The 48,292-nt window shown below is 42.5% G+C and carries 45 protein-coding genes and 1 pseudogene; 45 read left to right on the forward strand and 1 reads right to left on the reverse strand.

The features are described from left to right. The first annotated feature begins 52 nt into the window (after positions 1 to 52). From amaP to F9B85_RS11755, 22 genes are all read left to right on the forward strand, one after another. Complete coding sequence (amaP, locus tag F9B85_RS11650; protein ID WP_170270475.1) at positions 53 to 643, forward strand: alkaline shock response membrane anchor protein AmaP; 591 nt, start codon at positions 53 to 55, stop codon at positions 641 to 643. A gap of 195 nt (positions 644 to 838) precedes the next feature. Beyond that, entirely contained in the window at positions 839 to 1,357 is a 519-nt protein-coding gene (nusB, locus tag F9B85_RS11655; RefSeq protein WP_151621127.1) for a transcription antitermination factor NusB, read from the forward strand. Then, positions 1,344 to 2,393, forward strand: a complete 1,050-nt coding sequence (locus tag F9B85_RS11660) for a Kae1-like domain-containing protein (protein ID WP_151621129.1) — start codon at positions 1,344 to 1,346, stop codon at positions 2,391 to 2,393. The genes nusB and F9B85_RS11660 overlap by 14 nt, the downstream gene beginning before the upstream one ends. A 115-nt stretch (positions 2,394 to 2,508) precedes the next feature. After that, positions 2,509 to 3,357 (forward strand): sulfide/dihydroorotate dehydrogenase-like FAD/NAD-binding protein, encoded by an 849-nt coding sequence (locus F9B85_RS11665; protein ID WP_151621131.1) that lies wholly within the window; start codon positions 2,509 to 2,511, stop codon positions 3,355 to 3,357. A gap of 23 nt (positions 3,358 to 3,380) precedes the next feature. Further along, a complete protein-coding gene (gene gltA, locus F9B85_RS11670; RefSeq protein WP_151621206.1) occupies positions 3,381 to 4,799 on the forward strand; it encodes an NADPH-dependent glutamate synthase in 1,419 nt (472 codons plus the stop codon). Positions 4,800 to 4,829: 30 nt separating this feature from the next. Beyond that, positions 4,830 to 6,200 (forward strand): exodeoxyribonuclease VII large subunit, encoded by a 1,371-nt coding sequence (xseA, locus tag F9B85_RS11675; RefSeq protein ID WP_151621133.1) that lies wholly within the window; start codon positions 4,830 to 4,832, stop codon positions 6,198 to 6,200. Continuing rightward, positions 6,173 to 6,412, forward strand: coding sequence for an exodeoxyribonuclease VII small subunit (xseB, locus tag F9B85_RS11680; RefSeq protein ID WP_151621135.1), 240 nt, complete (start codon positions 6,173 to 6,175; stop codon positions 6,410 to 6,412). The genes xseA and xseB overlap by 28 nt, the downstream gene beginning before the upstream one ends. A 54-nt stretch (positions 6,413 to 6,466) precedes the next feature. After that, positions 6,467 to 7,348 carry a polyprenyl synthetase family protein gene (locus F9B85_RS11685; protein WP_151621208.1) on the forward strand — a complete coding sequence of 294 codons (882 nt, stop codon included), beginning with the start codon at positions 6,467 to 6,469 and terminating at the stop codon, positions 7,346 to 7,348. Positions 7,349 to 8,346: 998 nt separating this feature from the next. Then, positions 8,347 to 8,982 carry a hypothetical protein gene (locus F9B85_RS11690; RefSeq protein ID WP_207707111.1) on the forward strand — a complete coding sequence of 212 codons (636 nt, stop codon included), beginning with the start codon at positions 8,347 to 8,349 and terminating at the stop codon, positions 8,980 to 8,982. 48 nt (positions 8,983 to 9,030) lie between these two features. Beyond that, a complete protein-coding gene (gene dxs, locus F9B85_RS11695; RefSeq protein ID WP_151621137.1) occupies positions 9,031 to 10,983 on the forward strand; it encodes a 1-deoxy-D-xylulose-5-phosphate synthase in 1,953 nt (650 codons plus the stop codon). A 1-nt stretch (position 10,984) separates the two neighbouring features. Next, positions 10,985 to 11,914, forward strand: a complete 930-nt coding sequence (locus tag F9B85_RS11700) for a TlyA family RNA methyltransferase (protein ID WP_151621139.1) — start codon at positions 10,985 to 10,987, stop codon at positions 11,912 to 11,914. A gap of 177 nt (positions 11,915 to 12,091) precedes the next feature. Beyond that, on the forward strand, positions 12,092 to 12,568 hold the full coding sequence (locus F9B85_RS11705; RefSeq protein ID WP_151621141.1) for a hypothetical protein: 477 nt from the start codon (positions 12,092 to 12,094) through the stop codon (positions 12,566 to 12,568). 39 nt (positions 12,569 to 12,607) lie between these two features. Further along, entirely contained in the window at positions 12,608 to 13,462 is an 855-nt protein-coding gene (locus tag F9B85_RS11710) for an NAD(+)/NADH kinase (RefSeq protein ID WP_170270477.1), read from the forward strand. Next, positions 13,462 to 14,145, forward strand: coding sequence for a class I SAM-dependent methyltransferase (locus tag F9B85_RS11715; protein ID WP_151621145.1), 684 nt, complete (start codon positions 13,462 to 13,464; stop codon positions 14,143 to 14,145). The genes F9B85_RS11710 and F9B85_RS11715 overlap by 1 nt, the downstream gene beginning before the upstream one ends. A gap of 1 nt (position 14,146) precedes the next feature. Continuing rightward, positions 14,147 to 14,632, forward strand: a complete 486-nt coding sequence (argR, locus tag F9B85_RS11720; RefSeq protein WP_151621146.1) for an arginine repressor — start codon at positions 14,147 to 14,149, stop codon at positions 14,630 to 14,632. Positions 14,633 to 14,665: 33 nt separating this feature from the next. Further along, a complete protein-coding gene (gene recN, locus F9B85_RS11725; protein ID WP_151621148.1) occupies positions 14,666 to 16,354 on the forward strand; it encodes a DNA repair protein RecN in 1,689 nt (562 codons plus the stop codon). Between the two features lie 277 nt (positions 16,355 to 16,631). Then, complete coding sequence (gene spoIVB / locus F9B85_RS11730; protein ID WP_151621150.1) at positions 16,632 to 18,044, forward strand: SpoIVB peptidase; 1,413 nt, start codon at positions 16,632 to 16,634, stop codon at positions 18,042 to 18,044. Between the two features lie 149 nt (positions 18,045 to 18,193). Next, positions 18,194 to 19,003 carry a sporulation transcription factor Spo0A gene (gene spo0A, locus F9B85_RS11735; RefSeq protein WP_151621152.1) on the forward strand — a complete coding sequence of 270 codons (810 nt, stop codon included), beginning with the start codon at positions 18,194 to 18,196 and terminating at the stop codon, positions 19,001 to 19,003. Between the two features lie 236 nt (positions 19,004 to 19,239). After that, entirely contained in the window at positions 19,240 to 20,934 is a 1,695-nt protein-coding gene (locus tag F9B85_RS11740; protein ID WP_170270479.1) for a methyl-accepting chemotaxis protein, read from the forward strand. Positions 20,935 to 21,036: 102 nt separating this feature from the next. Beyond that, positions 21,037 to 22,656 carry an HD domain-containing phosphohydrolase gene (locus F9B85_RS11745; protein WP_151621156.1) on the forward strand — a complete coding sequence of 540 codons (1,620 nt, stop codon included), beginning with the start codon at positions 21,037 to 21,039 and terminating at the stop codon, positions 22,654 to 22,656. Next, complete coding sequence (locus tag F9B85_RS11750; RefSeq protein ID WP_151621158.1) at positions 22,653 to 23,771, forward strand: M20/M25/M40 family metallo-hydrolase; 1,119 nt, start codon at positions 22,653 to 22,655, stop codon at positions 23,769 to 23,771. The genes F9B85_RS11745 and F9B85_RS11750 overlap by 4 nt, the downstream gene beginning before the upstream one ends. A 170-nt stretch (positions 23,772 to 23,941) precedes the next feature. Beyond that, positions 23,942 to 24,553, forward strand: a complete 612-nt coding sequence (locus tag F9B85_RS11755) for a stage II sporulation protein M (protein WP_151621160.1) — start codon at positions 23,942 to 23,944, stop codon at positions 24,551 to 24,553. Positions 24,554 to 24,659: 106 nt separating this feature from the next. Here F9B85_RS11755 and F9B85_RS11760 read toward each other — a convergent pair whose 3' ends face one another. Further along, positions 24,660 to 24,875 (reverse strand): hypothetical protein, encoded by a 216-nt coding sequence (locus F9B85_RS11760; protein WP_151621162.1) that lies wholly within the window; start codon positions 24,873 to 24,875, stop codon positions 24,660 to 24,662. 249 nt (positions 24,876 to 25,124) lie between these two features. Between F9B85_RS11760 and F9B85_RS11765 the strand changes: the two genes are divergently transcribed. The 23 genes and pseudogenes from F9B85_RS11765 to F9B85_RS11870 all read left to right on the forward strand — a co-directional run. After that, positions 25,125 to 25,349, forward strand: coding sequence for a hypothetical protein (locus F9B85_RS11765; protein ID WP_151621163.1), 225 nt, complete (start codon positions 25,125 to 25,127; stop codon positions 25,347 to 25,349). Between the two features lie 16 nt (positions 25,350 to 25,365). Further along, positions 25,366 to 26,244 (forward strand): annotated as a pseudogene (xerD, locus tag F9B85_RS14830) (site-specific tyrosine recombinase XerD); the annotation flags it as partial. 48 nt (positions 26,245 to 26,292) lie between these two features. Further along, positions 26,293 to 27,474 carry a phosphopentomutase gene (locus F9B85_RS14835; protein WP_170270486.1) on the forward strand — a complete coding sequence of 394 codons (1,182 nt, stop codon included), beginning with the start codon at positions 26,293 to 26,295 and terminating at the stop codon, positions 27,472 to 27,474. Positions 27,475 to 27,480: 6 nt separating this feature from the next. Further along, the gene (locus tag F9B85_RS11775) at positions 27,481 to 28,818 is read left to right on the forward strand and encodes a pyrimidine-nucleoside phosphorylase (protein ID WP_151621167.1); all 1,338 of its coding nucleotides are present in this window, start codon (positions 27,481 to 27,483) and stop codon (positions 28,816 to 28,818) included. 50 nt (positions 28,819 to 28,868) lie between these two features. Then, a complete protein-coding gene (locus tag F9B85_RS11780; RefSeq protein WP_151621169.1) occupies positions 28,869 to 29,348 on the forward strand; it encodes a pyridoxamine 5'-phosphate oxidase family protein in 480 nt (159 codons plus the stop codon). 153 nt (positions 29,349 to 29,501) lie between these two features. Continuing rightward, a complete protein-coding gene (locus F9B85_RS11785) occupies positions 29,502 to 30,641 on the forward strand; it encodes a D-alanyl-D-alanine carboxypeptidase family protein (RefSeq protein WP_151621210.1) in 1,140 nt (379 codons plus the stop codon). A gap of 216 nt (positions 30,642 to 30,857) precedes the next feature. Further along, positions 30,858 to 31,211, forward strand: a complete 354-nt coding sequence (locus tag F9B85_RS11790; protein ID WP_151621171.1) for an STAS domain-containing protein — start codon at positions 30,858 to 30,860, stop codon at positions 31,209 to 31,211. Further along, positions 31,208 to 31,648, forward strand: coding sequence for an anti-sigma F factor (gene spoIIAB / locus F9B85_RS11795; RefSeq protein ID WP_151621173.1), 441 nt, complete (start codon positions 31,208 to 31,210; stop codon positions 31,646 to 31,648). Before F9B85_RS11790 ends, spoIIAB begins: the two co-directional genes overlap by 4 nt. Before the next feature lie 12 nt (positions 31,649 to 31,660). Next, positions 31,661 to 32,446: an RNA polymerase sporulation sigma factor SigF gene (gene sigF, locus F9B85_RS11800; protein WP_151621175.1), complete on the forward strand. Its 786-nt coding sequence runs from the start codon at positions 31,661 to 31,663 to the stop codon at positions 32,444 to 32,446. 117 nt (positions 32,447 to 32,563) lie between these two features. After that, on the forward strand, positions 32,564 to 33,016 hold the full coding sequence (spoVAC, locus tag F9B85_RS11805; protein ID WP_151621177.1) for a stage V sporulation protein AC: 453 nt from the start codon (positions 32,564 to 32,566) through the stop codon (positions 33,014 to 33,016). Positions 33,017 to 33,037: 21 nt separating this feature from the next. Continuing rightward, positions 33,038 to 34,120 (forward strand): stage V sporulation protein AD, encoded by a 1,083-nt coding sequence (gene spoVAD, locus F9B85_RS11810; protein WP_243138194.1) that lies wholly within the window; start codon positions 33,038 to 33,040, stop codon positions 34,118 to 34,120. After that, the gene (gene spoVAE, locus F9B85_RS11815; RefSeq protein ID WP_151621214.1) at positions 34,098 to 34,493 is read left to right on the forward strand and encodes a stage V sporulation protein AE; all 396 of its coding nucleotides are present in this window, start codon (positions 34,098 to 34,100) and stop codon (positions 34,491 to 34,493) included. Before spoVAD ends, spoVAE begins: the two co-directional genes overlap by 23 nt. After that, positions 34,477 to 35,097 carry a stage V sporulation protein SpoVABEA gene (spoVAEA, locus tag F9B85_RS11820; protein WP_243138195.1) on the forward strand — a complete coding sequence of 207 codons (621 nt, stop codon included), beginning with the start codon at positions 34,477 to 34,479 and terminating at the stop codon, positions 35,095 to 35,097. Before spoVAE ends, spoVAEA begins: the two co-directional genes overlap by 17 nt. Positions 35,098 to 35,115: 18 nt before the next feature. After that, complete coding sequence (locus tag F9B85_RS11825) at positions 35,116 to 36,987, forward strand: spore germination protein (RefSeq protein ID WP_151621179.1); 1,872 nt, start codon at positions 35,116 to 35,118, stop codon at positions 36,985 to 36,987. Positions 36,988 to 37,025: 38 nt separating this feature from the next. Then, positions 37,026 to 38,111 (forward strand): acyl-CoA dehydratase activase-related protein, encoded by a 1,086-nt coding sequence (locus F9B85_RS11830; protein WP_170270481.1) that lies wholly within the window; start codon positions 37,026 to 37,028, stop codon positions 38,109 to 38,111. Between the two features lie 172 nt (positions 38,112 to 38,283). Beyond that, positions 38,284 to 38,805, forward strand: coding sequence for a hybrid sensor histidine kinase/response regulator (locus F9B85_RS11835; RefSeq protein ID WP_151621183.1), 522 nt, complete (start codon positions 38,284 to 38,286; stop codon positions 38,803 to 38,805). 137 nt (positions 38,806 to 38,942) lie between these two features. Beyond that, a complete protein-coding gene (locus tag F9B85_RS11840) occupies positions 38,943 to 40,037 on the forward strand; it encodes a 2-hydroxyacyl-CoA dehydratase (RefSeq protein WP_151621185.1) in 1,095 nt (364 codons plus the stop codon). 12 nt (positions 40,038 to 40,049) lie between these two features. After that, positions 40,050 to 41,075: an acyl-CoA dehydratase activase gene (locus F9B85_RS11845; protein ID WP_151621187.1), complete on the forward strand. Its 1,026-nt coding sequence runs from the start codon at positions 40,050 to 40,052 to the stop codon at positions 41,073 to 41,075. Positions 41,076 to 41,223: 148 nt separating this feature from the next. Beyond that, positions 41,224 to 42,240 carry a CotS family spore coat protein gene (locus F9B85_RS11850; protein ID WP_170270482.1) on the forward strand — a complete coding sequence of 339 codons (1,017 nt, stop codon included), beginning with the start codon at positions 41,224 to 41,226 and terminating at the stop codon, positions 42,238 to 42,240. Positions 42,241 to 42,260: 20 nt separating this feature from the next. After that, positions 42,261 to 43,706 (forward strand): protein kinase family protein, encoded by a 1,446-nt coding sequence (locus F9B85_RS11855; RefSeq protein WP_151621192.1) that lies wholly within the window; start codon positions 42,261 to 42,263, stop codon positions 43,704 to 43,706. Between the two features lie 139 nt (positions 43,707 to 43,845). Further along, positions 43,846 to 44,868: a CotS family spore coat protein gene (locus F9B85_RS11860; protein WP_151621194.1), complete on the forward strand. Its 1,023-nt coding sequence runs from the start codon at positions 43,846 to 43,848 to the stop codon at positions 44,866 to 44,868. A gap of 16 nt (positions 44,869 to 44,884) precedes the next feature. Beyond that, the gene (locus tag F9B85_RS11865) at positions 44,885 to 46,018 is read left to right on the forward strand and encodes a glycosyltransferase family 4 protein (RefSeq protein ID WP_170270484.1); all 1,134 of its coding nucleotides are present in this window, start codon (positions 44,885 to 44,887) and stop codon (positions 46,016 to 46,018) included. 57 nt (positions 46,019 to 46,075) lie between these two features. Then, a partial coding sequence (locus tag F9B85_RS11870) for a hypothetical protein (RefSeq protein ID WP_151621198.1) occupies positions 46,076 to 48,292 on the forward strand: 2,217 nt, incomplete at its 3' end.

Here is a 48,292-nt window from a genome sequence, read left to right on the forward strand (position 1 = left end):
AGGGGTTTTCTACTTGCTTTTAGCTCTTTCTATTTTGCAAAGGAGTGATTTGATGGTTGTACCAGGCCGCATCTTTAGCCTAGCTGTTGCCTTGCCAGCTTTTTTCATGACTCTCTATGTTATCTGGTTGGGCTTGTCTCTTGGCACTACAGACGGTAAGGGCTTGTTTATGCTCTCTTCAGCGGCCTCTAGCAGTTCCTCAGGTGTCGTCATCGCCTTCTTTGCCTTGACTTATCTTTTTTTTATTAGTCGATTTATCTACTTACTTTTACCGGTAAAAAGGCGAGATCATACTTTGCTTACTGAAAATAAGCTAGGCAAGATTAAGATTACTCGACCGGCCATGGAAGAACTTGTCTACAACATAGCGACTCAACAGTTTGGTGTGCGCAGTGCCCATATTAAGATTTTTAATATCAATGAAGCGGGCCGACTGACAGTACAATTAGAAGTGACGACACATCGAGAAGGTATGTTGCCTCGATTAGGGCCTCAACTGCAACAGACTATTCAAGAAGTTTTAGAAAAAGTAACGGGCCTTCCTGTTGAAGAAGTGACTGTTACTGCTACTAAAGTTCTGGTCAATAAAGAACTCCCCTGGGATGATAAGAACAAGCAAAGGCCTCGACGAAGAGTGTTGTAATATTGTAATAATCTTACATAACAAATTGATTTCATTTACTTTTAACTTTACTTAAAGTACACCAAACAGACTAAAGCTGAATTAAAGACTTGTAGGCAATAAAAAGGTAATAAATTGCATAAAAAATGGAAAAAATAAATTCTATCATTCATTTAGCAGTTTTAATGTCACGATAAAAGAAGGGGACGGTTCAGATTGAGTAGACGCCTAGGTAGAGAAACAGCTCTGCAGACCCTTTTTCAACATGATCTTGGTCGCGTTGATCTAGAATTTGCCTTGAAATATACTTGTGAAGAGTTTAGCGTAAATGAACGTGCCGCTGAATTTGCGCAGGAGCTCGTTAGGGGTGTTGCGGACTATCGTAAAGAGATCGATCAGACTATCAGCCGCTTGGCTGTGGAATGGAACTTAGACCGATTGGCTAATGTGGATCGAAATCTTTTGCGCTTAGCTATTTTTGAAATCCTTTATAGATCTGATGTTCCTAACAACGTTGCTATTAATGAAGCTTTGGAATTAGCCAAAATCTATTCTGGTGAAGAAGCGGCTAAATTTATTAATGGTGTGTTAGGTCAATTAGCTCGCGAATTACAGCAAAAAGAAAACAAATCCTCCCCAAGTGACCACGATGACGGGCAAAGTGTCGCTATAAGTGAGCAGGCTGGAACAGAGAAGGAACAGTCTGAGAAAGAGCAAGTCAATGGAAGCCTCTAAGACACTTAGAGGTGTTCTCGGTTTCGACACGAGCTGTTACACTACTTCAATTGCTTTTGTCGATGAGACTGGAGCGGTAAGAGCAGAGCGACGTCGCATGCTACCAGTAAAAAAAGGCGAAAGGGGTCTCCGCCAGGGAGATGCCTTTTTTTTGCATGGCCAACATTTGCCAGAACTTTTAGATGAGCTTCTGCAGGATCTTCGCCAGGATGGCAAGAACTTAAGCATTGATGCTATAGCTTATTCAGCTCGTCCTCGACGGGACGAGCAATCTTATTTGCCTGTTTTTCGAGCTGGTCGTTTAGTTGCTCATACTTTAGCTAGAACCTTAGAAGTTCCCTTAGTAGAGACGTCTCATCAAGAAGGTCACCTTATGGCAGGGCTTTATTCTTCTCAAGAAGTACAAGTTCCTGAGGAGTGGCTAGCAGAGCCTTTTCTTGCTGTTCATCTTTCCGGTGGAACTACAGAGCTTTTGCGAGTGACGCCAGCAGTAGAACAAGGTCTCAGTGAGGAAGAGGGAGGTCAAGTAGCTTTTCATGTTCAAACTTTAGGAGCTACCCTCGATCTGCATGCTGGGCAACTGGTCGATCGTGTGGGCGTTGCTCTAGGCTTACCTTTTCCTTCAGGACCATACTTAGAAAAACTAGCAACTTCAGCGACCGGTGATCTCGTCTTTCCTGCCGCTGTAAAAGGGTACAATCTTAGCTTTTCTGGTGTGGAGACAGCGGCCCTCCGCATGATCAAGGAAGCTCAAGTAGGAGGGCCGGAGATTGCCCGTGCTGTAGAACGATGTATTGCCTCTTCCCTCGAAAAGATCTTGCGTAAAGCGGTGGAAACAGAAAAGATTCCCAAGATCCTTATCGTGGGAGGAGTGGCCGCTAATGCTTTTCTTCGTCAGCGTTTACGTTATCGATTAGAACATAAAGCGGTGGGAGCGCAATTAGCTTTTGCCACTGCACAACTTTCCGGTGACAATGCAGTTGGGGTAGCTTTGATTGGCTGGAGAAGTCAAAAAAAGGCTTTTGCCTGCCGTTGACCCTCCTGAATATTAGTGATAAACTAAAAAATTGAGTTACCAGATTGTATGGGATTCAAATTGCAATGAATAGGGTGGCCAGGTGGTCGCCCTTTTTTAAGGAGGCTATGGCTGAATGTATCCCATCGTAAAAAAAATAATCCATTCTCCAGCCGTAAAAGAATTTGAAGTCTACGCACCTATGGTTGCGGAAAAAGCGAAAGCAGGACAGTTTTTTATTTTGCGCGTTAGTGAGAAAGCGGAGCGGATTCCTCTAACCATTGCTGATTATAATCGTGAACAAGGCACTATTACTACCATTATTCAAGAACTTGGTGCGAGTTCCACTTTGTTTGGGCAGATGGAAGAAGGAGACCATATTTTAGATTTCGTAGGTCCTCTAGGTGTACCATCGGAGATTGAGCGCTATGACCATCCTGTTGTTTTAGTTGGTGGCGGTATTGGTATTGCGCCTATTTTTCCTATTGCTCGTGATCTGAAAGAAGCAGGCAATGAAGTGATTTCTATCATTGGTGCTCGTAACAAAGAGCTGTTAATCTGGGAAGAGAAGATGGCTTCTGTTAGTGATCAGCTTATTGTCTGTACTGATGATGGCTCTTATGGACGCCAAGGCTTTGTTACTGATGCCTTGAAAGACCTTTATGAAGAGCGTGGACAATTATCAGCTCTGTGGGCTATTGGGCCTATGCCTATGATGCGGGCTATCACTAATGTTACTCGTCCTTGGGAATTGAAGACTATTGTCAGCATGAACCCCCTAATGATGGACGGTACAGGTATGTGCGGCGCTTGTCGTGTACAAGTTGGCAGTGAGACTAAGTTTGCCTGTGTAGATGGACCTGAATTTGACGGTCATCTTGTTGACTTTGATCTTGCTATCAAAAGATTGTCTATCTATAAAGATCAAGAAAAAAGAGCCCTAGCTGTATTGGAACATAAAGGAGGTCATTGCGGGTGTCAGTAAAGAATCGTCCTGGCCGACAAGAAATGCCTTGCCAGGCTCCGCAAGAACGGGTCAGTAACTTTAACGAAGTGGCTCTTGGTTATACAGAAGAACAGGCTATTATAGAAGCAAAACGTTGTCTGCAATGTAAAAAGCCTAAATGCCGTGATGGCTGTCCTGTAGAAGTGCTTATTCCTGAATTTATTCAAGCTGTGGCAGACGGTGATATGGCTACGGCGGCTAAACAATTGAAGTTGAAAAATGCTTTACCTGCTGTTTGTGGTCGTGTCTGCCCACAGGAAAGTCAGTGCGAAAGTAAGTGCATTGTGGGCATTAAGTCTGAACCAGTTGCTATTGGGCGCTTAGAGCGTTTTGTTGCTGATTGGGAAATGGCTAAGGAAGAAGCCGAAGAAGCTAAGGTTGCTGATCTAGATACTGTAGATGGCGATCAGGAATCAGAAAGTTCTGCTACAGCATCTCCTAAGAAACAGAAAGTAGCAATTATCGGTGCTGGTCCTGCTGGCTTAAGCTGTGCCGCCGATCTAGCTCGCTTTGGCTATGATGTTACTGTTTTTGAAGCTCTGCATGTTGCTGGTGGCGTACTTATGTATGGTATTCCAGAGTTTCGTTTGCCTAAAGCGATTGTGGAAAAAGAGATTGATAGCTTGCGTAAGCTAGGTGTCAATCTACAAGTAAACATGGTAGGTGGCAAAACTTTTACTGTTGAGGATTTGCAACAAAAAGGCTATGAAGCTGTTTTTATAGGTACTGGTGCTGGTCTGCCTAACTTTATGGGTATTCCTGGCGAGAATCTTTGTGGCGTTTTTGCGGCTAATGAATTCTTAACTCGTACTAACCTAATGAAAGGCTACGATTTCCCTAATTTTCTAACGCCTGTAATTAGTGGTCGCAAAGTAGCTGTTCTTGGTGCAGGTAACGTAGCTATGGATGCGGCAAGAACTGCTCTACGCTTAGGTGCTGAAGAAGTTTCGATCGTTTATCGCCGTTCAGAAAAAGAAATGCCTGCTCGTGCTGAAGAGATTGAACATGCTCATGAAGAAGGTGTGCAGTTCAAAGTATTGACTAACCCTGTGGAAATTGTAGGCGATGAGCAAGGTTGGGTTAAAGGGATGAACTGTCTCCGTTATGAGTTAGGTGAACCTGATGAATCTGGTCGCCGTCGTCCTGTGCCTGTGGAAGGCTCTGAGTTTTTCATGGAAGTAGATTCAGTTATTGTTGCTATTGGCCAAGGTCCTAATCCTCTGGTGACACAATCAACAGCAGGTCTGGCCTTAAATCGCAAAGGTACTATTCAAGCTGACGAAGAAGGACGTACTTCTCTACCTGGTGTTTTTGCTGGTGGCGATATTGTTACCGGTGCGGCAACAGTTATTTTGGCTATGGGTGCAGGCAAAAAATCTGCCCGTGCTATAGATCAATATCTTCAGAGCAAGCAGTCCTGATTCTGAACCTACCCTGTGGGGGGGCGAGCAATGAATAAAGTATGGTCAATAACAGAGCTGAACCAGTATATTGAAGGTCTCTTAAGTGAAGAAGAGACTTTACAAGATATATGGGTTCAAGGTGAGCTTTCTAACTTTAAGCATCACAGCTCTGGTCACATGTATTTTACCTTAAAAGATCGGGAAGGTACTCTTAAAGCCCTTATGTTTCGTGGGCGGGCTCGGTTTCTCAAGTTTCGCCCTGAAAACGGTCTCCAAGTGGTGATTAGAGGTCGTATTGCTGTTTATGCTCGTGATGGTGTATATCAGCTTTATGCTGAAGAGATGGAGCCAGCTGGTCTTGGTGGAATTTACTTAGCTTTAGAACAAGTGCGTCAACGTTTAGAAGCTGATGGTCTTTTTGCTTCAGAGCGAAAGAGACCTTTGCCTTTTCTACCACGAGCTGTTGGTATTGTTACAGCACCAACTGGAGCGGCTATTCGCGATCTTTATGCTGTTATTACGCGGCGCTATCCTAAGATGAATATCTTTTTAGCACCAGCGATGGTTCAAGGTGAAGAAGCACCAGAGAGCTTAATTAAGGCTTTGGAAAAAATGAGAAATCACCCTCTCGTCGATGTAGTCATTATCGGTAGAGGTGGCGGATCTCGAGAAGACCTCTGGGCTTTTAATGATGAACAGCTATGTCGTGTCATCGCCGACTTTCCTATTCCAGTTATCTCCGCAGTCGGTCACGAATCTGACGTCTCTTTAAGTGATTTAGTTGCTGATGTTCGTGCCGCTACCCCCTCAGCCGCGGCAGAGTTGGCTGTTCCTGTCTATGATAGCTTGAAGATACAATGTAATGATCTGGAAGAGCGCTTGCGCAGAGCTATGCATAGCCAGATTAGTAGTTCCCGCCAGGCAGTTACAAGTCTCGAAAAAAGGCCTGTGCTGGCTAATCCTTTGCAAAATTTGCGCATCCAACAACAGCGTGTTGATCAATTAGAAGAACGTCTTTTGCGTAACTCTGAAAGAGCCATTATTGCCCAGAAAGCTAAGCAAGTGCAGGATTTAGAAGCTCGTTTGCTTGCTCATGTGCAAGGGCGACGGACTGAACAGATGGCTCAGCGTGTTGATGAACTGCGCCACCGTTTGATCTACCAAGCTAATCAGAAACTGCTCAAAAAACGCAGTGAAATAGCTATGCAAGCAGGCCTACTCGATGCCTTGAGCCCCCTAGCTGTTTTGGATCGAGGCTTTGCCCTTTGTCTAAATGAAAAAGAAGAAGTGCTCAGAGATGCTGAACAAGTCTCCCCTGGTGAGTCTATTCACATTACCTTGCGCAAAGGCGAAGTAACTTGTAAAGTGGAAGAGAGGAAGGTGACAAGCCGATGGCAGATCAATCAAAAGAAGAGCTAGTCCTTTCTTATGAAAATGCTCTGGCCCGTCTAGAAGAAGTTGTTCGCAACTTAGAAAAGGGAGAAGCAACGCTCGATCAATCCCTACAGCTTTTTCAAGAAGGTATCGTTCTTGTTCGCCATTGTCACGGCAAGCTAGACGAGTATGAAGCGAAAGTACAAAAACTGATTGAAGCACCAGAAAATTTAGAACTATTCTCTGCGGAAGAGTAAGGAGGATCGTCCTTGCAAAGAGAAGTTTTCGACTTAAAAGCAGAGCTCAAAAAAATGGCTCTACAAATTGATTCAGCCCTAGAAACGTCGTTACCTGAAGAAAAAGCCATCCCACCTGTGATTCATCAATCCATGCGCTACAGTCTTTTTGCTGGTGGCAAAAGATTGCGTCCTGTCTTAGCCTTAGCGGCATGTCGTGCTGTACAAGGTGATGACAGTAAAGTAATGGCCGCCGCATGTGCTCTGGAAATGATCCATACTTATTCACTCATACACGACGACCTCCCCGCAATGGACGATGACGATCTTCGACGGGGCAAACCGACGAATCACATCGTCTATGGTGAAGCTATGGCCATCTTAGCCGGCGACGGCCTGCTAACTCGCGCTTTTGGCTTGTTAGCTGAATCAGCATTTGCTGAAGTAGCAGACCAGCAAGAGACAAGCTTAGCCCAACGGTACCTACAAGTTATGGCCGAAATTGCCCACGCTTCAGGAAGTCAAGGCATGATCGGTGGACAAGTGATGGATATAGAAGCGGAAGAACAAAAAATTGACTTGTCTACCATGGAATACATACATCAACACAAAACAGGCGCTCTAATCAAAACCTCTCTCCGAGCTGGCGCTATCCTTGGAGGCGGCTCAGAAGAAGAAATTACTGCCCTTACTAGCTACGGTGAATACCTAGGACTAGCCTTTCAGATCACCGACGATCTTCTAGACGTACAAGGCGATACAGCAAAACTAGGCAAGCCAGTCGGTAGTGACGAGAAAAACCAGAAGTCTACATATCCATCCCTACTAGGTTTAGAAAAAGCAAGAGAAGCGGCCGAAACAGCTGTCCAATCAGCCGTAGAAGCTCTTGATAACTTTGGACCTGAAGCAGAACTACTTCGTCAATTAGCCCTGTACTTACTAGAACGAGAGAACTAGAGTAAACTAAAATCAAAGCCACTGGGGACTGGGGGAAGACTTTTCCGGAGAGAGGGCTTGGCGACCTCAGCTGTCGACAGCTTGCTGTCGAAACAGCGTGGGAGACGCCCGTTCGTAGGAATTTTCTTCCCCCAGTCCCCCAGCATGATCTATCTTATAACTTTTTATACTAAGAGAAATAGACCGACTAACAGGCATAAGCATTAACCATAACCACAAGGCTCTTTCGCAACTAAAAAGCCCTGTGGTTTTTCTTCTAACCCTAAAATGCCGTTTTTTTCTATCTAGCCCACTAATTTACGAGAAATCACCCCCATCTTTCTTTTGAAAGAGTGACACACTTGTGCTATAATACTCTGACAGATGTCTGAACGTAGGTGACGCAGTATTCTAGTCAGCATCTCCTGTTTTGAAGGCGGGGCTAAAAATCCGTCGAGGGCACATCGATGAAGTTCCTGGTGCTGGCTGCCGACGCCCAGTCGGGGGTTGGTACTGGGAGTTAAGGGGGATAGGGCGATCTGCAATGGCATGCGGGCGATGACCCTACCTTCGTGGAGACCCAAGTGCGTGGGGAACTTCGGGACCATTTTCGGAGGAAACTATGGCTTGGGAAGAACCTGCATTCGGTTCATGCTGGGTGCAGTGTAGCCTGCCTTGAGTGGGATTGGTGGATAGGAGGATACGGGTCTTTCTCCCCGGCCAGGGAGAAAGGGCCGCGACTTGAAACCAATACTGCAAAAGAGGCTAGAGACAGGTAGAGTTGTTGAAGAAAATTCCTAGACTGTTCTGCAAAGAAGTCCGTTAGGGATTAAAGTATGGACTAAGTGGTGATCCGGTTCAGTTCTTGGCGACAGGACTGCTCCTGGCATAAAGGGAAACCGCCGATGGGGTGACCTATCGGAGCTAGGTGGGGAAATCCTACCGGACCAAAGCCATAAAGTTTACTTAACGGGCTGTCACTATGTAATTCAGGCATCTTTTTGTGCAGTTGTATAGAGGTGAACATATCTTTGGGCTCTAGTTTACTTAGAGATTTACGACAATCGGCAAGTCACGCTCTGATTATTGGCATTTTATCTTTTTTTATAGCCATGGGGATTAGCGTAGGATCGGAATTAATCCTAGACAGAGTCGTATCTATTGCTTTATCGATTGCTCTTTTAGTAGTTTTAATATTTATTGGTATTTTTTTTGATACTATTGGGACTTCTGCGGCGGCGGCCACAGAGACACCTTTTCATGCTAAAGCGGCGCGAAAAACAGCTGGCGCTCAACAAGCGCTCTGGATCGTGCGCAACGCTGATCGGGTGGCTAATTTTTGTAATGACGTTATTGGTGACATATCTGCCGCTGTAGCTGGTGCTGTTGGTATAAGCATTGCTTTTCGCTTGGCTCAGCTCCCTGGGGCAGAAGGAATCTATTGGGGTACGATTATTACGGGCTTTGTAGCTGGGTTGACTGTTGGTGGCAAGTCTTTAGGAAAAATGATTGCCATCAATTATAGCCATGAAGTTGTCTTTGCTGTAGCTCGTTGGATGTCTCACGTAGAAGCTGTAACAGGAAGAACTTTTTTTCAAATGAAAAAGAAAAAAGAACATAAAAGAGGAAGTAAAAAGGAAAAAGCGAAAAAGTAATTATAGAACATAATAGGAATGCTAGTGGAGAGAGGGTGACCCACGCCTATGGCCCAAGTATTAAGCAAGATCAAAGAGCCACAAGATCTACAACAGCTCTCTGAGGCTGAACTAGAACAGATTTGCCAAGAGGTTAGAGATGTTCTGATTCAGACAATTGCCACTAACGGAGGTCACTTGGCCCCGAATCTAGGCATTGTAGAGCTAACTCTCGCACTTCATCTCGTTTTTCGTACGCCAGATGACAAAATTGTTTGGGACGTTGGCCACCAATCTTATGTGCACAAACTACTTACAGGTAGGCAAGAAGAGTTCAAAACTTTAAGGACTTATCAGGGTCTCGCAGGATTTCCAAAACGATCTGAAAGCCCCCATGATTGTATCAATACGGGACATAGCTCTACATCTATTTCTGCGGCACTAGGACTAGCTTTTGCTCGCGATCTAAAGCGGAAAGACAATGCTGTTGTTGCTGTTATTGGTGATGGTGCACTTACTGGTGGTATGGCTCTAGAAGCGTTGAACCATGCAGGCAATGAGAGCACTGATCTTATTGTCGTTCTTAACGATAATGAGAAGTCAATTGCCGATAATGTGGGAGCTATATCGACCTATCTCACCCGTATGCGTACTGATCCACGCTACTTCCGCAACAAGGAAGAAATGGAGGATATGGTCAAAAAGATACCTTCTATTGGGCCTCAGGTTTTCAAAATATTAGAAAAGGTTAAAGAAGGCGTTAAGCATCTTATGGTGCCGGGCGTACTCTTTGAAGAGTTAGGTTATTCTTATTTAGGCCCTATTGATGGTCATAACTTGACGGAACTTCGTAATGTACTTAACAATGCTCGGCAGTTAAAAGGCCCTGTCCTTGTTCATGTCTTAACCAAAAAAGGTTGTGGCTACGGACCGGCAGAACAGAATCCAGGACTATTCCATGGCGTTGGTCCTTTTGATGTGAAGACAGGGAAAGTTCATAAAACAGAAGGTCCGAAGACTTATACACAGATTTTTAGCGATACTATGATGCAATTAGCTCGCCAAGATGAGCGTGTGCTAGGTATTACAGCGGCTATGCCTGATGGAACTGGGTTAGCACCTTTTGCTCGTGCTTTTCCAGCTCGCTTCTATGACGTAGGTATTGCTGAGCAACATGCTGTCTGTATGGCTTCGGCGCTAGCTTTAGAAGGATTAAAGCCTGTAGTGGCGATTTATTCTTCTTTCTTACAAAGAGCTTACGATCAGATTTTCCACGATGTCTGCCTGCAGAAAGCGCCTGTAGTTTTCGCCATCGATCGAGCTGGATTAGTTGGAGAAGATGGAGAAACTCATCATGGTGTCTACGATATTTCCTACCTCCGACACATTCCTGGATTGACCGTAATGTCGCCCAAAGATGAAAATGAACTACAACATATGCTTTATAGTGCCTACAAACTTAACAGTCCAGTAGCTATCCGCTATCCTCGTGGACAAGGTCTAGGTGTACCTCTAGATCAGGTCTTACAAGAACTTCCCTATGGACAAGGCGAAGTGCTACAAGAAGGACAAGACCTCTTAATCATCGCTATCGGTACTATGGTACAACCTGCTGTGGAAGCGGCTCAATTACTAGCAGGAAAAGGCATTGAAGTTACCGTTATCAACGGCCGCTACATCAAACCGTTAGACAGCGATCTAATCCTCTCCAAAGCACGTAGCATTAGCCATGTGCTCACAGTAGAAGAAAACGTACTCGACGGCGGTTTCGGTAGTGCCGTACAAGAACTACTTCAAGATCAACAAGTAGAATGTAAAGTACGCCGCATCGGCATTCCCGACAGCTACGTACAGCACGGCGCACTGTCAATGCTCAAAAAAGACCTAGGACTTACAGCAGAAAACATTGCCGCCGTAGCCGAAGGCTTCATAGGCAAACAAAGTCAACCTCCTCGCAGAGGCAACTTAAAAATTGCTCCTATAATGAGCAATGTAAAATTAGCTTTTCGTGGTGAGAAGTAGGATGGCAACAAAGAAACAGCGACTTGATGTGATACTAGTAGAAAAAGGCTTAGCCGAAAGCCGTGAAAGAGCCAGGTCTGCTATTTTAGCAGGCCTTGTTCGCGTGAAAGGTCAACGTGTCGACAAAGCAGGTACATTAATTGCCGCAGATGCTGATGTAACAGTGGAGGCTAATGCTTGTCCTTACGTGAGCAGAGGTGGCTTCAAACTGGCTAGAGCGCTAGAAGTCTTTGACCTATCCTTGCAAGGCTTAAGGATCATTGATGTGGGTGCATCTACAGGCGGCTTTACTGATGTAGCCTTGAAAAACGGTGCTAGTCGTGTCATTGCTGTTGACGTAGGCTATGGTCAACTAGCCTGGTCGCTTCGACAGGATGAACGAGTTCGTTCTCTAGAACGTACTAACATTCGTTATGTTACAGCAGAGCAACTAGGTGAAAAAGCTCAAGTAGCTACTATTGATGTTGCCTTTATCTCTTTAGAAAAAGTCTTACCAGCCGTAAAAGACCTGCTCGAAGGGCCAGGTCATGTGATTGCTTTGATTAAACCTCAGTTTGAAGCGGGCAAAGATAAAGTAGGTAAAAAAGGTGTTGTTCGTGATAGAGCTGTCCATCGAGAAGTTATCACAAGACTTGTTAATTGGTCTTATGAACAAGACTGGAAGGTACTTGGATTAGACTATTCGCCTATTACAGGACCGGAAGGGAATATTGAGTATCTGCTCTGGTTGCAGAAAAAAGAGGCTGATGAGTCCGGAGTAGACGAATCAGAAGCTAATGAATTAGAAGTTAATGGATCGGAAGCTAATGAATCGTTGGCGGACGATGATAATACAAATGAGATAAGTGCTGATAAAACAAATAAAATCAGCGCTGAGATAATTAGTGATCTGGTAGATAAAGCTCATGAGAGTTTACCCCTTAAAAAGTAAACTAGAAAAGGTCAGATAGCCGCCCTTCGGGAAGCTTATCTGACCTTTTTTTTATTACTGGGAAGGACAAGATTGGAAGAACGTAGAACAATAATGGATTAATGATTAAGGTTCTAGAATAATAGATCACCATTCTAGCACAGTAGGAGGATCTGGAATTACGGGAGGATTTGCTGAGTGCCCGAGCTATTTACTGTTGCACTTGTTACTTTAGAAGAAGAACAAACTATGGTGCTTCTGCTTGCTTTGCTTATCTTAGCTATGCTTTTTGGTGCTTTTGTTTTTTCTTGGCTTCGTAAGCTTTACCAACGTTGGCTGATCTTGTGGAGACAACAACGGGGGAAAAGAGGAGAAACAAAAGCGGTTAAAGTGCTTTCTTCAAAAGGGTATACTGTTATTGAAGCCCAACCAGTGGGCACGATGACTTTGCGTGTAGATGGGCGAGCAAATACTATAAAAGTACGGGCCGACTATCTTGTCTCACGGCAAGGAAAAAAATATATTGCCGAAGTTAAGACAGGTCAGGTTGCGCCTCGACCTACTTTTGCCGATACAAGACGTCAGCTACTAGAATACTATTACGTTTATCAAGTCGATGGAATTCTGCTTGTCGACATGACAGCAGAGAGAATCCACAGGATAGAATTTCTATAGAAAAAATTATTGTAATGTTGGATGTTGGAGGAGATGTATTTGACAGCCATTGGGGTAATTATGAATGAAGAAAAACCACAAGCCCATGAGGTGGCTCGTAAAATGGCTCAATGGCTGTCTGCACGGGGAATTCAGATGGGAATTCCTTTAACGAAGGTGACAGAACTAGTTAATTCAACTAGCCATGAGTTGACCCAAAAATTAGAAAAATTAGACTTTGTAGTCGTTTTAGGCGGTGACGGGACACTGCTGAATACAGCTCGTCTGATGGCACCTTTTCAAGTACCCTTATTAGGCGTCAACTTGGGCAGGCTTGGTTTTTTAACAGAGATTGAAGAGCATGATCTTTTTCCTGCTCTTGATCAAGTAATCGCAGGAAATTATACCATTGAAGAGCGCATGATGTTACAAGCTCACATTATTAGCGAAGAAGGGGCTAGTCCGATTTTTTATGCTCTCAATGATGTGGTTGTAACTAAAGGAGCTAATCCGCGAATGTTGCGCGTAGAAGCTTTTGTTGATGATGAATTGGTGGCCACTTACTCGTCTGATGGTCTAATAGTGGCTTCTCCGACAGGGTCAACAGCTTATTCTATGTCAGCTGGAGGTCCTATCGTTTCACCAGACTTACAGGCCATGATTATGACACCTATTTGCCCTCACAGTCTTGATGCTAGACCGCTCGTTATATCGCAAAACAAAGTGATTCATGTGACTGTTCGCTCCCCTTATGTAGATGGTCTGGTAACTGTTGACGGTCAACCGGGCCGTCCCTTGCGTTGGGGCGAATCTGTCTATATCCAAAAAGCCTCTGTTACTTGTTCCTTAATCAAAATAAAAAATCGCAGTTTTTTTCGCATTCTTCATGAGAAGATGCAACAGGGGAGAATCTAATGAGTTCTTTAACGTCTGCAGTACTTTGGTCTCAAAAATTATTAAAAGAAAAACTAAAACGAGGCGATTTTGTTATTGATGGCACAGCTGGTAAAGGCAATGATAGCCTTTTTTTGGCTCAACATGTACTGCCTGACGGCTTACTCTGGGCCTTCGATATACAAGCTGAAGCTATAGAAAAGACCAAAGGAAAGCTTGAAGAAGCAGGTTTTTCGGCAAGGGCTTACTCCACTTTACCTTCTTTAGGCTTGTCTGATCAATTAGGGGAGCAAGCTAAGAAGAACTTTGCTCTTCTACAAGAAGGTATTCATCTGATCAGAGCTGATCATAGTGAAGTAGACCAGCTTTTGGCTCAACCTCTAGAGTGTCCACCCTTAAAAGGTGCCATATTTAACTTAGGCTATTTACCAGGTGGCGATCATGGGGTTACTACGCAGGCCGAAACGACTATTTCTGCTCTACAAACATTGTCGAAGCACTTAGCTCCCGAAGGTAGACTCGTTGTTGTTGTCTATGTAGGTCATGAAGGTTCTGCTGAAGAAGCAGAAGCAGTTGATAAATGGTGGACTGACTTGCCTCATGAACAATGGGATACCTTATCGATTTCTTTTCCTAATCGAAGAGGTCATCCACCTTATGTTTTACTGGCTGAGAAAAAGAAGGTCAAAGGTCGGTGTAAGTGACTTGAAAAGTAAGCGACATAGAACGATTCTAGATATTATTCAGTCAGAGCCAATCCGAACACAAGATGAACTAGCTCAGCGTTTGTGCGATCAAGGAATGGAAGTTACGCAAGCAACAATTTCAAGAGATATAAAAGAGCTGGGCTTAATCAAAGTACCTGTGAGTAAAGATGAATCTCGCTATGCTCCACCTGCTGAGCCTGTGGCGAAGCCATCGCCTTCTGATCGCTTATATGGCATGCTCCGTGATACGATTACCCATATTGATGCTAGTCTCAATATTATTGTAGTGCGTACCTTGCCAGGTCATGCTCATGGGGTGGCCGCTTTTTTTGATAGTAATCCTTGGCCGGAAGTGATCGGTACTGTGGCAGGCGATGATACTATTTTGCTCGTTGTCAAACCACCGGAAGCAGTTGAACGTCTCGTCAAAGAGATCAAAAAATGGACGGAAGGAAGACCGATTAAGAAAAGCCCTAGAAAGTAGAACTTTTTGGCAGAAGAGAGGTGAAGGATAGGTATGTTGGAAAGATTGCGAGTGGAGAACTTTGCTCTCATTGAAGAAGTAGAGCTTGAGCTTTCTCCAGGCTTGAACTTGCTTACAGGAGAGACTGGCGCCGGTAAATCACTTCTGATAGATGCTGTTGGATTGTTAATTGGTGGACGTTCGACACAAGAAGCCTTGCGCAGTGGTGCTAATAAAGCACGCATTGAAGGTTTCTTTACTCTTGATTTTGAAAAAGAAGGCAAACTTTGTGCTGACTTGGCTGAGTTGGGTGTAGAAGTGGAAGAAGATGGTTCGTTGCTTTTGTCTAGAGAAATCGCTAAAAGTGGCAAAAATGTTTGTCGAATTAACGGTCGCACTGTTCCGCTAGCCCTTTTTCGCGAAGTGGGCGGTCGCCTCATTGACTTACAAGGCCAGCACGAACAGCAATCTCTAATGAATCCACGCAAACACGGTCAGCTTTTGGATCGATTGTCAGGTCAAGAAGGGGAAAGTAAATTAGCTACTGTTGCAGAGACTTACAAAAAGTTGCAATCTCTAGAGCAGGAGTTAGCGAGATTGCAAAGAAGCGAAAGAGAGCGCATACAGCGTCTCGATATGTTGAAATTCCAGATTAAAGAGATTGGTGAAGTCCATCTTATGGTTAATGAAGATGAGGCTCTAGAGCAAGAACGTAAAAAATTACAGAACATGGAAAAACTAATCTATTCAAGTAACGAAGCTTACGATGCTTTGTACGGTGAAAAAGGGCAGGGTGTACTAGAACTGCTCGACAAAGCGCGGCTGGCATTAGATGACGTTACAGCATACGACAGCCGCCTTCAAGAGCTGAGCAAGGTTCTAGAAGAAACTTATTATCAGGCTGAAGATGTGGCAGAACGTCTTCGTGATTATCGTGAAGATCTAGAGTATCAGCCTGGTCGCCTTGATGAAGTGCAGGAAAGACTTAGCAAGATTGATCGACTTAAACATAAATACGGAGCAACGATTGAAGAAATCCTAACATACAATGAGGCCATTATAAAAGAACTGGACGATTTAGAACGTTGTGACGAAACTATAGAGGCTCTGGAAAAAGAGCGTCAGCAATGGTTAGAACAATATTACAAGGAGGCCGCTTTGCTCACAGAAGTGCGCCACCAAAAAGCTAAAGAATTAGAAGAGGCTCTGCAAAAAGAACTTTCCTTCTTAGGCATGGCTCGAGCGAGCTTAGAGGTGCAATTTCGACAGCGCGAAGGGCCTTCACCACTAGGTATGGAAGAAATTGAATTTCTTTTTGCTCCTAATGTAGGTGAACCAGCTAAGGCACTAGCTCGTATTGCCTCTGGTGGTGAACTAGGTCGTATTCTACTTGCTTTCAAAACGATTCTAGCTCGATATGAGGGCATTCCATCTCTGATTTTCGATGAAATTGATGCTGGTATTGGTGGACAGGCTCTGCAAGCAGTTGCCCAAAAAATGGCTCAGGTAGCAGAAGATGTGCAAATCATCTGCGTAACCCACGCCCCCCAATTAGCGGCCTATGCTGACAATCACTTCCTCATTCGCAAAGATGTAACAGCAGATCGCACTGTTACTAATATTAAGGCCTTAAGCGAAGAGGAACGAATTGCTGAGCTAACTCGTATGCTAGGGGGCGACAAAGCGAGCGAAGCCACAGTCCAGCATGCTCAGGAAATGTATTGTAGCTCACGGCGATCTTAATCTCTCCATATTCTCTAATAGAGAAACCCCGACTTGCGAGTCTGGGGTTTCTTTTGTTTTTCAATCCGTTAAAAGACCTTTGCTTCCAATGCAATGCGCTGTAACCACGCTTTTGCTAGGATAGGTCTTTCGTCATGGGGAGACAGTAAGGACAGCACCGACATCACAATCAAATAATTGAAAAAACAGTTTAACAGACAAGGCAGGAAAAACTGTTCCAAGCAAAGCAAAAACTGACAATTTTCAATATCCCACACCAGGGAAAGAGGAGGCGGGAATGGCGAAAGAGAGGATCAAACAGGTAACAGGTATTCTTCTGGCCCTACTTTTGTTGACTGGTAGTTTGACTGAAGAAGCGCAGAGCATCTGGTCAACGCCATCCAAATTACGTACCACTGTGGGCGAAGAGATTCCTATTGACCGAATGTTTCCTCCTTCTATGTTGCGCCATGTAACACTCGAGATGAATCGTGTCGAATCGCCGGCTTTACAAGCCCTAACTAGTTGGACTGACGAAGGTCATGGGCAAGATGTTAAAAGGGTAAATGTTAGTAATGTTACTGAGGTAAATGCTAGCAATGCGACTGAAGAACCTGGACGAATTAACGTGACGTTGCGTCTCCTCGGCTTGATTCCTTTGAAGAATATTATTGTCGATGTTTTGCCTCCTATGGAACTGCTACCAGGTGGTCATTCTATTGGCGTTATGCTTCACTCAGAAGGTGTTATAGTCGTCGGTCAAGCTCCTATCACTGATGGCAAAGGTGATAAGTATTATCCGGCTAAGGTTGCTGGCTTACAAGTTGGTGATGTGATCCACCGTATTAATCAGAAAGCTGTCAAGAGTGAAGCTGATCTAGCTCGAATAATTGATGAGTTAGGGAGAGCCAAAGAAAAAATAGAAGTAGAATGGTCTAGAAATGGCAAAATGAACAAGACTGAAATAGAGCCTATTATATGCGGTGAGACTAAGCGTTATCGCATAGGTCTTTTTGTTCGAGATCGAGCTTCTGGTGTCGGTACGCTGACTTTCTTAGACCCTAAATCGAAGACTTATGGAGCTTTAGGCCATGTTATTAACGATGCTGATACGAATAAGCGCATTAATGTGGCTGATGGCAAGATTATTCCTGCATCAATTAAATCAATTCATCCAGGTCGAAAAGGTGCGCCTGGTGAAAAAGTAGGTCTTTTTCAAGAAGATAAGGCAGATTTTTCTGGAGATATTAAACGTAACACTTATGTCGGTATTTTTGGCCAATTAGAAGGGAAGCTTACTAATCCTTTTTATCCTGAGCCTATTCCAATTGCTTTATCAGCTCAAGTCATGCAAGGTCCTGCTGAAATTATCACTGTTGTGAATGGTGACAAGTTAGAGCGCTTTCAGATCCAAATTGATCGAATTATGCCTCACCGCTCAGACGGTAAAGGTCTTGTTATTCGTGTAACCGACCCAAGATTGCTTAATCTGACAGGTGGTATCATTCAGGGCATGAGTGGAAGTCCTATTATACAAAATGGTCGGATTGTTGGGGCCGTAACTCATGTTTTTATTAACAGTCCTTCCACTGGATATGGCTGTCTTGTCGAACAAATGCTGGAAGAAGCGGGACTATGGAAAAAGGAGCAAAAAGAAGTAGGGACTTTGCAGAAGGAGCAGAGTCCTTTTTTTGAGCTTTTAAATAAATAGCTTTCACTATCCTTTTCCAAATATTGTAGCTCAAATTGTCATAAATTCACATTTTTTTACGAATGATTTTCTAAAATTTTGGAAGGATATCCTTTTTCTTATGTCGAAAAGCTATGACCAGTGAAAAACTTGGGGAGGCTGGTAAAATAATGTTAAACAAAATTCGCCTCGTCATCTCTGATGACAATAAGGAATTTTGTGATATTCTCCGAGATTATATATCTTCTCAGGATGATATCGAATTAATTGGTATGGCCCACAATGGGCAGGAAGCTCTTACGCTAATTCAACAAGAAGAGCCTGATCTAGTCATTCTGGACATTATTATGCCCCACCTTGACGGCATTGGTGTTCTAGAGCGTCTTGGTGAGATGCAGCTACCTCATCGCCCACGGGTCATTATTTTGACAGCTTTTGGACAGGAATCGATGACTCATCGTGCTGTTCAGTTAGGAGCCGATTACTTTATCCTTAAACCCTTTGATTTTCAGATATTAGGGAATCGTATTCGTCAGCTTATGGGTGGGAATATTCCTCCTGCTACAACAATGGCTAGCCAGCAGAGTTGTGCTTCTGTAGAGACACCACCACCTGCTACTAGACCACGTAATTTGGATGTGGAAGTTACCAATATTATTCATCAGATGGGTGTTCCAGCCCATATCAAAGGCTATCAATACCTTCGTGACGCTATCTTATTAGTTATTCAGGAAGTAAATCTGCTTGGGGCTGTTACTAAAGAGCTGTATCCTATGATCGCTCAAAAATATATGACTACGCCATCACGTGTAGAACGAGCTATTCGCCATGCTATTGAGCTCGCCTGGGATCGTGGTAATGTGGAACTAATGTCTAAGTTTTTCGGCTATACCATCAACCTAGAACGAGGCAAGCCGACGAATAGTGAGTTTATTGCTATGGTAGCAGATAAGTTACGGTTAGGTCAGAAAGTGGGGTAAAACAAAGAAAATACATAATTAGAAAAAAATCAAACACAGCCTTGCACAAAAGGCTGTGTTTTTATTATTCAAAAGCGAGAAGCTTCAGTTTTTTAAGCAGGGAAAAAAGATGTCGTTGAAGAATACTTTGGCAATAGTTATGCATTGTATATTTATAGATTTAGAAAAAACTAAAAAATTGCTGTGTGAAAAGAAGGTTGATGGAGAGATACAGAGATGCGGGGGAGGACAGCAATTTGGATTTTTACAAACGTATGAAACTAGCACCTAAATTTATTTTAGCTATGATTCCATTATTAGTGCTTATGGCGGTAGCAATTACTATGGTGCCGAGTTTTTTTGTGAACATTGCAGAAAGGAAGCTAATTGAAGAATCCAAAGAAATTGTAGAACAACAAGCTGATCTTGATCTTTTTGTAGCTGAGCACGTGACTGGAAAACGACCACAAGATGATCTCTTTACTATTAAATATACGAGTGAACAAGTTCGAAATAATCATGACTTACCTGATGAGTGGGAGCGGAAAATGCTCCAAACTTTGCAGTCGAATGCTAATCTGTCGGAATATTATGAGCTAGTAAGTGTTCAGGGCTTTCCTATTTTGCGTTACGCGAAGCCTTTGTACATAGAAGAAGTTTGTTTGCCTTGCCATGGTGGAACGCCTGGGGAAATTGATCCTTTTGGTCATGTCAAAGAAGGGTACAAGTTAGGAGAATTTCGGGGCGCTATTAGTGTAACAGCACCTGTTGAAGGACTTTCTAAGCAGGAAGAAGCTCTAATTACTTGGTCTGTTACCTTTATTACTGTTTTATTGACTAGCTTAATTATGTTTTTTCTTGTGCAGAAGTTTATTATTGTTCCTTTAAACTCTATATCCCAAGTTGTTCAGAACATGGCGCAGTGTGACTTACGGATGAAAGCACCAGAACACGCTTATGAAGATGAGATGGGCTCCATGAATCAGTGTTTTAATGCCATGGTTGATGAGCAAGTAAAAATCGTCAGTACCGTTAGTGATGCTTCTAATCGTCTAGCAACGGCTTCTGCAGGCATGGCACAGTCTATTGAACAATTTTCGATGGCGGCAGTCGACATGGCCGGTCGTGTACAACAAGTGGCTGACGATACAGGTCAAGGTAATCAGTCTGTTGATGAAGCTGTTCAAGTGCTGAATAAATTGTCTACTCTGGTGGAGAAGACACAGCAGGAGGCCTCTTCTGCTTCTGCTCGTTCTCAAGCTACTCTCGTTGCGGCTCTTAGTGGCAAAGAGACGGTTCAAGAGACAGTGACGAGAATGGTTGAGATCAAAGAAAAGACTATAGAGACAGAAAAGTTAATTGCAACGCTCGATAATTATTCTAAGCAGATTGGTGTTATTACTGATACGATTACGGCCATTGCTAATCAAACGAATTTGCTAGCTTTAAATGCCGCTATTGAAGCGGCTCGGGCAGGGGAGGCAGGCCGTGGCTTTGCTGTTGTCGCTGATGAAGTTCGCAAACTGGCCGAGCAGTCTAATGAAGGTGCAGGTGAAGTGGCGACCTTAATAAAAAAGATTGCCCTCAGTACGTCTGAAGCAGTTCAGGCAATGCAGGATAATCGTCTCAAAGCTGAAGAAGGAGTTTCTGTCGTTAATCGTGCTGGTGAATCTTTAGAAAAAATTCATGATGCTGTGGAGAAAACGGTACGAGATGTAGAAGAAATTGTTAGGATTACTGATGAAAGTACCCATACGTCTAATGAGATTGTAGAACTAATTCAACAAGTTTCTAAAGTAATGGAGAACACAGCAAGCAATGCCGAGCAGGTTGCGGCGGCAACTGAGGAGACGACTGCGTTGATGCAATCTTTATCAAGCGGTGCGGAAAGTGTGAGTGTTTTAGCTTTAGAATTAAAGTCTACGGTAAACGTTTTCAAGGTAGGTAAATAAAGGAAGGTTTATCTTCGATAAATAGTCTTACCAAATGAAGGGTATTTAGGCTGTTATGGAGAAAAAGTACTTATAGTATTTTTTTCAAAGAGGAGGGGTAAGATGGAGAAAAAGAGACAAGATTCTTTTTTCGAGGATAAGTATGTATTTGCCGCTGTTAGAGTTGCCGCTTTTCTTGCCCTAGTTCTCTGGGTTATCTTCTCTCCTGAACATAATATTGAATCCTTATTACTGCCTGTAATCCTCTTTTTTGTAATTTATAGCGTGATTGCGTATTTTCTTTTCGCTAAGAAAATTGTGGAAAAGTCAATTTTGCATATTGGTACGATGCTTTTTGACTTAGTCATGGTTACTTGGTTAATACATTTGACGGGTGGCTTAGATAGTAGCTTTTTCTTAGCATACTTTTTGTTAAGTGCGGTCCATAGTCTTTATGGGGGCTTAAAAGTAGGACTTTCTGTAGCTACTATGTCCTTAACCCTTTACTTTCTTACCAACATGCCTATACCTATGGCGATTTATGGTGGCGACTTGATGCTGAGAGGCGGCATATTGTTTACTATGGTTTCTACGATCGGTTACCTTTCTGATCGTTTGCGTTTTACACAGGATGAATTAGAGAAGAAAGTACATCGTTTTTCAACGCTCACTGAAGTTGCTAGAACTGTAAGCTCCTCTTTAGAGTTACGTCAAGTTTTAAAGTCTGTAGTTCAGCTTTCTGTAGTTAATATGAAAGTAAAGGGTTGTACCGTACATATCCTCGATGAAGAAAAAGGTGTTCTTCGGCCCATGGCCAATCTAGGAATTCCTTCTCTCGAAGAAAAGCTTTTGCCTATAGAAGGTTGTTTTGGTGAAGTAATAAAAACAGGAGTTCCCTTTGTCTGTAGTCAGCATAACAAGCAGAATTACCTTGTAGATCAGGAGCTATTACAAGAATATCGACAACTGCTTGCAGTACCTTTGCGCAGTCGTAATAAAATACTAGGTGTCCTTACTGTTTTCTCTGATGAAGAGGTAGGCTTTTCCAGAGAAGATCAAGAGCTTATTGAGCTGTTATCAGTGCAAATGGGTCATGCTATCGAAAATGCTTCGGCTTACCAAAAGCAGAGAAATCTTTATCATTCTGTGGTACAGGCTTTTATTATGGCTATTGATGCTAAGGACTCCTATACACGAAGTCACTCAGAGTATGTTCATCGCTATAGTAAATTAATTGCTGAGCGTATGGGCCTATCTGAGGAAGCTGTAGACCGAGTAGCTATGGCGGCTACTTTGCATGATATTGGTAAGATTGGTATCAATAGCTCTATATTGCGCAAGCCTGGCGCGCTTACTGATGCAGAATATGCTGAAATTAAGATGCATGTAATTATTGGAGAGCAGATTATCTCACAAGTTCCTGAATTCCGTGATTTGGCATCTACTTTGGCGGCTCATCATGAATGGTATAATGGCAAAGGCTATCCAGAAGGATTAGCAGGCGATAATATTCCACTAGGAGCTAGGATTATTGCTGTGGCTGATGCTTATGAGGCTATGACGGCTAACCGTGTCTATCGTAAAGCTTTGGCACGTGAAAAAGCTATAGGTGAATTAATTCGTGGTAAAGGTACACAGTTCGACCCGATTGTAGTTGATGTTTTCTTAGAATTACACGATGAGGGAATTATTGATGATGTGTCCGACCAGAGTCTTCACTTGAAGGGAAGTGTAAGTTCTTGATTCAGCAGGATCGATTGGTTCAGGAATTTTTGCAATTATGCGCTATATCCTCTCCAGGTGGTGGTGAGCGCCAAGTAGCGGATGTTTTACTTGATAAATTAACAAATATGGGCTTAAAAGCAGTAGAAGATAAGGCCGCTGAAAAGATAGGAGGCAATGCAGGTAATATTTACGCTTGTATGGCTGGTACTGGACCAGGTCCGGCTATTTTTTTCAGTGCTCATATGGATACGGTTGTACCTTGTGATCATGTTGAACCTATTGTTTCCAATGGCGTTATAAGTTCAGCTGGGCCCTCTATTTTAGGTGCTGATGATAAAGCTGGTATTGTTGCTATCTTAGAAGCTTTACGGGTATTAAAAGAAACAGGAGAGCCTCATCCCACTATAGAAGTTATATTTACGGTACAGGAAGAAGGCGGTCTCAAGGGTGCCAAAGTCTTTGACACTTCTGTATTGCAATCTAAGATGGGTTATGTTCTCGATGCCGGTGGTTTTGTAGGTAATATTATAGTGCGAGGACCGGCCCAGAATAATATTGAAGCTCATATTTACGGTCGTGCCGCTCATGCTGGCATTTGTCCTGAAGAAGGAATTAGTGCTATTAGAATTGCTTCCAAAGCTATTCAATCTATGGAGCTTGGTCGTATTGATGAAGAAACAACGGCCAATATTGGGACTATTAATGGCGGCATGGCTACTAATATTATCCCAGAGAATGTCTTAATTTCTGGTGAAGCACGCAGTCTTTCTTTGAAAAAGCTGGCTATACAAACAGAAAAGATGGTTAATGCTTTTGTACAGGCCGCGCAAGACTGTGGTGGCAAAGCAGAAGTTACATCAACTCTTATTTATCCTCATATTGACTTAAAAAGTGACGAAACTGTAGTCCAATTGGCTATTCAAGGAGCTGAAAAGTTAGGTAAAAAAGCATCCTTAGATGGAACTGGTGGCGGTTCTGATGCCAATATATTTAATGGTGCGGGCATACCTACAGTTAATCTAGGTATTGGAATGCAAAAAGTCCACACGACTGATGAATTTATTACTTTAGAAGATTTGCAGTTAAATGCTTACAATGTTCTGGAAATCATTCGTGCCGCTGGAAGAATATAGAGTATAGTAAACCCTTCGGGGTTTATTTTTTTTGTTCTTTCTCTTTTGCCTCCTCTATTGATCTTAGTTCTTGACTTTCTGTGCATTGCATAAAGTGAAGTAGGGCTGTCCCTGTTAATCTTTGCCAGATAGTGGGGCTGTCTTAGTGGATCAGCGAAGGGGCGTTATGGGTGTATCAAGCCATCAAAATGTTAACGCAACATTTGAATCTGCACTGGACTTTTTTTGGTGCTGTCTTGTTTATGATGGCCCTTGGGGTTGCTACGGGAGCTTATGGAGCAAGTACTTTGCCTGCAGAGCAGTTAGAGCTATTAAATGAAACGATAGGAAGAGCTTTTCTTTCTATCCAATCAGGAATTGATAGTCATGCTCTTGCTCAGCTAGCTGTTAGTCGCAATGTCTTAATTATTGGTTTAGTTCTTTTTCTGGGTCTTACTATTTTGGGAATACCGATTATTATAGCTTTACTTTTTTATCGTACTTTTGTACTGGGCTTTACCGTTACTTTTCTTTTGCAGACTCGCTCTGATGGTATACTTGTGATTTTATTGTCCTTACTGCCTTCTAGTATAATTTTGATACCGGCTTTAGCAGTAGCTGGAATAATTGCTCTTGCTTTTTCTTTTTGGTTAATTCGCGGTCGTCGCGAAGGCACTATTAGCTTAAACAAGGCTCTTGTTTTTTACTTCGCTGTTAGCCTAGCCTGTCTCTTGATGGCAATAGTTGCTGGCTTGGTTGATGCTTATATTGCACCTTTTTTGCTTCGCTTTTTTCTGCTCTAGTTTTTTTGGTGATCTTATAAAATCTGATCATAAAAAAACACTTATAAGGATCTAAAAAAGAAGCCACTTCCATATACAGGAAGTGGCTTCTTTTCTGTAAAGCTGATTATTCACCAGGGTAAATCTCGAAAGTTGGTCTTACACTGCCAAATACAGCTGTATCAGTTCCTTGGGTAGCTTGACCGTATTCAGGCAATTCATTATAACTGTTGTTTTGGTTGCTTTTTGTGGCATTATTGTCAGCTGTAGGTATCATGCCATTAGTTGTTGCTGTTGTAGCTCCTAAAGAACGAGCGACAATATAGTTTTTCCGTCTGACCATTGCGCATCCTCCTTTCACAGCTATATATATAGCCATTGGATTTGCTTCTGCAATCACTATTTTGCCCCGGCTCTGTGAGCCTACACGGAATAAGTTATGGAAAATGATGTATCGTCTTATTGTGTTTTGGGGGGCATAGATTTTTTTATAACTATCCTTTTCTTATAGCAGTTCTTGCAAATCCTTGTAAATCCTTATAAATAGCCCCTGATAAGCTTCTAAAGTTTGGAAAAAGGAGAGCTTAAGGTCATGCTTTTTCTTTTAATTACTAAAGTGCAAAAACGCCTGCGAATGGCCATACGCTTGCTTGTTTTGGTTGTGCTGTTGGCTTTACTAGTACCACAGTTAATTGATTGGAGTACACGTTACGCTTCTGAAATGCCTAAAGAAGAAGAACCTTCTGGTGAGCCTATGCGGGTTCTCCATCCAGATGAAGGTATTAATGAAGGAATGATGGAAGAGAAGGTCGAATGATAAGTCCCCAAAGGGGATGAAAGAATTGCAAAAAGGCCTTACTTTTTTTCTAACTCATCTAGTTATAGAAAGAGGCTTATCAGAGCATACGATTGAGGCTTATAAAAGGGATCTAGCTGATTTGGCTTCTTTTTTACAAAGTCGTGAGATTAAGGAATGGTCTAAAGTAGATCGCAATTCCTTAAAAGATTATTTATATGAGATTCATCATAGAGGGCTGGCACCGGCAACACGTGCTCGGCGTCTTGCGGCTATTAAGACTTTTTTTACTTTTCTGCTTAACGAGTCGCAAATAGATCAAGATCCAACTTCTTTAATTGAAGGTCCTCGTCAAGCAAGACATTTACCGGACATTCTGAATGTGGAAGAAGTAGGGGCGCTCTTAGATAGTCCACCTCGAACCGTTGTAGGTCTTCGTGATAAAGCTATGTTAGAGACTCTTTATGCTTCAGGATTAAGGGTTAGTGAATTACTTGCTCTTACTAAGGAGAACACTTTTTTGGATCAAGCTTTTTTGCGAGTCATGGGCAAAGGGGAAAAAGAACGTATTGTTCCTTTAGGTCGTCAAGCTATTGAAGCTATTGAGGAATATCTTGCCAAAGGACGAAGCAAATGGGTTCGTCATGGCGGAGAAAAGCATCTTTTTGTGAACCAAAAAGGTAAAGCTATGACGAGACAAGGTTTTTGGAAGATTCTCAAAGGCTATGCAAAAGAAGCTGGTATTACGAAAGAGATTTCTCCTCATACTTTACGACATTCTTTTGCTACTCATTTGTTGGCTAATGGTGCTGATTTACGTTCTGTACAGGAGATGTTAGGCCATGCTGATATTGGTACTACGCAGATTTATACTCATTTGACGACAGGCCGAATTCGAGAAATATATGATCGCAGTCATCCGCGGGCTATTAGCAAAGAGTCTGAAGAAAGGATAGGGAAGAAGATGTTGCAAAGACGTGTTATTCTCGTTGTTTTAGATAGTGTGGGCATCGGTGAAATGCCTGACGCTCACCACTATGGTGACGAAGGTAGTAATACTTTGGCTAATCTGGCCAAAGCTGTTGGTGGTCTTAATTTACCTAACTTGTCTGCTCTAGGTCTCGGCAATATTGAGCCTATTGAGGGTGTTGTTCCTGCGGACAAGCCATTAGCCGCCTATGGCAAGATGGCTGAGTTGGCACCAGGTAAAGATACTACGACAGGTCATTGGGAAATGGCTGGTGTTATTCTAAAACAGCCTTTTCCAACTTTTCCAGATGCTTTTCCTAGCGACTTAATACATGCTTATGAACAAGCTATCGGTCGTAAAGTGATTGGTAATGAAGTGGCCTCTGGTACGGAGATTATTACACGTCTGGGAGGTCAGCACGTAGAGACAGGCTCTCCCATCGTCTATACTTCTGCTGATTCAGTTTTTCAGATAGCGGCTCATGAAGATGTTGTTCCTTTGGAAGATTTGTATCGCTATTGCAGAATTGCCCGAGAGATGTTACAAGGCGATTATGCTGTAGGTCGAGTAATTGCTCGTCCTTTTGTGGGACAAGTAGGAGCTTTTCAAAGAACGGCGAACCGGAAAGATTTTTCTTTGTCTCCACCAGGACCTTTTATTTTCGATAAGATTAAAGAGGCAAAGATGGATGTATTTGCTATTGGGAAGATTAAAGATATTTATGCTGGTCAAGGCATTACCGCTCATGAGTCTTCTAAGTCTAACCAGGAAGGCTTAGAAAAAACAGTGGCCACGATGGAAAAAGTAGAGCAGGGTATTATTATGACTAACCTTGTTGATTTTGATATGCTTTATGGTCACCGCAACGATCCTCAAGGCTATGCCCAAGCGTTAGAAGATTTTGATAAGTTTTTACCAGAGCTTATGGAAGCACTACGAGAAGATGATCTATTAATTCTAACGGCTGATCATGGTTGTGATCCTACTACTCCTTCCACAGATCATTCGCGAGAGTATGTGCCTGTTCTCCTTTATGGTTCTGCTGTACAGCCAGGTCCTGTAGGGGTCAGAAAAACTTTTGCTGATGTAGGTGAGACCGTATTAGACTGGCTAGGATTACCTATCTTGCAGGTCGGGGAAGTTATAAGAGTAGGGGAGAAAGTAGGGAAGAGGTGATCGCAAGTGCGTGCTAACGATTTAATCGCCAAGAAAAGAGATGGGCAAGCGTTGACAGAAGAGGAGTTAGCTTATCTTATTGGTGGTTATGTAAATGATAAAATACCTGATTATCAAGTTGCCGCCTGGGCTATGGCTGTGTATTTTCAAGGTATGACAGCCGAAGAAAGGGCAATTTTAACGAAGCTAATGGTTCAATCGGGTGAGCAAATCGATTTAGCTTCTATTGAAGGTCTTAAGGTTGATAAACACAGCACTGGCGGCGTAGGTGATGTAACAACCTTGATCTTAGCTCCTATATTGGCGGCGATGGGTTTAAAAGTAGCTAAAATGTCTGGGCGCGGTCTGGGCCATACAGGTGGAACTATTGATAAGCTAGAAAGCATTCCTGGCTTTCGTGTTGATCTGACTAGAGCAGAGTTTATTGAACAGGTAAAGCGGTCAGGTCTAGCGCTTGTTGGTCAGACTGGTCAGCTAGTGCCGGCAGACAAAAAACTTTATGCTCTGCGCGATGTTACGGCTACGGTGGAGTCTATTCCTTTGATTGCCTCAAGCATTATGAGCAAAAAGATAGCCGCCGGTTCAGATCTCATTATGTTAGATGTTAAAGTCGGTCATGGAGCTTTTATGAAGACTTTCGAAGAGGCAGAAGAGTTGGCCCAAGTGATGGTGGAGATTGGTAAACAATTGGGCCGTCGCACAGCTGCTGTAATTACTTCCATGGACCAACCTTTAGGCTCTATGATTGGTAATGCTTTGGAAGTTCGTGAAGCTATTGCTCTGTTACAGCCTCGTGCTTATGAAGGCTCAAGTGCTATAAGTCCTGCCATGGTGGTGACGATTGAACTAGCAGGGCGCATGGCTTATCTAGCAGGACAAAGCACTTCTATTGATGTAGGAAAAAAAGAAGCCTTGGACCATTTGCGCAGTGGTCGAGCATTGGCTGTTTTTCGTCAATGGATTGAAGATCAAGGCGGCAATGGTGCTGTTGTCGATGAGCCTGAAAAGTATCTTCCTAGGGCTACAGAGAAGGAATTCTTCTTAGCCAATCAGAGCGGATATGTTCAGCGTTTGGAAGCTCTGGCTGTAGGGCGAGCGGCTTCTCTATTAGGTGCTGGGCGGGAGAAGAAGGACGACACTATAGATATGGCCGCTGGCATTGTCTTACTTAAGAGAATTGGTGACCAAGTGGAAGTCGGTGATGCTCTAGCGGAACTGCACTACAATAATGGAGAGCATCGGGAAGAAGCCTTGGCGTTGTTAAGGGAAGCTTATTATATTGCCGAAGAGACTCCTGCTAGAGAACCTCTCCTTCTGGGAGAGGTAATGCCTAGAGATACTTGATGCCTGGAGATACTTGATGCCTGGAGATACTTGATGTCTGGAGATACTTAATGATTACAGGAAAAGAAGCAGAAGAAATTTTTGAAGCTATCTGTGCTGAGCATCGAGCTATGACTATTGCTGTTGTTGATGCGGCAGGATTACCTTGGAGTGCTCCTGTTTATTATCTTTATCAGTATAGAGACAATGAAAAAGCATTTTACTTTCTTTCTTCACCTCGCTCACGACACCTAGAGGCTTTACAAAAAGAGGCTTCACTTCAAGCATCTGTAGCTATTTATAATGAGCCTGAGGCCTATGAAGAGATTCGTGGACTACAGATGAGTGGAATAATTGAAGAGATTAGTTCACTTCAAGAGCGTGCAAAATTGCTCTTAGCTTTTGGTAAGCGCTTTTCTTTTTTTGATAAATTCTTAGCTCAGCCTGTGCTTATAAAAGAGTTGGAAAAAAATAAACTTTATCGCTTTATTCCACAAAGCATTTTTATTGTTCATAATGAAGTAAGCTTTGGTCAGCGAATTACTCTCTAAATAATTTGCCTATCTTCTATGGGCCTATCAAAATGAAGCGTTCCCTCTTGAGTATGACAGTCTTTTCTTAGGGACATAATGATCTCAACTGTTCCGTGGAAAAAGGCAAGTTAATTCAAGGGGGAATCATTAGTGAGACCTTGGACAAAGTCTATGGGTTGCATTCTTTTGAGTGCTTTGCTCTTACTCGGTGTACCTGCCGGAGTAACAGCGTCAGTTCCGCTAGAAACATCAGCGGAAAGTGTTGTGCTTATGGATCCTGCTTCTGGTGCAGTTCTTTTTGAGAAGAATCCTCATGAAAGAGTAGCACCAGCAAGTACGACTAAGTTGATGACTTTGTTAGTAGCTTTTGATGCTGTTAACGCTGGTCGTGTCAGTATGGATGACAAAGTTAGCACGAGTCAGAGAGCTTTTGAAATGGGTGGTTCTCAGATTTACTTAGAACCTGGTGAGGAAATGCCCCTAGAGACACTGCTCATTTCTATTGCCGTTCAATCGGCTAACGATGCTTGTGTCGCTGTTGCTGAGCATATTAGCGGTTCTTATGAAGCTTATGTAGAAGAGATGAACAAAAAAGCGCAAGAACTGGGGATGAAAAATACTCATTTTATGAACCCCCACGGCTTGCCGGCAGAGAATCACTACACGTCTGCTTATGATATGGCTCTAGTAGCACGGGAAGCTCTAAAATACCCCCAATTGCGTGAAATGGTCTCAATTCGTCATTATAAGATCAGAGAAGATAGCGATAAACCTATGCAGTTAGACAATCACAACAAATTACTCTGGTGGTATCCAGGAACTGACGGTTTCAAAACTGGTTGGACTAATGAAGCTAAGTATTGCCTCGTTTCAACTGTAGAAAGAGAAAACCTTCGCCTGATTGCATCTGTCTTTGGTGTACCTGAAATGCGTGGTCATTTCAAAGAAACTATGAAAGTTTATAACTATGGCTTTGCTCGCTACGGTTTCAAACTAGTAGCCAAACCTGATGAAGTACTAGGTCATGTGCCTATTGGTAAAGGCAAAGTTGATGATGTAGCCATTGTTGCCAAAGAAAAACCAGGTATTATTGTAGAAAAAGGCAAAGACAAAGGCGTCACTTCAACTATTGAGCTGCTCCCTTATATGGATGCACCAGTGCAAGCAGGAGAAAAAATGGGTGAGCTCATCATTTCACAAGATGGCCAAGAAAAAAAGCGCATCGATTTAGTTGCTCAAAGTTCCGTTGATAAAGGCACTTATTCCCATGAAATGCTAAAAATTTTCAAAAGCATGTACGGCTTTCATTAAAGCAATATATTAGCAAACTAAAAGTAAACTAAAATGCTAGGACTGGAAAAGGATTTATTTCCCTTAGGAAAAATCCTTCTCCAGTCCTTAACTATTTACTCCACATTTTTCATTTCTTAGGAAGGAATTTCCAAGCTTTTGTAGAAGAACTAATTTTGAGAAGTCCAATTTGTTGGATCTTTACGAAATTTTGTTTCTTGAGGATGGTGAATTTATATGGAGCTTGATATGGAAAAAGTAGGACAAACTCTGATTATTCGCTATAAGGGTGAGATTGATATGTCTGTTAGTGGCAATATCAAAGATGCAATTGACCGAGAGATGGATAAAGAGCGAACTAAAAACTTAATTATCAATTTTAAGCATGTTGAGTTTATTGATAGTTCTGGTCTCGGTATGCTTTTGGGGCGCTATAAGTTTGTGACTATCCGTAGTGGTAAAGTTGCTGTGACTGGTGCTAATGAGGTAGTTCATCGTTTGCTTGATTTATCAGGTCTTTACAGTCTAATGAAGCCTTATAAGAACGAGCGACTCGCATTGCGTGCCTTAGGGGAGGAGGTTCTTGCGTGAGTAAGGTTAATCGTGTGAAGATGCAATTTCCTAGTCATCCTGAGAATGTTTCGCTAGCTAGGGTTGTGGTAGCAACGATGATGTCAAGTTTGGATTTTACCTTGACTAATCTCGATGACGTGAAGGTAGCTGTGTCAGAAGCTGTGTCCAATTCGATCATGCATGGTTATCAGAATGAAAGTAATGGTCTTATTGATTTAACGATTGCTGTTGATGGTAATGGTTTAGAAGTAATTGTAGAAGATCGTGGTCAAGGCATTGTTGATATTGAGAAAGCCATGGAAGCTAGCTATTCAACAGAGCCTGATCGTATGGGTTTGGGATTCGTTTTTATGCAATCTTTTATGGATGAACTTGAAGTCCTTTCTGAAGTGGGCAAAGGTACGCGTGTTCGTCTCTACAAAAGTGTTCCGCAATTACAGCGGTCTTTACAATAATGTGGGGTTTCTATGAATTATAGATTGACAGAGATGAATTTACCGCGTTTTCCTTTGTTAGATGAGAAAGAGACGACTCGTTTGCTTCAACTAGCTCAGGACGGGGATGCAGAAGCACGGGAGCGCTTAATTCAGTGCAATCTACGCCTGGTCTTTAATTTGGTACAGCGTTTCCAACATAGAGGCTATGATATTGAAGATCTTTTTCAGATCGGTGTAATTGGCCTAATTAAAGCCATCGATAAGTTTGATTTGTCTTATAACGTACGCTTTAGTACTTATGCTGTACCTATGATTATTGGAGAGATTCGTCGATTTTTACGCGATGATAGTCCTGTCAAAGTAAGTCGTTCCTATAAAGAAACTGCTCAACGCATTCATCGTTGTCAACATGAACTAGTAGGCCAGTTAGGGAGAGAACCGACCGTTCAGGAAATAGCGCAAGCTTTAGAGATTGAGCCGGAAGCGGTGGTAGAAGCTCTTGAAGCTGTACAAGCTCCAACGTCTATTCACGAGACTTTCTATCAAGACGATGGCGATCCTATCTATCTGCTTGATCAATTATCTACCGTAGATAGCAACGAAGAGACCTGGTTTGAACACTTGGCTCTGAAAGATGCGCTGGAAAAAGTATCGCCTCGAGAGCGTGAGATATTACAAATGCGTTTTTTTCAAGACAAGACGCAGACTGAAGTAGCTGAGAAGGTTGGTCTTTCTCAAGTCCAAATCTCGCGTATTGAACGTTCAGCACTTAAGAAAATTAGGTCCATGTTTCAACATGCCAAAACTTCAGGATAATAAAGTCAAAAAGAAACCGCCAAAAGGTAGAGCAACAACAGCATGCTCTTAGCCTTTTGGCGGTTTTTGCATAAAAGGTTCCTGATGAATTCCATAATATCATAGGAGGTGGAATCTTTGCCCTACAAGTTTGAAGAGCTTTCTGCGCAAGATTATGACCAGAAAGTGCAAAAGATCAAGCCTAGACCTCGAGTTATAAAAAATGCTATCTGGGCCTTTGTTGTTGGAGGGCTTTTCTCTGCCCTAGGTCAGATTATTTTCTTTGGCTATGTAGGATTGGGCTTGACAGAAAGAGATGCTGTAGCTGCAACGGCGGCAACGCTTATTTTTCTAGGAGCTTTACTTACTGGCTTAGGTCTTTATGACAAAATCGGCAAACATGCTGGGGCAGGTTCGATTATTCCGATTACTGGTTTTGCTAATGCTATTGTGGCACCGGCTATGGAATATAAAAGAGAAGGTTATATTTTCGGTGTTGGTGCCAAAATGTTTTCTATAGCAGGTCCTGTACTTGCTTATGGTATTACCGTATCCGTTTTGATCGGCTTAGTATACTATCTCTTCCTATAATCGAGGAAAGGTGGTGAGGTATTGAAGAAAGAAGATAAACCACCTTTGAGTTCTGGAGGGACTTACAAAAAAAGAGGCAAACAAACTCTTTCTTTTACAACGACGCCTTATATAGCAAGCTCCTATACTGTAGTCGGTTCGAAAGAGAATGAAGGCCCTTTGCAAGGCTCTTTTCACCACGTATTGCAAGATAATATCTGGGGGGAAAGCTCCTGGGAGAAGACGGAAGCGAAAATGATGGCTTTTGCTGTTGAAGAAGCTATTAAGTTAGCTTCTTGGTCTCAAGTAGAAGTTGATTTTTTCCTAGCTGGTGACCTTTTAAATCAAAATATTACAGCTGATTATACGGCCCGCAAAGTAGGTATTCCTTTTTTTGGTCTTTTTGGTGCTTGTAGTACGATGGCAGAAGGCCTAATCTTAGCATCAATTCTGATTGATGGTGCTTTTGCTCACCGTGTAGTAGCCGCCGCTTCTAGTCATCATGAAACAGCAGAGCGGCAGTTTCGCTTTCCTACGGAGTTAGGTGTGCAAAGACCTATGTCGGCGCAGTGGACAGTTACAGGTGCTGGAGCAGTAGCTTTAGCATCTCCTGAGGGGATTTGCAACCAAGAGACTCATAGTGATAGTAGTCGTCAGGTGCGGATTACGCACGCTACTATCGGCAAAGTTATTGATCTAGGAGTGAGAGATGCCGCAGATATGGGATCGGCTATGGCACCGGCTGTTACGCACACTATTTTGAGACATTTACAAGATCTCAATCGAAGGGCAGAAGATTATGACCTTATCGTGTCAGGTGATTTGGGCCTAGTAGGCCACAAGATGTCACAACAATTACTGAGAGAAGAAGGCGTCGATCTAGGCCCCAAATATAGTGATTGCGGCATTATGATTTTCGATCCTAAAAAGCAAGACACTCACGCTGGCGGCAGTGGTTGTGGATGTTCAGCTACTGTAGTTTTAGGTCCTTTGCTTAAGATGATGAAAGAAGGGCTTTATGATCGCATTCTTTTCGTCGGTTCAGGCGCTCTATTCAGCCCCACGAGCTTTCAACAAGGAGAATCAATCCCTGGTATTGGTCATGCTGTTGTTTTGGAAGCTTAGAGGAGGTAGCTTAGTGGAAAAAGTCCTTATAGCCTTTCTGATTGGTGGCCTCATCTGTCTTTTTGGTCAATTGTTAATGGATTTGACTCCTGTCAGTATCTCACCGGCACATATACTAGTAGGCTTTGTTACAGGTGGATCTATATTAAGTGCTTTAGGTATCTATGGGCCTCTTGTTGAAGTAGCTGGTGCTGGTGCTACAGTACCTCTTTCTGGCTTTGGTCATGCTTTGGCTCAGGGGTCTATAGCGGCTGTGGAAAAGCAAGGATTGCTAGGTGCTTTCGCTGGAGGCTTAGAAGCTACGGCTGTTGGTATTGCCGCCGCTGTTATTTTTGGTTATACCATGGCTGTAATTTTTGATCCTAAAGGGTGAGATAACTACGAAAAAGAACAAAAACATTCAAAACAGTAGGATACGTAAAGTCATCGTTGTTACTGATGGTGATAAGAGAGCTAGAGAAGCAGTGGAAATAGCAACGAAGGAGATCGGTGGTCGTTGCATTAGCCAATCTGCAGGTAATCCCACACCTTTAGATGGTGAGACTTTGGCCGAGTTGATTTTATCTTCCCGTCACGATCCTGTCGTTGTAATGGTCGATGATAAAGGTCATGTTGGATCGGGCAAAGGAGAAAGAGCCCTTCAATACTTGGTGCAACATCCACAGATTAAAGTTATAGGAGCTCTTGCTGTTGCTTCGAAAACGCCAGATGTAGCAGGGATTCATGTGGATGAATCTATAGATAACCAAGGTCATATTGTAAGGGGACCAGTGGACAAAGATGGTAACGTAGAAGCATCTAATCATCGTTACTTGGAAGGAGATACTGTAGAAAGCCTGAATAAATTGGCCATTCCTTTTATTGTGGGAATAGGAGATTTGGGGAAAATGAAAGGTGCTGATCGGCTAGAATTGGGAGCTCCGATCACTACAAAAGCTTTGAAAGAAATTCTCCGGCAGGCGCAGAAGATGGAATAGAGGAGTTTTGGACAGGCCATGAAGGACACAAAGGACAGGGAAAAAAATAAAGATAAAACAAAAAAATCAAAAGAAGCAAATGCAAAGGTAGAAGAAACGGTTTTTTTAGAATCGGAAATTACTCGTGATCTAAAAGCTAATATAGAGCTCTTTGATGCGGAGCTTGGTGTTGGTATTGGCTTTGACATAGATAAGCGTGTCATGGAGATAGCGGGACGTCAAATAGCTATGTACTATGTCAATGGCTTTACCCGTGATCTGGATGTACTGCAGATCATGCGTGCTCTTGACGAATTTGAACAAGATTGTGAGAAAAAAGGGAACTTTGACATTGATGATTTGATAGATCATCGTCTCTATTACCTGCAGATTTCCAAAGAAAAGAACGTTCGACAAATCTATTATCATCTCTTATCAGGCCGAGCTATTTTACTCATCGATGGTGAGATAGAAGCTGTAGCCATTGAAGCTCGGGAGTTTCCAGCACGCTCTCCTGAAGAGCCTGATATTGAGCGGGTCGTGCGAGGTAGTCGTGACGGTTTTAACGAAGTAATTGTTAGCAATACAGCTTTGATTCGCCGTCGCATTAGAGATCCTCGTTTGCGCTTCAAGTTGATGCAAGTAGGTCGCCGTTCGCAAACTGATGTTGTTGTAGCTTACATTGAAGATATAGCTAATCCTAATATGGTTAAAGAAGTGGTCGATCGCATTGAAAGAGTCGATGTAGACGGTCTTCCTATGGCAGAGAAAAGCCTCGAGGAATTTATTACTCGAGGAGATTGGAATCCTTTCCCTCAAGTTCGTTATACGGAGCGGCCAGATGTATCAGCTATGCACTTACTTGAAGGCCATGTATTAATTATGGTAGACACGTCACCTTCTGTCATGATTACGCCATCAACTTATTTTCATCACTTAGAGCACGCTGAAGAATATCGGCAAAATGCTCCTGTTGGTTTCTATTTGCGTATTATTCGTTATTTGGCCGTAGTTACTTCTGTCTTTTTGTTGCCTCTATGGCTTATGTTTGCTCTCGATCCGACCTTATTACCACCATTTCTAGAGTTTATCGGTCCTGAAGAAGCGGGAGCTATTCCTCTTGTTTTGCAAGTTATTGCCGCTGAAGCAGGCCTTGACATGATTCGCATGGCTGCTATTCACACACCATCGCCGCTTGCTACGGCATTAGGTCTAATTGCCGCTTTTATGATTGGTGATGTGGCTATTGATGTAGGTCTTTTTCATCCAGAAATTATTCTTTATCTAGCCTTAGCTGCTGTCGGGACTTTCGCTACTCCTTCTTATGAACTAGGGCAGACTAATCGACTGGTGCGCATATTTCTCGTCATTATGGTGGCGCTCTTTAGCTGGATTGGATTTATAATTGGCGTTCTAGCTCTAGCAGTTCTTGTCATGCGAAGCAAAAGTTTTGGCAAGCCTTACTTCTGGCCTCTGGCACCAATTAATTGGCGCATGATTCCTGTGGGACTCTTACGTTCACCAATGCCTTCTAAGCGCTGGAGACCAGATATACTCGACCCCATTGATCCAGACCGTTTGCCAGAAGCTTATGCAGGCGCTGTCGGTGGAGCTTCGGGAGCTGAGCAAACTATTGCAGAAGGTCGCGATCCAGAAAAAAATAAAGGTAAAGACCAATCTGAGGTTACTTCTGATAGACAACAGGAAAAGAGTACTGTTAAAGAAAGAGCTAAAAAAATAGAAACCAAAAATAAAGAATCTAAAAAAATAGAAAAAAAGAAGATTAAACCATTGCTGGTAAGGACAATAATTAATAAGGGACAAAATGGTTTAGAAAGCCCTCGTTGGCGTGTTCATCGCCGTGGGCTTTGGAGTTATCACAAGAATCCCCGCGGAGGTGGAGAGCACTGAAAATTACATCTGTTCTAACACCCGTTCCTATGAAGTCAGTGACAGATAAAAGCATTACAATTGGCCTTCCCCGTGCGCTGGGATACTACGAATATCTACCTTACTGGCGTGTTTTTTTTGAAAGCTTGGGCTGTGCTGTTGTTTTATCGCCACCGACTAATAAAGCTATTCTTGATCAAGGTGTACGATCGTCTGTCGATGAAGTTTGTTTGCCTGTAAAAATATACTATGGCCATGTACGGGCTCTAGCTGGAAAAGTTGATTATGTTTTTCTTCCCCGCTTGATAAGTGTAGAGGAAAAGACTTATCTCTGTCCTAAATTTCTAGGTCTACCTGATATGATTAGGGCGGCGGCAATTATGGATGGCGATTATCCAGAATTGCTCGTTGCGAATGTCAATAGCCGTTTACCAGGCGGTGGTTGGGAACAAGCCCTTACAGAAGTGGCACTGGCGATAGGCTGTAGTCGCTCAAGAATAAAAGAAGCTTTACGATGGGGCAAGAAAGCACAAGAAGAGTTCGAAAATACTCTAGAAGCTGGCGAATATCCTCCAGATGTGCTGGCACGCTGGGAAAAAAGTGGGCGTTTGCTAGAATCTTATGCGCCCCGAGAATTTACGCAGAAAAAGCTTCGTGCTAAGGATAATAAAGAGCCAGTGATAGCAGTAATTGGTCATCCTTATCAGCTATTTGATCCTTTTACTAGCATGAACTTGATGGGTAGGTTAAAGGAAAAGGGTATCAAGGTAATTACACCGATGGCCGTAACAAACCAGCGCAGTCAAGAAGCGACGATTCACTTGCCTAAACGTATCTTTTGGTCTTTTGGTCAAAAACTCTTAGGCGGTTCTCTTCACTTCTTGCAAGAAAAGATTGACGGTCTGATCTATGTAGCCGCATTCGGTTGCGGGCCTGATAGTTTAGTCGGTGAATTGGTAGAAAGGTATGCTAAAAGAAGCGGCCAAGTGCCTACGTTATACCTAACTATTGATGAGCACACTGGTGAAGCGGGCATTGTTACTCGCATAGAAGCTTTTCTAGATCTAATTGAACGCAAAAAAGTAGAAATAGAAACTGAAAATGACAAAGATGATAATACTGTTGATGTAGCACTAGGTAGTTAAATAAGAAAAAGACGAGAGAAAAATTACTTTCCCTCGTCTTTTTCTTTTGCTTTTTAATGTTAACTACAACAGAATGATATAATTACTATGTTATAATCATTATAAAAAATATAAATTCGCCATCAAAGTACCTTAGTAACAGCTGTTGCGCAGGCTACACAATATCTACAAAATGGAGCTAGAAAATATTGAATTCAACCCTGCCATAGTTGTTCAAGAAATAAAGGACTTATTTGCTGTGCAAGCAGAACAAAAGAATATAGATCTGCAGGTAGAATTAGGCCCTTCTTTACCTCAACAAGTTCAAGGCGATCCCCTTCGTCTACGGCAAGTGATTATTAATCTTCTAGGCAATGCTCTTAAGTTTACAGAGCAAGGTAAAGTTACTCTCTCACTAAACTTTGCTATGAACATAGATGGTTTGCCTTATCTGTACGTTAATGTTCTTGAGCCTGTACTAGATGGTTATGAAACGACGAAAGCTATTCGTCTTCAAGAAAAACAAGAAAATAAAGGTCGCTTGCCCATTGTCGCTATGACAGCTCATGCTATGATTGGCGATCGAGAAAAATGCCTACAAGTAGGTATGGACGATTATATCAGCAAGCCCATGAAACTAACACAACTAAAAGAGATCTTAGAACGATGGTTTCATGATAAAGATAAAATAAATGACTCTACTTCGATAGGCTAATTAAGGAAAGATAAGAAGCTGTCTTCTCAATAAAGAGAGGACAGCTTCTTTGTCTTATGTATGATCCGCTCTAGCAAAGGACAGAATATTTCCAGAAATAGCTCATGTTTTCCACAACATTGTTTCAGGGGTGAAAGATGAAGATCACATTCCCGCATATGGGCAATATGGATATTGTAATTAAGGCATTACTGGGCGAGCTAGGCCATGAAGTAATAACGCCACCGCCAATCACCAAAAGAACTCTTTCTTTAGGTGTGCAATATTCACCGGAATTTGCCTGTCTACCTCTTAAAGTTAATATCGGAAACTTTATTGAAGCTGTTGAAAAAGGAGCCGATACGGTCATTATGGCCGGTGGAATTGGTCCTTGTCGTTTTGGTTACTACAATCAGGTGCAACGAGAGATCTTACAGGACATGGGTGTTAATCTCAATATGGTTGTGCTAGAACCACCAGATCAACACATTGGTGAATTACTGAAACGGTTGCGGATCATTACAGGTTCTAACTCTTGGTGGAAGCTTATCAAGGCTATACGCTTTGCTTATGAAAAATGTCTAGCTATTGATGCACTTGAAAAAGAAGCGAGCCGACTGCGCTGTCGAGAATTGCAAAGAGGCGATGTAGACAGAGTCTATCAAAAAGGACAAAAAGCTATCGATCAGGCCAAAACAGTCAAAGAAGTGCGGCGCTGTAAGGAAGAGTATATCAAAGCTTTTAACTCATTGACTCTAGATTGGCAGAAAAAAGTTATCAAAATCGGATTAGTCGGTGAGATCTATACACTGCTCGAACCAACTGCTAGTGGTTATATGGAAAAGCATCTAGGTTACTTAGGTGCTGAAGTAGACCGTTCCTTATACTTGAGTGAATGGGTTAATGAACACCTATTCAAAGGTTTGCTACCTGTTAAAGGCCATCAAGAAACTAGAAAGTTGGCCAAGCCTTATCTTAGCTGTATCGTCGGCGGTCATGGTCAAGAATCTATTGGAGGAGCTATCGAATATGCTAAGAAAGGTTTTGATGGTGTAATACAAGTTGGTCCGCTTACTTGTATGCCCGAAATAGTTGCGCAGTCGATTATGCCTTTAGTTGAAAAAGAATATGGCCTTCCCGTACTTACCATCTATACAGATGAACAAACGGGCGAGGCAGGCTTGATTACTCGACTAGAAGCTTTTATTGATATGCTAGAGCGAAAAAAAATTGCTTTAGGACAGTTACCTTAAAGGGAGAGAAAAATGGACAAAGCACAAGAAGGACTCTATCTAGGCGTAGATGTTGGTTCTGTTTCTACAAACCTTGTTTTAATCGATGGAGAAGGACAAGTACAAGAAGCTTTATACTTGCGTACGCAAGGTAGACCCCTAGAAACGGTTCTGCGAGGTTTACAAAGCTTAGCAAGATCATATAGCAATGAACAAATCAACGGTGTAGGTACTACAGGATCAGCTCGCAGTTTAGCCGCTGTAGTAGTAGGTGCAGATGTGATCAAAAACGAAATTACTGCTCATGCCGTAGCGGCTAGCAATTTAGTTCCTGGCGTGCGCACCATATTAGAAATTGGTGGGCAAGATTCGAAGCTAATTCTAGTTAAAGATGGCATTGTGACAGACTTTTCAATGAACACTGTTTGTGCCGCTGGTACAGGATCTTTTCTTGATCAACAAGCATCTCGTCTGCAAATTCCTATTGAAGAATTTGGTCAATTGGCTGTAAAAGCTAGCCACCCAGTTCGAATTGCTGGAAGATGTTCTGTCTTTGCTGAGTCAGACATGATCCATAAACAACAAATGGGTCACTCTTTAGAAGACATTATCAGTGGACTCTGTGAAGCCTTAGTACGTAACTTCCTTAACAATCTGGGAAAAGGTAAAAAAATAGATAGTCCTATTGTCTTTCAAGGCGGTGTGGCCGCTAACATAGGCATGTGCCAGGCTTTTGAAAAAGCATTAGGTCATCCTGTAGAAGTGCCGCAACATCACAAAGTAATGGGTGCTGTTGGTGCCGCTATCTTAGCTTCTGAAGCTGTAGCACAACGAGGTGGTGTAAGCAACTTCAAAGGCTTTACAGTAGCGGAACAACCTTTTGGCGCTCGCTCCTTCGAATGTGCTGACTGTCCCAATCTTTGTGAGATTATTGAACTTCAAGAAGCAGAAAGAGTCCTCTCGCGCTGGGGTGATCGCTGTGGTAAATGGACGAATGCTCTGCCATCGGAAGTCAATAATCCTGCTATAACAGCAGAGATGGAAGCAACGACACCGTAAGGATTCACCAATAGTAGTAAAGTAACAGCCTGCCGAAATGGTCAGGCTGTTTTTTTCGCCCCATCAATTTCCAGTAACACATTCTATGGTTCATCATAGTATGGCACTAAATTGGACTATGGTCTTACTTTGGAGGGGAGGCATTCCCGTGACAGAAGAATATCAAGACTTATCGGCACTTGCTCAGGAAGAGCAAGAAGTGCTAGAACAGTATCCTTATAAGGTCATAGGAACGAAAAGAAGAGGGAGAGGCTGGCGCTTAGAGACAGATCGCGGTCCTAAAGGATTATACTGCTACCATGCTCCCGATAGGGATAGAATCTTTGCCATTCACCATGCTCTTGAACAATTGGCATCTAAAGGCTTTCGGCATACAAGCCGAAACATACGGACTAGACAAGGAGAACCTTTCGTTAGAAAAGGTGATTATTACTACACCCTTGTAGATTGGTACAATTACCCACGCATTGACTTTCGACAAGATAGAGACTTGCAAATAGCTACAAGAAACTTGGCTATGTTACATCGGTTAGGTCAAGTAAGAGAGCGACAAGAAAAAGTAGATCAGCGCCTAGGAAAAAAATCACTAGAAAAACGTAATCAAGAGCTCAAGGGCTATCGACAGCGTTTGGATAATAAAAGCCAGTACAGTCCATTTGATGAGCTTTTTCTAGAACATGCGGAAAGAATGGAGCAAAAAAGCACCACAGCAATGGAAAAACTTATTAATAATAATATCGATCAGCTTTTTGTTGAATCAGCAGAACGAGGAACAGTATGTCACCGCAACTGGACAGAAAGAAACTTACGTATCTCCCCTGATAACAACTTAGCCATCATTGGTTGGGATAACTGTGGTACTGATGTACCTATCGCTGAATTCTCAGGTTTTATCCGTTATGTTATTGATCGTCGTGATAACTGGGATGTTGATTCAGCTAAGCAAATCCTATCTACCTATGAAGAGATTAGACCGTTGGAAAATAGAGAAAAGTCAGCCTTACTAGCTTTGCTTGCTTTCCCACATAAGTTCTGGAAGACTGTAGCAAGCCATTATCGAGGTGGTAAAGACTTAGAAAGTTCTATCAATACTTTGAAGCAAGTGTTTGCCGAAGAACAGAAGCAGGAGCGTTTTGTTAATACTTTGCAAGAAGAGTTAGGATGAGGTCTAGGAGGTGAATTAAGATGGTTACCTTGACTAGTCGTTATGTTGGTACAGATCCACGGTATCGCTATCCGAAGAAAAAAAGAGCGGCTCGAAACTTATCAACTCGGCGCCGCAAAAGCGAAGAGAGAATATCTTTTCCCGTGCCTCCTCAAGAAAAAAAGAGTAGTAATCAAGGCAAAGAAAAGATAGATAAAAACAGAGAACCCCAAATCGTAGCACCACCAAGGCAGAAAGAAGAAGAAAGGCTTGTAGAAGAGCGTAAACCTCTAGTGCAAAGTGTACCAGAACAATTATTCGAAGAAAAAAGAGCAAGCCAGGAATCAACGTCCATGCCACTGCGCTGGGAAGAGATGGTCAAAAATATATCCCAACAAGGCTTACCTTGGTCACAAGATCAAGATAGTGAAGTTGAAGTTCCTGCCTTCCAAATAAGTAATAATGAAGTTGCTCAGATTCTTAGAGAGCTTGATCAAAAACCGCGCTTTGCAGAACAAGAAGGTTCAAAATGGTTAGTTGAAGGCGATGTTGATTCTCTTGTTATTCGCCAATTAACAGGAGAAGAAGGAAAAAAGAAAGCTCACAATATTGTAAGTGCCATAAGTCATTTGCGTAAGAAAGGCTTTGTCAACTGTCCTGAGCTTGTAAGCTCAAAATTCGGTGAAACAGTGCTTGCTTTCCCCGAAAACTCTTACTATGTCTACAAAAAGATTTTTGGAAAAGAGATGAAGCTGGAGAAATCTAGAGACTATAGAGAAGTCGGTAGGATGTTAGCTCTCTTTCATCGAGCAGGCATTGGCTATGTACCTATCCATCGAGAAGAAGAAAAAGGTGAAAGACTGCGTAACCTCGTAAGAGATGGTGTAGTTACAGTAGATAAGTGGAAAGAAAAGATACAGAAACAACGATTCTTTTCTGATGGTGACCGCTTGCTTAAAGAGAGTTTGCCACGCTTGATGGAGCGAGCTAATCGTTCTTTTCAGTGGATTGAAGAGCCTTATGCTCAACTATATAGAGCGGCTCGGGCACGAAGTTCTCTCTGCCAAGGTAATTTTTCAACGGCTCAGCTGATTAAGACTACACAAGGCATCTATATTGAAAACTTTGATCATTGTCGAATTGATGCGCCCATTTTGGATCTGGCCGAACTTGTAGCGCAAGTAGCACGAGATACGAGAGAAGGCTGGAAAGGCGCTGTCGCTATTATAGAAGGATACGAATGGGTTCAGCGATTGACGCCTGAAGAATGGAATGTACTCTTAGGTTATCTCTTATTACCTCGTAGCCTCTGGGATTACATGGAAGAGTCTTTCGAGAATCGTTCCGATCGAATTGAAGTGATTCCAGATCGTAAAGTACAAGACCAAGGCTACAAGAGAGCAAGAGCGGCCGTAGAAAAATGCAATCGTACTTTCTTAGCGGCTTATCGCTTATCAGTACACGGTCAAATTGATTTGCCTTCCTAAATAAAGAAGGCCTAAGAGGAAAGAGCAGTACCCTTATCTATGCGGTCTGCTCTTTTCTATGGCCTTCTGTCATAGTTATGACGATTTCTGCGTATCTTTGAGCAAAACGGTTTGACCTTTTTGAGGGGATGAAAGGTCTATGGTGGGAGAAAGCATGGTAGAAGAGGAACGCAGAGGACTTGAGCCATTGCTTTTGCAAGAGCTAGGGCTCAAGCCAAGGCAGATCAAGCCTCTGCGCTCCTCCTTTCGCATTGATGAATATGAAGGTTCGACGGTGTTGAAGCAAAGTCAACTATCTTTAGATGAATTGCAGTTTATTACAGAGTGCCAAAGCCATTTGCTACAAAAAGGGTTTGACCGTTTTTCAGCTATTCAAAAAAATATAAAAGGCGAAGTGGCGATACAGTTTGACCAGAAGTGGTGGACTACTTCTACCTGGATTGAAGGCAAAGAAAGTGATTACGATCGCCGCCGTGATTTAGAAGCGACGATTACAGCCTTGACTCAATTTCATAAGGCTTCCCGTGGGTTTTGTCGTCCTCTTCTTACAGAGCGCTTTCTATGGAAGAAGTGGCCTTATATTTTCCAAAGAAAGTTAGCTGATATAGATAAGTGTTATGAGTTAGTTGCGCAGAAAGAAAGGCTAGGTACTTTTGACCGCCTTTTTTTGCAGGGACTAGAGGAAGCTAGGGAAGAGGCTAAAGGTGCTTTAGCTCTATTACAAAGATCAAAGTATGATCAGCTAATGGATCAAGAGATGCGCAAAGGTGGTTTTTGTCATCATGATCTAGCTCATCATAATGTGATCATTGGCCGTCAAGGGGAAGCTTTTTTTCTAGATTTTGACTATGCCATTCAAGATAGTCGTTTACATGATCTAGGTAGTTTAATGATTCGGGTGCTTAAAAGACAGCGCTGGTCCTTAAAAAAAGGTCTTAGAATTCTAGAATGTTATCACGCCTCTTATCCTCTTCAACGACAGGAGCTTTTGTTGTTATTAAGTTTCATATTCTTTCCTAATGATTTTTGGCAATACAGTTGGTCCTATTACTTCGAGCAATTGGAACGTGCGCAAGACTTTCACTTGAAACGGATGAGACGTTTTCTAGAACGTCAAAAATACAGACGCCTTTTTTTGAAAGACTTTGCCGGCAAGCTGTGATCAATTTACTAGGGGGGTGGTAGATACATTGCGTATTGGCATTGACGGTCGAGCGGCCATCCTCTACAGGGGAACAGGTATTGGTACGTACACTTATCAACTTTGTAAGAACCTTTACAGTACGGCCAAAAAAGAGAAAATGCGTTTTTTCTGGCCTGGTGATGAATATCGCAATCTTGAGATTACTGATGATGCTACCTTTCGTCAGGTAGAGCAGTATCGAGAAAGATTCTGGGAGGAAGTTCATATTCCTCAGGTGATCAAACAAGAGAAGATAGACCTTTACCATGTACCGCAAAATGGGATTGGTCTTCCCCAGGTAAAACAGTGTCCCATGGTTGCTACGATCCATGACTTAATTCCTTATATTAGTCCGGAGACAGTTGGTAAGGGCTACTTGAAAATTTTTGTGGAGGAAATGCCTAGGATTTTGGAAACTGTAGAGCGCATTATAGCACCTTCTCATTGTACAGCTAACGATCTTATCAAAATCGCTGATGTACCAAAAGAAAAGATCCAAGTGATTTATGAAGCGGCTGAACCTATCTATCGTCCGATGAACAAAGAAAAAGCAAAGCGATATATACGTGAGAGATATGGCATTACTAGACCTTATGTGCTCTACATAGGCGGTTTTTCCCCACGCAAGAACGTGCGACTATTGATTCAAGCTTTTCATCTATTGAATAAAGAATTACCTCAAAAAGTAGCTCTTGTTTTGCCGGGCAAGCAGTCCAAAGAGTTTAATGATCTGGAAGTTATGGTGGCCGCTAGGAAGATGGAAGAAGATGTTCACTTTATAGGTTTTTTGCCTGTTCAAGAAATGCCTTGGATCTACAATGGTGCTGATGTTTTTGTCTATCCCTCTTTGTACGAAGGCTTTGGACTGCCACCTCTTGAGGCTATGGCTTGTGGTGTTCCAACTTTGGTAGCTCATACTTCTTCTTTGCCTGAAGTGGTAGGTGATGGGGCTCTTTCTTTTTCCCCATTAAAAGCAGAGCGTTTATGCGATCTTCTCTATGGGCTTTTAACGAATGTAGATACGGCACAGCGTCTCGCCCAAAAAGGCCTAGACCGAGCCCAGCTTTTTAGTTGGCGTAAAGCGGCCGAGGAAACCTGGCAGGTCTATCGTCAGGTTTTAAGGCATTAAATAGGAAAAGAGCTTTTTTTTCAGGTTAACAGGCAACTATGTGGGAGGGAAGCAAAAGTGCAAGAAAAGGACCATCAAGAAGAAGAGCGTACGGAATTACCTCTTCGTTCTTTAGTAGGTGTGAAACTTCATATCTTATCGCTAGATTTGGGCACTTATGATCGAGAGCAGGAAGAAATAGGTGCACTAGAAGCTCAGGTAGAAGTTCATGATCAAGAGGAAGAAGAGGGTCGTCTTCATATTAGTGGGAAAGTAATTGTATCAGCTCAAGTAGATAGAATTGCAGTGAATTCTCAACAAAGCATAGCAGAAGAGAGCGATAGTGATGTACCACTAGTTGAGACAGAAGCGGAAACTATTTCAGACTCAATAAGTGAAGATGAAGTAGATGTAGAAGCTAAGGCAGAAGAGGAAGCAGAAGCGGAAGCGGTTAATGAATCAGGGTCAGAAGTAGAGTCAGTAGCAGTAGAGACAGCGGAAGTAGTGCCGGAAGCAGAAGCAGTAGTGTCAGAATCAGTAATGTCAGAAGCAGACATAGAGTCAGAAGAAGTAAAAGTATATGAAAAGAGTGAAGATGATCTGGAAGAACCGATTGGCTCTGAAAGCTTTGCTCTATTCAAACGAGAAATACCTCCAGGACCAAAAACGGCTCGTAGAGAGCAGTATTTTGAATTGATGCTTGACCCGATTAACCCCCTTTATTCCCCACCTTTAGATGACACTATGGATGAAGATGATCTCGAATCATTGGAGTTAGGCGACCATGATATAGAACTTCAAGTACTGCACACTCATCGGTACTGGCAAGCAGAGCGTCTACATGTTGATGTTGTTGTAGCACCTGCGACAACTTGTAGTCTTTGCGATGAAGAAACAGAGGGAGCAAAGCAGGATCAGGAAGTTATTGAATTAAGGGGCTTAGAGGACCTAGAAGCAAGTCAAATAATTGCTCTCGCTTGGCGTGCAATTGAAAATGAAGATGGTACAGAAATAGAAGCACAAGTAGTTCTTCAAGGAAGGGACAATGAAGCTTTACGAATAGTACAGCAAAGTCAATTTGTAGAAGGTAAAAATATTATTCTGGGGATTCCTAATTTTGAACAAGATGCTTTGGCAGAGGGAGTCGTAAAAGGATGGTTCAAAAGAGAATCTTTAGCGGAGCTTTTGCAAGAAGATTCTATAGAAGAAGTGCAAGATGAAAGCTATAACGAAGTAGACAGTCAAGATGTTTATGAAGCTAGTACTAGTGAAGAGTTCACTGATGCTGAACAAGATACTAATGATGAGCAGGAGAATGAAGAAACAAATTATGCAGAATTTGCAAGTGGAGAGAGTTATGCAGAGAGTACTTATGAAGAAAGTATCTCTGAAGAAATTAAGCATGAAGATGTAGCAAAAGATATAAGCCATGAAAGCACTGCAGAAGCTGAAGACTATGCAGAAGAAGCTGGAGACTACGAAGAAGCAGAAGACTTTGGAGAAACTGGTGAGACTGCTCATCTTACTGAGCATAGTGATTACGGTACTGAAGAACCGCTGTATCCATATGTAAGCAACTATGATGATGAGCAGGCAAAAATACAAACTTATGAAAGTGTAGATATTTCTAGTCATCAAGATCATGAGCCTGAGCGCTGGTTTATCGATAAAGGTGGCAACCAAACTTATAGCACGGCTCTGCGTGATGAAGAGGGCTTCAAGCAAGATTATGATGAAGCTGATGAACCCTTAGTAGAAGGATTTGAGGCAGAAAAATTTGAGGTAGAAAGATTTGTGACTGAAGAATACGATCTTCCTATCAATGATGATCCTGACTATATGGAAGAATGGAATCATAATGAGGCGGCAGAACTATACGATAACTATAATGACCTTGAAAAGTCAGAGCCTTATGATTCCTTAGAAAACTTAGCACAAGAGAAGTTATTACAACCTCTTGATGGCGATGTAACAGAGCCACTAGTGCAAGAAGAAGTAATGGTAAGCGAATTTTCTTCGGGAGATCGAGAAGAGAAGTCCGATGTTCAAGAGCTTACTGAGGAAGAACTACAGAAAGCTATCTTCGAAGCGGAGTTAGAAGCGGCTATGAATGCCGAATTAGAGGAAGTAGCGGCTGAGGAGAAAGAAGAGATCGAGCGGGAAGCAGTAGAGCAAGAAGCAGTAGAACAAGAAGCAGTAGAGCAAGAAGCAGTAGAGCAAGAAGCAGTAGAGCAAGAAGAAGTAGAGCGAGATGCCTTTGAGGAAGATGGCGTTGAGGTAGGTGGCGTTGGGGAA

This window comes from Heliorestis acidaminivorans (genome assembly GCF_008933955.1).
In the GTDB taxonomy this organism is placed as follows: Bacteria; Bacillota; Desulfitobacteriia; order Heliobacteriales; family Heliobacteriaceae; genus Heliorestis; species Heliorestis acidaminivorans.

Bases quoted from the DNA above. Each gene is read 5' to 3' on its own strand.
- amaP (WP_170270475.1), top strand. From the start codon at position 53: ATGGTTGTACCAGGCCGCATCTTTAGCCTAGCTGTTGCCTTGCCAGCT.
- spoIVB (WP_151621150.1), top strand. From the start codon at position 16,632: ATGGCGAAAGAGAGGATCAAACAGGTAACAGGTATTCTTCTGGCCCTA.
- F9B85_RS11700 (WP_151621139.1), top strand. From the start codon at position 10,985: ATGGCAACAAAGAAACAGCGACTTGATGTGATACTAGTAGAAAAAGGC.
- F9B85_RS11780 (WP_151621169.1), top strand. From the start codon at position 28,869: ATGATTACAGGAAAAGAAGCAGAAGAAATTTTTGAAGCTATCTGTGCT.
- F9B85_RS11825 (WP_151621179.1), top strand. From the start codon at position 35,116: ATGAAGGACACAAAGGACAGGGAAAAAAATAAAGATAAAACAAAAAAA.
- F9B85_RS11665 (WP_151621131.1), top strand. From the start codon at position 2,509: ATGTATCCCATCGTAAAAAAAATAATCCATTCTCCAGCCGTAAAAGAA.
- F9B85_RS11840 (WP_151621185.1), top strand. From the start codon at position 38,943: ATGAAGATCACATTCCCGCATATGGGCAATATGGATATTGTAATTAAG.
- recN (WP_151621148.1), top strand. From the start codon at position 14,666: ATGTTGGAAAGATTGCGAGTGGAGAACTTTGCTCTCATTGAAGAAGTA.
- F9B85_RS11835 (WP_151621183.1), top strand. From the start codon at position 38,284: ATGGAGCTAGAAAATATTGAATTCAACCCTGCCATAGTTGTTCAAGAA.
- F9B85_RS11760 (WP_151621162.1), bottom strand. From the start codon at position 24,875: ATGGTCAGACGGAAAAACTATATTGTCGCTCGTTCTTTAGGAGCTACA.
- F9B85_RS11715 (WP_151621145.1), top strand. From the start codon at position 13,462: ATGAGTTCTTTAACGTCTGCAGTACTTTGGTCTCAAAAATTATTAAAA.
- F9B85_RS11660 (WP_151621129.1), top strand. From the start codon at position 1,344: ATGGAAGCCTCTAAGACACTTAGAGGTGTTCTCGGTTTCGACACGAGC.
- spo0A (WP_151621152.1), top strand. From the start codon at position 18,194: ATGTTAAACAAAATTCGCCTCGTCATCTCTGATGACAATAAGGAATTT.
- spoVAE (WP_151621214.1), top strand. From the start codon at position 34,098: ATGCTGTTGTTTTGGAAGCTTAGAGGAGGTAGCTTAGTGGAAAAAGTC.
- F9B85_RS11765 (WP_151621163.1), top strand. From the start codon at position 25,125: ATGCTTTTTCTTTTAATTACTAAAGTGCAAAAACGCCTGCGAATGGCC.
- F9B85_RS11845 (WP_151621187.1), top strand. From the start codon at position 40,050: ATGGACAAAGCACAAGAAGGACTCTATCTAGGCGTAGATGTTGGTTCT.
- dxs (WP_151621137.1), top strand. From the start codon at position 9,031: ATGGCCCAAGTATTAAGCAAGATCAAAGAGCCACAAGATCTACAACAG.
- F9B85_RS11790 (WP_151621171.1), top strand. From the start codon at position 30,858: ATGGAGCTTGATATGGAAAAAGTAGGACAAACTCTGATTATTCGCTAT.
- F9B85_RS11745 (WP_151621156.1), top strand. From the start codon at position 21,037: ATGGAGAAAAAGAGACAAGATTCTTTTTTCGAGGATAAGTATGTATTT.
- xseB (WP_151621135.1), top strand. From the start codon at position 6,173: ATGGCAGATCAATCAAAAGAAGAGCTAGTCCTTTCTTATGAAAATGCT.
- gltA (WP_151621206.1), top strand. From the start codon at position 3,381: ATGCCTTGCCAGGCTCCGCAAGAACGGGTCAGTAACTTTAACGAAGTG.
- xseA (WP_151621133.1), top strand. From the start codon at position 4,830: ATGAATAAAGTATGGTCAATAACAGAGCTGAACCAGTATATTGAAGGT.
- F9B85_RS11855 (WP_151621192.1), top strand. From the start codon at position 42,261: ATGGTTACCTTGACTAGTCGTTATGTTGGTACAGATCCACGGTATCGC.
- sigF (WP_151621175.1), top strand. From the start codon at position 31,661: ATGAATTATAGATTGACAGAGATGAATTTACCGCGTTTTCCTTTGTTA.
- F9B85_RS11860 (WP_151621194.1), top strand. From the start codon at position 43,846: ATGGTGGGAGAAAGCATGGTAGAAGAGGAACGCAGAGGACTTGAGCCA.
- F9B85_RS11785 (WP_151621210.1), top strand. From the start codon at position 29,502: ATGGGTTGCATTCTTTTGAGTGCTTTGCTCTTACTCGGTGTACCTGCC.
- F9B85_RS11685 (WP_151621208.1), top strand. From the start codon at position 6,467: ATGGCTCTACAAATTGATTCAGCCCTAGAAACGTCGTTACCTGAAGAA.
- F9B85_RS14835 (WP_170270486.1), top strand. From the start codon at position 26,293: ATGTTGCAAAGACGTGTTATTCTCGTTGTTTTAGATAGTGTGGGCATC.